We start from the raw sequence: 49,089 nt of genomic DNA on the forward strand, positions 1-49,089 counted from the left end.
TGATGGACGAGGGCATCCGCTACGGCCTCGGCGTCGCGCGGGGCTTCGGGCGCGCGCTCCCGGCGCCGCGGCCCGCCGCCGGCCCGGGGCACCGTACGGGCCCGGCCCCGCGCCGCCGCCGTCTCACGGATCAGCGTCAGCAGCCCCAGCACCGTCACCACGGCCGCCGCCAGCACCAGCAGCGCGCCGCCGAGGCCGTAGCGGATGCCCTCGTCCAGCAGCGCCAGGCCGATCAGGGAGGCGATCACGGGGTTGACGACGGTGAGCGTGGCCAGCGGCGCCGTCAGCCCCGCCCCCCGGTACGACGCCTGCGACGTGGCCAGCCCTGTCACCGCGAGCACCGCGACCGCGACCAGCAGCGGCAGCTCCGCCAGCAGCGCCGCGCCCCGCCAGGCCGCGGCCGAGGTGATCGTCCAGTCGTCCACCACCGCCTTGACGAAGACCGACGCCACACCGAACGACACCCCGGAGGCGCAGGCCAGCGCCACCGCCCGGGCCGTGGGCCGCCCCCATCGCGCCGTCACCCCGGCCCCGGTCAGCACCCCGAGCGTGCCCACCGCCACGGCCAGCTGCTCGGCGCCGGTCAGGGGGCGGGACTCGCCGGAGCCCGTCAGCAGCAGCATCCCGGCCAGGCCCGCGGTGACCAGCACGGCGCCCCACCGTCCCGCCCGGCTCACCGGCCGCTTCACCCACACGGCCGCCATGGGCAGGGCGAACACCACGGTCAGCACCCCCAGCGGCTGAACGACGCTCAGCGGCCCCCAGCCCAGCGCCATCACATGCAGCAGGGCGCCCGCGCCGTTCAGGGCCACCGACGCCCACCAGCGCCCCTGGCGCAGCAGCGGCGCCCACCCCGGGGCGGAGCCGGCGGCGAGCCGCTCCTGCACGACGGCCGCGGCGGCGTAGGCGACGGCGGAGAGCAGGGCCAGTGCCACCGAGAGGGCGAGGGGGCTCATGTCCGGCCCCGGCGAGGGCGTCCGTTGCCGTTCATGCCACAACCTTCCTCCCGTACGGCCGCGTTGTCGTCGTCCGCCGGTCGGCTCCGGGTGTACTGCCGGTGGAGTACGGGGGCGGGCGCGGGCCGTCGTACGACGTGGCGGGGGCGGCCGGTGACCCGGGGTCAGGAGTGGTGCACAGCCGCCCTCATGGGGAGAAATCCGGCGGGACACGCCCGACCGAATGAGTAGTGAACATGTTCACAGAAGGCCGTTTCGGCTCTGAATTCGATCGGTTGATGGCGCAGTATCCATGACTGACGTTCAAGCCCCCGTCGTCGGGACGGGGCCGTCCGGGCGGACGCCGAGTCCTGCCACCACCCGGACGTGACCGACGCAGACGAGTTGGCAGGAGCGGGAGACCCGAGCACGACGGGCCACGACAGCGGTGGCCCTTGGGGTGAAGCCACGCATTGGCCGGGCACCTTCGCAGCCCGAACCCGACAGGTCATCTTTCGCAGGCGGATGACGAAGGGTTCACCCATGTCCGCGCGGACGCACATACCCACGCTCATGTCCCGGGCCGGCGCCACGGCCGCCCTCACCACCGCGGCCGTCGCCGCGACGGTCCTCGTCCCGGCGATGTCCGGCGGCGCCGAGGCCGCGAGCCCGGCCGGCACGGCGCTCAAGGCCGCCGCGGCCAAGCGGGGCGCCCCGTACCAGTACGGGGCGGCGGGCCCCAACCGGTTCGACTGCTCGGGGCTCACGCAGTACGCCTACAAGCGGGCCGGCAAGAACCTCCCGCGCACGGCGGCCGCCCAGTACAACCGGACCCGCCACATTCCCGCCTCCGGCCGACAGGCGGGCGACCTGGTGTTCTTCCACTCCGGACGGAACGTCTACCACGTCGGCATCTACGCGGGTAACAACACGATCTGGCACTCGCCGAAGCCGGGCAAGACCGTGCGCCAGGAGAAGATCTGGACCAACAGCGTCTGGTACGGCCGCGTGAGCTGATTCGGGCGAACCGGCCCCGGCGAACCGGCCCTGCGAACCAGCCCCGGTGCACCGGCCCCGGTGCACCGCCCGCGGCCGAAACGCAGCCGCCCCCGGCCCATGACGGGCGGGGGGCGGAAGCCGCTTCTCGACGGGTCAGCCCACGGACTGGCCCGCGTCCGGTTCCAGGACGCCCATCGCCACCAGGATGATCAGGGCGATGCCGAGCAGGATGCGGTAGACCACGAAGGGCATGAAGCTCTTGGTCGAGATGAACCGCATGAACCACGCGATCACCGCGTATCCCACCACGAAGGCGATGACCGTGGCGAAGGCCGTGGGGCCCCAGGCGACATGGCCCTCGCTCATGGCGTCCTTGAGCTCGTAGCCGCCCGAGGCCAGCACGGCGGGGATGGCGAGCAGGAAGGAGTACCGGGCCGCCGCCTCCCGGGTGTAGCCCATCAGCAGGCCGCCGCTGATCGTCGCCCCGGAGCGGGAGACGCCGGGGATGAGGGCCATCGCCTGGCAGACGCCGTAGACGAGGCCGTCGCGCACGGTGAGCTCGGAGAGCGTCTTGCGCTCGCGGACCGCGCGGTGTCGGCCGCCGTTCTCGTCACGTGCCGCCAGCCGGTCGGCGACTCCGAGGACGATGCCCATGACGATGAGCGTGGTGGCGGTCACCCGCAGATCGCGGAACGGGCCCTCGATCTGGTCCTTGAGCGTGACCCCCAGCACACCGATGGGGATCGAGCCGACGATCACCAGCCAGCCCATCTTCGCGTCGTGATCGGAGCGCAGCGACTTGTCGAACAGCGAGCGGCACCACGCCGAGATGATCCGCGCGATGTCCTTGCGGAAGTAGATGAGGACGGCGGCCTCGGTCCCGATCTGGGTGATGGCGGTGAACGCCGCCCCCGGGTCCTCCCACTGCGCGAATGCCGCGGTCAGCCGCAGATGGGCGCTGGAGGAGATCGGCAGGAACTCGGTCAACCCCTGGACGAGCCCCAGGATGAATGATTCGAACCACGACATGAGACGTAACGCATCCAAGCAATGATCATGGCCTGACCTGCTGGACCACAGGTCACGCGGGGTTTTCCGGGCATCCGGCCGACGGGCGTGTCCCCTTCTGCGGGAGGTGGCCCGCTGCTGCGGGAGGCGGCCCGCGGCGAGCCGCCGCCGCCCCCTCGCCGACTCCTTCGACGCGGAGCCGGTCGACCGCCCTCCGCCTGACGTGCCCCCGATGAGGATCACCGGCCTCGGCGGAGGGAAGCCTAGCGCCCTTGTGTAACGGCTTTCTGAAGACCCCGGCCCTCCGCCTTCCGAGGACCCCGGCCCTCCGCCGTCGCCGGCGCGCGGAGGGCGAGCACCGCCATGTCGTCGTGGCCGTCGCTGGGCCGGGCGGCCACCACCGCCCGGCCCAGCTCCTCCACCGGCCGGTCCGCGTGCGCCGCGGCCACCTCGGCCACCGTCCGCAGGCCGTCCCCGAGGTCCCGGCGCGGGTGCTCGACCAGGCCGTCGGTGAACATCACCACGGTGGCGCCCGGGGGCAGCGGGCACCGGTGGTCGAGCCGCCGGTGGCCGGCGTCGACCCCGAGCGGCGGATCGGGCTCGCCCTCGGGGTAGCCGGCCTCGCCCGGCGCGGTGACCACCAGCGGCGGCGGGTGGCCCGCGCTGCTCCAGACCAGCCGCCACCCGCCCTCGTGGGGCTCGATGCGGGCCAGGCACACGGTCGCCATCACGGGCTCGCCCAGCGCCTCCAGGGTCCGGTCGAGCCGGGCCAGTACGGCGCTGGGCGCGGCGCCGGTGTCGAAGGCGAGGGCCCGCAGCATGTTGCGGAGCCGCGCCATGGCCGCCGCCGCCCGCACGTCGTGGCCGACCACGTCGCCGACGATGGTCGCCAGGGCGCCGTCCGGCAGCACGAGCGCGTCGTACCAGTCGCCGCCCAGCAGGGCCGGGTCCGTCGCCGGCTGGTACAGCGCCCAGGAGGTGAACGGCGCCAGCTCGGGCAGCCGGGGCAGCAGCAGCCGCTGGAACTGCTCGGCGCCGGAGCGGACCTGGCCGTAGAGCCGGGCGTTCTCGATGGCGACGCCGGCCGCGCCGGCCAGGGCCACCACCAGCGCCTCGTCGTCGGCGTCGAAGGGCCGGCCGTCGATGCGGTCCGACAGGTACAGATTCCCGTACACCCGGCCGCGCACCCCGATCGCGACGCCCAGCAGCGTCCGCATCGGCGGGTGGCCGGGCGGGAAGCCGGCGGACGCGGGGTGGGCGGCGATGGCCTCGACGCGCAGCGGCCGCGGATCGCTGATGAGCAGGCCGAGCAGCCCCCTGCCGTGCGGCAGCTCCACGCCGGCCAGGCGCGCGGTCTCCTCCTCGGTGAGGCCGACGGGGATGAACTCGGCGAGCCGCACCCCGTCCTCGTCCAGGACGCCCAGGGCGCCGTAGCGGGCCCCGATGAGCTCCATCGCGGTGCTCACGATGCGGCGCAGCACCACGGGCAGTTCGAGCTCCCCGCTGATCGCCAGCATGGCCGCCATCAGCCCTCGGGTGCGGTCGGCCGTCCGGACGCGGTCGACGGCCCGGGCGCGGTCCGGGCCGGCCGGCGCGCCCGGCCCGCCGCACCGGCCCGAGCGGTCCCGGGGCCGCAGGCCCACGGTGGGGGAGCCCGCCGCGAGGCCCAGGGGCGGATGCCCGGCGTCGTCCGCTGCGTGATCACTGGTCGCCACGGAGCCGAGAGTAACGGTTGGGCGACCGTGAGCGGCGGAGAATCGTCGCACGTCACAGCCGGGCTCCGGGGTGAGAGGCGGCCGGGGCCGGCGCGCCGCACGGCGAGCGGCGGCGGTCGGCCCGCCGTGCGGCGGGTACTTTGCGCCACCCGGGGCGACGGCCGCGTCGGCCGAACGCGCGGCCGGCCGGCTGCTGTCCGCCGCGCACGTCCCTCAGGTGTCGTCGTTCCCCTCATCATCACCAGGCCCCCCGCGCCGCACATCGTGGCCGGTGATGAGGCGGCGGTACACCCTTCGATGTAGTCGCCGGCCGGGGAACGCCGTCGGCCCGGACCGGTGGAAATCCCAAATTCCGTTTGCCCTTGCGGCATTTCGGGAAATGGCCGATTCTGAAGCAACCCCTTCGGCGGTGGTTTCCTCTTCACCCGATATCCACTACCGTCGGAGACCGGCAGATGGTGGTGCGTCACCGCTGGGCACTCCCACCGGAAAACGGTCGTACCGTCCGGGCAGGGGCAAGGTCCCCTTTCAAGGAGAGCGGTGGCATCGGCCGAGCGACCACATCGTGGACTCGGCCGGACCGTACGGCGCGCGGGAGCACCATTCCCGGACCGGCCCAAGGTGGCCGTCGATTCGGCGCCGGACATGCCCTTCGGACTCATTCCTCATCCAACGTCTCACCCACTCGGTCAAGAACAAGGATCTGAGGCTCTTTCATGAACAATCTGCTGCTTGATTCCCGTGCCTGCTCAAGCAGTGCCGAGGTGGCCGTGACCGGCGGAGCCGGCTTCATCGGGCGACACCTCGCCGCCGCCCTCGTCGCCCTGGGAAAGCGGGTCGTGATCGTCGACCTGGCCGATCCGGGCCCGGAGGTCGCGGCCCTTCCCGGGGTCCGTCACGCACGAGCGGACCTGCGCGACTACGGCGATGTGCTCATCGCACTCAAAGGTATTCATACAGTCTTTCATTTGGCCGGTAATGCCAGCGGGACGCTGTCCGTGGAGAACCCGAGGTTCGACTTCGAGGTCAACGGGATGGGCACCTGCAATGTCGGCAACGCCTGTGCCGAACTCGGGGTGAGCCGGCTCGTCTATCTCTCCTCCGCCATCGTCTACGGCACGCCGCAGACCACCCCCATCACCGAGGAACACCCCACGCGCCCGTTTCTGCCCTACGGGGCGTCGAAGCTGTCCGGGGAACTGGTGCTGCGCAGCCTCCACGAGGCGATCGGACTGCCCGTGGTGATCGGCCGATCCTTCGTCGTCTACGGCCCCGGCGAGGACCCGCGGCGGGCCGGTGGGGAGGTGTCCCAGTTCCTGCGCTGGCAGCTCAACGAACGGCCGATCCCGGTGGTGGGGGACATCGACCGCAAGACCCGCGACTTCATCCACGTCACGGATCTGTGCGCCGCGCTGATCACCCTGGCCGAGTCCGGGGCCGAGGGCGAGATCTACAACCTGGGCAGTGGCCAGGAGGTGTCCCTGCGCGCCCTCGCCGAGGCCGTGGGCAGGGCCACCGGCGCGCCGGCCTTGCTGGAGGCCGACGCCGGCCGGCTGGACGACAGCTTCCGGCTGGTCGCGGACGTGTCGAAACTCCGCGGCCTGGGGTTCGAACCGCGCGTCCCGCTCGACGCCGGGCTCAAGGCGCTCGCCGGCGAACTGGGGCCGTACCCCGAACTGCCCTCGGCCAAGGCCGTCTTCCGGCGCGAGCCGAGCGAGCCCGCCGCTCCCGGCACCCTCGCCGGCCCGGCCGCCCCGGGCGGGGCCCTCGACACCCGTGAGGAGGCCGCGGCGTGCTAGCACTCGACGGGGGCAGCCCCGTCATCGGCAAGGGCCAGGTCGCCCCGTGGCCCCACATTGTCGACGACGACCGCGCGGCCGTGCTGCGCGCCATGGACGACGCCACGCCCTGGCACTGGCCGATGCGGACCGTGCAGGAACTGGAGGACGCCTGGGCGGAGTTCACCGGCATGCCGTACGTGCTGGCGGCCAACTCCGGTACCGCCGCCCTGCACATGGCCATCGCCGCGGCCGGGGTGGAGCCCGGCGACGAGGTGCTGGTGCCGGCCGATACGTTTCTCGCCTCGGCCTCCTGCGTGCTCCAGGCCAACGCCGTGCCGGTCTTCGTGGACTCCGACCCCGAGACGTTCACCGTCGACCCCGCGCTGGTGGCCGAGCGGATCACACCGCGCACCCGGGCCGTCGTCGCGGTGGACCTCAACGGGCTGCCGGCCGACTACGACGCGCTCGCCGGCATCACCCGGCGGCACGGCCTGACCCTGATCGAGGACGCGGCCCAGGCGCACGGCGCCACCTACCACGGACGGCCGGTGGGCTCGCTCGGGGACATGAGCGGCGCCAGCCTCAACGGCTCCAAGACGCTGTCGGCGCTCGGCGAGGGCGGGCTGTTCGCCACCCGCGACGCGGAGCAGTTCAAGCTGGCCCGCCGGGTGCTGATGTTCGGCGAGGAACTGCCCGGGCAGGGCCGCGACTACAACGCGCGCATCATGGGCTGGAACTACCGCATCGACGTCCTCGCCGCGGCCTTCGCCCGCTCGCAGCTCGGCCGGCTGGAGGAGATGAGCCGGGTGCGGCGGGAGAACGGCGCGGCCCTCACCGAGGCCCTGGCCGGCATCCCCGGCATTCGGCCCCCGGCGGTGCCCGAGGGCATGACCCACGTCTACTTCTTCTACCCCCTGCTGGTGCGGCCGGAGGACCTGGGCCTCGACGACCTGCCGGTGGCGGCGTTCAGGGACGCGGTGGAGAAGGCCGTGAACGCTGAGGGCCTGGGGATCATGCGCTGGCAGCACCAGCCGGTGCCGGCGCAGACGCTGTTCCAGGAGCGGCGCGGCTACGGGCGCGGCTGCCCGTGGACCTGCGGCCACGCCGAGCCCGGCCGGGTCTACCGCCCGGAGGAGTACCCGGTCGCCGAGGACATCTGCCGGCGCCGCCTGGTGCTGGGGCAGAGCTTCAGCTCACTGGGCCCGCCGAACGACCTCGCCACCATGCGGGCGTTCGCCGACGTGTTCCACAAGGTCCTGGTGGAGGAGCGGGACGCGGTGGTCTCCCTGGCCCGCCGGATCGCGGCGGAGTCGGCGGAGCCGGCGCACACCCCGTAAGGCGGGTGGCCGCACGGGAGCGACCCCCGTGCGCCCACCCCGTACGGCGGACAGGGGTGCCACCCCGTACGACGGGCGGTGCGCGCCACTCCGTACGACGGGCCGGACGTGTCACCGCGCACGGCGGACAGGGCGTGCCGCCCCGTACGACAGGCGGGGCGAGCCGTCCGATACGACGATCAGGACGAGCTGTCCGATGCGACGATCAGGACGAGAGGAAGACGACGTGTCCCCGAGCGGCTCGGAAGACCCGGCCTTCGCCGCGGGCCCCCACGGCCCCGCCGGAGCGGGCGGCGACCGGACGACGCGCCTGGCCGACGCCGGCCGGGCGGCCGAGGAGCGCCCCGCGCCGCCCACGAAGCGGCTGCGGGCCGCCCGCGTGGCGGTCTGCGGCGTCTTCTTCGTGACCGGTGCCGCGTTCGCCACCTGGGCCGCGCGGGTGCCGGCCGTGCAGGACCGACTGGACCTCTCCGCGGGGGAGCTGGCCATCGCCCTGGTCGGCCTGAGCACCGGGGCGTTCGCCGGGCTCCCCCTGGTGGGCGGCCTGGTCGCCCGCTGGGGCAGCCGGCGGGTGCTCATCGGCGGCGCGGCCGTCTACCTGGGCGCCCTGCCGCTGATCGCGGTGGCGCCGGGCGTCCCCCTCCTCACGGTGGTCCTCGCCGCCTTCGCCTGCGGCAACACCGCCGTCGACGTCGCCATGAACACCCAGGCCGTCCTCGTCGAACGGGAGTACGGGCGGCCCATCCTCGGCGGCTTCCACGCCATGTTCAGCCTCGGCGGCATCGCGGGGGCGCTGGTGGGCAGCGCGGCGGCCGCCGCGGGCATCGGGGTGGGCGGCCACTTCCTGGTGACCGCCGTGGTGCTGGCGCTCGCCGGCGCCGTGGCCATGGCGGCGCTGCTGCCCGACCCGCCCGACGCGTCCGCCTCCGGCCCGCTGCTCGCCCTGCCCACCCGCGGGCTGTGGGTCCCCGGCCTGATCGCCTTCTGCGCCCTGATGGGCGAGGGCGTGATGAACGACTGGGGCGCGGTCTATCTGCACGATGTCACCGGCTCGTCGGCCGGCACCGCGGCGGCCGGCTTCGCGGTCTTCTCCGCCGGCATGGTGCTCGGCCGGCTCGCCGCCGACCGGGTGCGGGCCCGCACCGGCGACACCCGGTTCGTCCTGGGGTGCGCGGTGCTGTCGGCGGTCGGCGCGGCCGTCTCCATCGCGCTGCCCACGCCCGAGGCGGGCCTCGCCGGGTACGCGCTGCTCGGCCTGGGGCTCGCCGCCGTCATCCCCGTGATCTTCAGCTACGCGGCGCGCCACGACCCGCTGCGGCCCGGCCCCTCGATCGCGGCCGTCTCCGCGGTGGGCTACGTGGGCTTCCTGGCCGGGCCGCCGATCATGGGCGGCATCGCGGAGGCCACGAGCCTGCGCGTGGCCATGCTGGTGCTGGTCGCCCTGATGGCGGCGATGACCGTGCTGGCCCCCCGGCTGCGCCGCGGCTGAGCGCCGCGGCCGAGAGACGCGGCTGAACACGAGGGCTCACCACGCGGGCACGCCGCCTCTCGCCAGCGTCAGGGCGACACGCGCGGCCGAGGTGCCCAGCCCCGACGGGCCGGCCAGGGCGCTCTCGGGTGTGGGGTCGTGGCGCAGACAGGACTCCTCGTAGCGGTGACAGTCCTGGTGCCACGTCAGAATGCCGGCGAGCCAGTTGCGCAGGTCCTCCACATAGCCGTCCAGCGCGGCGCGGGCCTCCGCGTCGAGGTCGAAATCGTCGTAGAGGACGGGCAGCTCGTGCTCCACCACGTGCTGGAACTGGCGCATGCGCGAGTTCATGAGGTCATGGACGATTTCCACCGCCGTCGGGTAGTCGCAGTCGAAGAACTGCTGGACGACCAGGACGCCGTTGTGGACCTCCCCCTCGAACTCGATCTCCTTCTGGTAGGAGAAGAGGTCGTTCATCAGCGCGGCGTAGTCGGCCGCGGAGTTCTCCAGGGAGCGCATCGGCCCGCTGCGGTAGATCTCGGGCGGGACGCGCCGGCCGTGGGAGAGCCGGGCCAGGCTCATGGTGAGGTCCGAGCCGAAGGTCTTCCGGCGCATCTCGATGTAGTCGACCGGGTCGGGAACGCGGTTCTGGGCCTGGTTGGCCAGCTCCCACAGCCAGCTGTCGGTCATGGACCCGACCGCGGCCCGGAAGGTGCGGCGGGCGTCGAGGTCCATCGGCCCGGCCGTGCGCGCCCACAGATCGGCGAGCCCGCGCTCCAGCGCGTTGGTGGGCTCGGGCGCGGGCTGGGCGACGGGGTCGATCGGCATGAACGCCGCCAGGCGGTCGGTGCACGCCTTCGCGCCGGCCAGGTCCCGGGAGCGGCCGAACACCACGGGGTAGTAGTCGTCCCCGTAGGTGCCCCAGGTCAGCCACTGCGATCCGAGGTCCAGCGCCTCCGGGGTGGCGTCCGGGGCGAGGCCGGCCGCGCACAGCGGGAAGTCGAACCCGGCGAGCTTGCGCGCGTCCCAGATGTGGGAGCCGGGAACCCCGGGCTGCGGCTCGAGCATCCCCATCCGGCGCGCCCACTCCACTGCCTGCGGCCGGGCCCGCTCCAGGTGCGGGTTGAGCCGGGTGGGGAACGGCATCTCGAACTCGGGCAGCAGCGACGGCCCGACCCGCTGGTACGGGACGTGGGTGTAGCGCCGCACCCGGCCCGGCCCGGCCTGCCGGGAGAGGGACAGCAGGCTCACCGCCGAGGTGCCGAGGCCACTGGGGAGGAAGGGCAGCGCACGGGCGGCGCCCGCGGAGTCGAGGGCGCCCTCGTTCATGTAGCGGCTGGAGCGCAGATGCCACTCGTGCCCGCCGGACTGCCAGTCCTGGAGGCCCTTCACATAGGCCAGCACGGCCGCCCGGGAGCGCGGGTCCAGGCCGCGTTCGACGAAGAGCGGCTCCAGCTCGGTGAGCACGGTGTCCTCGAACTGCTGGAGGCGCGAGGTGAGCAGGTCGTTGACGGCGTCCGCCGCCTCCTGGGTGGAGCACCCCAGGAACGTCTCCAGCACCAGGACGCCATTGGCGAGCTCGCCCTCGTCCTGGGTCTCCCGCTCGTAGGAGAACAGGTCGTTGCGCAGATGGACGCCGTCGGCGAAGGCGTCCCGCAGCACCCGCAGCGGCCGGGAGTCGGCGACGGCCGCCGGGACCTCGGCGCCCGCCGCGTACTCGACCAGCCCCGCCGACCAGGGCGCGCCGCCGACCTTGCGGCGCATCTCGATGTACTCGACCGGGTTGGGGACGCGCCCGGCGTTGATGTTGGAGAGCTCCCAGAGGGACTCGTTGAGCAGGTGCTCGGTGCTCTCGGCGAACCGGGCGCGCCAGTCCAGCGACATCTCGGGCACGGTGCGGGCCCACAGATCGGCGAGGCCCGCCTCGACCGGGTTTCGCGGCTCCGGAAAGCCCTCGGAGAGGTCCATCGGCATGAACGCCGCCAGCCGGTCCAGATACGCCTTTCCGCCGGCCCGGTCCTGGGTGCGCTTGAACGTCTCCAGGAAGTGGTCGTCGAAGAAGAAGACCCACACGTACCAGTCGGTGACCAGCGAGAGCTGCGCGGCCGTGGCGTCCGGGTGGGTGTACGAGCACAGCAGCGCGTAGTCGTGGGAGTCGAGGTCGTGCTCCTCCCAGATCCCGGACCCCTCCAGCATCCCCATCGCGCGGGCCCACTCCTTGCTGTGCCGCCGCGCCTCCTCCAGGTGCGGGTTCAGCCGCGCCGGGTGGGGCACATAGAAGGTCGGCAGTTCAAAGGGGTGTGCCACGGGATGTCGGCCTTTCGTCGCGGCGTCTCGGTCCGCTGCCGCACTACCCCTGTGCGCGGGTGGTTACCCGAGCGCGCCAATAGTCGTACCACCCGATGAATCGGGGTACGCTGGGTCAGCGGGGTGGCCGGGACCGCAGCCCCGCCCGCTTGCGCCAGGCGACGATCAGCGCGGCGAGCCCGGTCAGGGCGATGAAGGCCATCGAGATCAGGAACGCCGGCGAGGTCGGTGCCGACGCGCGGCTGCCCGCCACCACGTACGCCGCCGTATTGGGCACGCTGCCGATCGCCGTGGCCAGCAGGAAGGGCAGCCAGCCCATCCGGGAGACGGCCGCGCCGTAGTTCGCCGCGGCGAACGGCACCCCGGGCACCAGCCGCACCAGCAGCATCGAGCGGAAGCCGTGCCGGCTGAGCTGCCGGTCCGCCGCCGCCAGCCAGCGGGCCCGCAGCAGCGGCCGCAGCGCCTCCTGCCCGAGCAGCCGCCCGAGCCCGAAGGCGAGGCCCGCGCCGAGCACCGTGCCCACGAGCGCCGAGGCCAGCCCGAAGCCGGACCCGAACAGCGCCCCCGCCGCCAGATTGAGAATCGGCCGCGGCACCAGGGCCGCCGTACAGATGCCATACGCGATCGCGAACAGCACCACGGCCGAGCCGCCCGAGACCTGGGGTGGCCAGCCGCCGGCCAGCAGCCGCTGCGGCTCGTACAGGACGACGGTCGTCGCCGCCGCCGAGAGCAGGGCCGCGAGGAGCGCCAGACGGGAGCACGGTGACAGCAGCGCCTTGGCGCACCGGGCGGGAAGTCCGGCGGACGGCGGGGTGGCGTCGAGCATCCGGGGAGACTAACCGACAAAGGTGTCGGATCGTTGTCAGCCCGGCCGCGGGGACACGGTCGGCGCAGCCCCGGCGGCGCACCGGAGTGAGCGCGCCCCGCGCCGCCGGCGCCGCTAATTGGTTGGACGGCCCAGCGGCCGGCCACGATCATCGAGGCATGTTCCGAACGGCCTGCGCACCGGCGCCGCCCGCCGTCGCCCGGGGAGTCCCGGGGAGTCCGGGGGAGTCCGGGGAAGGGGACCATGGCGAAGCAGCCGTACGCGCGCACCAGGCCACATCTCACCATCGGGGCCCTGGGCCAGGCCGGCCACGGCAAGACCACGCTCACGGCCGCCATCGTCGCGGTGCTCGCCGCGCGCGGCGGCGCCGGTACGGGGCCGACGGAGGTGACCCGTGGCATCACCATCGACAGGGGCCATGTCGAGTACAGAACCGACACCCGGCATTACGCCCATGTCGACATGCCCGATCACACCGACTACGTCAGGAACATGGTGACGGGGTCGGTCCGGCTCGACGGGGCGATCCTCGTCGTCTCGGCGCCCGACGGCGTCATGTCGCAGACCGTGGCGCAGGTGCTCCTCGCCCGTCAGGTCGGGGTCGAGCACGTCGTCGTCGCGCTCACCAAGGCGGACGCCGGCGATCCGGACCTGGCCGACCTCGTCGAACTGGAGGCGCGGGAGCTGCTCTCCGCCCACGGCTACGCGGGGGACACCCTGCCCGTCGTACGAGTGTCGGGGCTGCGGGCGCTGGAGGGCGACCCGCGCTGGACGGGCACGATCGAGGCCCTGCTGGACGCGGTCGACATCTACGTACCGACGCCGCGCCCACGCGTCGACGCGCCGTTCCTGCTGCCGGTCGACAACGTCCCGGCCCTCGGCGAGAGCGACACCGGCTCCCTGGGCACCGGCTTCCTGGCCACCGGCTCCCTGGTCACCGGCACGGTGGAGCGGGGGACGGTGCGGGTGGGGGACCGGGTCCACCTCACCGGCAGCGACGCCACGGCGGTCGTCACCGGGCTGACAATCGCCGGCACGGACCTGGCCGCGCCTGCGATCACGGCCACGGTCGCGGGTGGGGAGCGGGAGGAGCCGGCCGCCGGCGGGCCCGCGCCCGGAGCGCACGCCGGGCCGGGCGACACCGTCACGCTGCGGCTGCGCGGGGTCCGGCCGGAGGAGGTGCGGCGCGGTGACGCGGTGGTGGCGCCCGCCTCGGTGACCGTCGAACGGCGCTTCACCGCACGCGTCCATCTGTTCTCCACGGCGGAGGGCGGATGGGGCACGGCGCTGAGGAGCGGTCGCCGCCCGCGGTTCCGCCTCCGTACGGCCGAGGTGGCCGGCGCCGTCGACCTCGGCGGACCGGCGGCGGTGGCGCACCCCGGCGAGACCGTGCCGATGACGGTCGAGCTCGACCGCGCGCTGGCGCTGGAACCGGGGCTGCGCCTCACCGTCCACGACGGCGGGCGAACGGTGGGGGCCGGCACGGTGATCGCCGTCGCGGGCGGGCCGGGGCGTTCTCCCGCCGGTACGGGGGGTGGCGCGGGTGGCCCGGGACCCGCCGGGGCAGGGCCCACAATGGGTCCGTGAACACCGACGAGCCGACCCCCGTGGGCGACGGGCCGATACCCGTGATCCGGGACGTGGACGGCGGCACCGCGAAGCTCATGCCGGACGTCGACCGGCGGCGCGCCTGGCTGCTCACCGTGGACGGCGCGCCCCAGTCGTACGTGGACCTGGACGACCCCGTCCACCTGGAGTTCGAGTACACCCAGCGGCTCGCCCATCTCCTCGACGCGGCCTTCGCCCCGGGCCGCCCCCTGGACGCCCTGCACCTCGGCGGCGGCGCCCTCACCCTGCCGCGCCGGGTCGCGGCCACCCGGCCGGGCTCCCGGCAGACGGTGGTCGAGTCGGACCGCGGTCTGATCGCGCTGGTCGCCGAGCACCTTCCGGTGCCGGAGGGCAGTGGGATCACCGTCCACGGCACCGACGCCCGGGCGTGGCTCGAACAGGCGCCGCCCGCCTCGGCGGATGTCGTCGTCGCGGACGTGTTCGGCGGCTCCCGGGTGCCCGCGCATCTCACGTCCGTGGACTACGCGCGGGCGGCGGCCCGCGCCCTGCGGCCGGCCGGTGTCTACGCCGCCAACCTCGCCGACGGCGCCCCGTTCGCCTTCCTCCGCTCCCAGCTGGCCACCTTCGGCACGGCCTTCCCCGAGCTCTGCCTGATCGCCGAGCCCTCGGTGCTGCGCGGTCGGCGCTTCGGCAACGCGCTGCTCGTCGCCTCGCACGCGCCGCTGCCCGTGGAGCGGCTGGCCCGCCTGGTGGCGGCCGACGCCTTCCCGGCGCGGGTCGAGCACGGCGCCGCGCTGGACCGCTTCGTGCGCGGGGCGCGGCCCGTACGGGAGGAGGACGCGGTGCCTTCGCCGGAGCCGCCGGAGGGCGCGTTCAGCATCGGCTGACGTCGTCGTCGTGCGGAAGCCCGCCGGCCCAAGGGGGCCGGCGCGTGAGGCGGCGCACGTCCGGGACGGTCAGCACCGCGGCCGTCAACAGTACGATCAGCAGCGCACAGCCCCACAGCGCCGTACTCCGGCCGAGCGCGTGCTCCGCCGGCCCCGCGAGCCCCGCCGCGATCGGCATGCCGGCGACCGACCCCAGCCAGTCGTACGCCGAGACCCGGGAGAGCTTCTCCTCGGGGATCTCCTGGTGGAGCGCGAGCATCCAGGCCACGCCGAACACCTCCAGCGCCAGGCCGCTGACGAACATCGCCGCCACCAGCGGGCCGATCGGCAGGGGCACGGCGAGCGCGGCGGAGGGCAGGGCGAGCGGGAAGACGCACAGGGTGCCGGCGAGCAGGATGCGGCGCGGCCGCCAGCGGGTCATCAGCAGTCCGCCGCAGAGCGTGCCCACCCCGAACGCGGCGAGCGCCAGCCCCCACGGGCGGGCGCCGCCCAGGTGCTCCTCGGCCACCAGCGGCCCGTACACCGCGTCGGCCGCGCCGGACACGGCGTTCACCACGGCGAACTGCACAACGATCGACCACAGCCAGGGCCGGGAGGCGAACTCGCGCCAGCCCTCGCGCAGATCGAGCAGTAGCCCCCCGCCCGGGGCCCGCTCCCGTGCCGGGCCGACGTCGAGGAACGCCCGGAGCGCCCCCGCGCACGCGAAGGCCGCGGCGTCGATGGCGAGCACCCAACCGGGGCCGAGCAGGGCGATCAGCGCGCCGCCGAGGGCCGCGCCGCCGATCGTGGCGCCGCTCATGCCCATCCGGAAGACGGCGAAGGCGCGCCCGGACTGCTCGCCGCTGACGGTGGAGAGGAGCATGCCCTCGGCGGCGGGGGAGAAGAAGGCGTGCCCCGCGCCGCCCACCGCGGAGAAGAGCGCCATCTGCCAGATCCGCGCGTCACCGGAGAGCACGAGGGCGGCGAACCCGGCCTGGGAGAGGCAGTTGACGGTGTTCGCGGCGACCATCACCCGATGGCGCGGCAGCCGGTCCGCGATGGCGCCGCCGATCAGCAGGAAGCCGACGAGCGCGACCGTACGGGCCGCGGCGACCAGCCCGACGTCCGTACTGCTGCCGCCCGCCTGGAGAACGGCGAACGCCGCCGCGATCAGAGCCCCGGAGTTCCCGAGGTTCGTGATCACGGCGGCGGCGGTCAGCAGGCTGTAGTTGCGGCCCGCCCATAAGGGGCGGCGCGGCAGTCGGCGCGCCGCGCCGGTCCGGTTCGTCACCCGCGGACTATGGCGGCATCGGGCCGCCGCTGCCAAGCGATTTCGAGGAATCAGGAGGCCAGCGGTCGCAGGGTGGACATGATCTTCTGAATGGTCTCGTCGGGGACCTCCTCCGGGGTCCCCTTGACCGAGGTGAGAATCCAGGTGGCGAGGTCCCCGCTGGGCGCCTTGTACGAGACGGCGTACGCCTTGCCGTCGGTCTCGCACTTGTTGCGCTTCTTGACGCCGGTGACCGTGGTCATGGAGACATGGCCGGAGATGCCGTGGGTGGTGGTGAACGGCTTGGACTCGCCGACGTCGAACTTGCCCGACTTCTGCTGATCGAAGGCGCCGAACGCCCAGTTGCCGGACTCGATCTTGGCCGCCTCCGCGGTGCCCTTGGCGCCCTGCGCGCCCTTGGCGCCGACCGTGGCCACCGAGTACGAGCCCTTGCTCTCGGGCACGGAGCAGTACTTCTCCTTGTACACCGCCGGGCCGGACATCGTGAGCAGCGGTGTGGGGAAGAGCGCCTTGTCGTCCTTCTTGTTCTCGTCCGCGATGGACCAGGAGTAGCCGGAGCCGAGGACCTTCCACTCCGGGGGCACGTCGAAGGCGACCCCGCGCTTCTGGTTGGTGACCGCCTGCCAGCCCTGGACGACCGGCTTGACCTCGGCCGCGGGCGCGCCGCGCGGGTTGTCCTGGGCGGCGCCGCTCGGCGCGGGCGGGGCCGGGGCGGAGGGCGCCGCCGAGCCCTTGTCGTCGGTGGCCACGGCCTTCTTGTCGTCGTTCTTCTCGTCGCCCCCGAGGAGGATGACGCCGGTCACCGTCGCGGCGATCACGACGGCGACGGCCGCCACCACGGCGATGACCGTGACCTTCTTCCGGTTGTCGCGGGGCGGCTGGGGCGCCCCCGGGGCACCGGGGACGTTCCACTGCGGCGCGTGGCCCTGCGGCTGCTGGGGCGGGAACCCGGGCTGCTGCTGGTACGGGTTGGGCTGTTGGTACCCCTGCTGCTGGTATCCCTGCTGTTGGTACGGATTGGGCTGCTGAGGGCCCTGTTGCTGATGACCCGCCTGCTGATACGGATTCGGGTTGTGCGGGTTCTGCTCGCCCCCGGGCGGCTGCTGTCCTGGCCACATGGCCGATAACCATAGAGGGGGCATGGCCGAACTGCTACGGCAGCCCCTGCGGGGTGCGGGCCGGGGGCGCCCCGCCCGGTCCCCGGGTGTCTCCGTGGCGCCCCTCCCGCCACAAGCTACTCGCTGGTAACGTGCGGCTCATGACCGAGACCTCGCCGTCGATCGGCGACATGATGACGGCCACCGTGCCGATGGCCCGCACCCTGAACCTCGACTTCGTCGAGACCACCCCGGAGCGCGCCGTGGTGCGGTTGCCCGACCAGCCCGACTACCACAACCACGTCGGCGGTCCGCACGCCGGTGCGATGTTCACCCTGGCGGAGTCGGCCAGTGGCGCGATCGTGATGGCCGCCTTCGGCGACCAGCTCTCGCGCGCCGTGCCGCTCGCCGTCCGCGCCGAGATCGGCTACAAGAAGCTCGCCATGGGCCCGGTCACGGCCACCGCCACGCTCGGCCGCCCGATCGCCGACGTGGTGGCGGAGCTGGACGCCGGCCGGCGACCCGAGTTCCCGGTCGCGATCGCCATCACCCGGGAGGACGGCGCGGTCACCGGGGAGATGTCCATCGTCTGGACCCTGCGGCCGAACAACTGATCGTCGGGTCCCGGCGTCTGTCTCCGTGATTCCAGTAGGCTGCCCGGCGTACGCACGACGGCGCGCGCCGGGCATCGGCCAGGGCCGACGGCACCGCGGCCATCAGACGGAGGGAACCGGCGTTGCACGTCCAGGAGTGGCTCGAGACCGTCCCGGCGGTCAGCATCTACATCCTGGTAGGGGTGGTCATCGGGCTGGAGAGCCTCGGCATCCCCCTGCCCGGTGAGATCGTCCTCGTCAGCTCGGCGCTGCTGGCCTCGCAGCACCATGAGATCGACCCGCTGATCCTGGGCACGTGCGCCACCGCCGGCGCCATCATCGGCGACTCCATCGGGTACGCGATCGGTCGCAAGGGCGGCAAACCGCTGCTGACCTGGATGGGCGGCAAGTTCCCCAAGCACTTCGGGCCGCACCACATCGCCAGCGCCGAGCGGTCCTTCGAGAAGTGGGGCATGTGGGCCGTCTTCTTCGGCCGCTTCGTCGCCCTGCTGCGGATCTTCGCCGGCCCGCTGGCGGGCGTGCTGCGCATGCCGTACTGGAAGTTCCTCACCGCCAACGTCCTCGGCGGCATCCTCTGGGCGGGCGGCACCACCGCGGTCATCTACTACGTCGGCATCGCGGCCGAGGCCTGGCTCAAGCGCTTCTCCTGGCTGGGGCTGGTGCTCGCGGTGCTGATCGGCGCCGGCTCGATGCTCATCCTCAAGAACCGCGCGAAGAAGGCCGCGGCGGAGGCGGAGCGCGCGGAAGCGGCGGAGACGGAGGCGGAGGCCGCGGAGGCGGCGAAGCCGGAGGTGGGCGCGACCGCGCCCTGAGCGGTCACACTCTGAGGGGCCAGTCCCGGGCGGTCGCGCTCCGAGGGGCCCAGCCCTGGGCCGTCCCGCCCTGGGCGGTCGCGCTCCGCGTGCGGCCCCGCTCCACCGGCGGCCGGGCGGTCAGTCCGCCGCCCCCGCGCCGGTCAGGGCCGCGCGATGGGCCCCGGCCAGATCCACGTACACCGCCGCGTTGAGCGCGATGTGCTCCCGCTCCTCGGCGGTCAGTTCCCGCTTGACCTTGGCCGGCACCCCGGCGACCAGCGACCCCGGGGGCACCCGCAGGCCCTGCGGGACCAGCGCCTGGGCCGCGATCAGCGAACCCGCGCCGATCACGGCGCCGTTGAGCACCGTCGCCCCCATCCCGACCAGCACGTCGTCCTCCACGGTGCAGCCGTGCAGCACGGCGTTGTGCCCGACGGTCACGCGCTCGCCGACGGCGACCGGGAAGCCGGGGTCCACATGGACGGTGCAGTTGTCCTGGATGTTGCTGCCGGCGCCGACGGTGATGGAGTCGCAGTCGGCCCGCAGAACGGCGTGGTACCAGACGCTGGAGCCCGCCGCCAGGCTGACGTCCCCGATCACCACGGAGGTCGGCGCGGTGAACGCCGACGCGTCGACCCGCGGCTCCTTGCCCCCGATGCCCATCCGCAACGCCCGCTCGGCCATCGTGATCCCTCCGTCGCCCACTGCTCCGTCATCGGCACGGTAGGCGACGCGCCGCCGCGCCGCGCCCGGGTGGGGTGAAGATCACAGCGGGCCGCGAGGACCGCCGTCGGCACCGCTGAGTACCGTGTGCGGGTGCCGAACGACCGGAAGCCCCGACCCTCGCCGGCGGCCTGGCGCCGCCGCCTCCTCTCCGGTGCCGTGCACCGGGGCTGGCGCTGGCTCCAGCGCCACGGCGGGGTGACGGCCGAGAGCCCGGGCCCGTACCGCTTCCGCCGGATCGGCACCGGCACCCGGCTCGCCTTCCCGCAGGGCACCGTCTTCGGCGAGCCCTGGATCGAGCTGGGCGACCACTGCGTCATAGGCGAGCAGGTCACGCTGACCGCGGGCATGATGCCCGACCTGGACCTCGGCCCGGACCCGGTGGTGTGCATCGGCAACGGACTCGTCCTCGGCCGCGGCAGCCATGTGGTGGCCTCCCTGCCGGTGGTCATAGGCGACGACGTCTACTGCGGCCCGTATGTGTACATCACCTCCGACAACCACTCCTACGACGACCCGCACCAGCCCATCGGCAAGCAGTGGCCGCGCTCGCAGCCCGTGGAGATCGGCTCGGGCAGCTGGCTCGGCGCCGGCGCGGTGATCCTGCCCGGCGCGCGGCTCGGCCGGAACGTCGTGGTCGCGGCGGGGGCGGTCGTGCGCGGCGAGGTGCCGGACCACAGCGTGGTGGCCGGCGCGCCCGCCCGCGTCGTACGGCGCTGGGACCCGGAGACCGGCTGGCAGCCGCCGCTGCGCACCCCGCCGCCCGTACCGGTCCCGGACGGCATCACCCCGGAGCAGCTCAGCGGGCTCGCGGAGCTCGACGACGCGGCGGGCAGGGACCGGCTCACCGGTTCCTGAGCTCAGAGCCTTCCGAGCTCGATCGCCGGGCAGCGGTCCATCACCATGTCGAGCCCGGCCGCGCGCGTGCGCTCGTACGCCGCCTCGTCGACCACGCCCAACTGGAACCAGACCGCCCGCGCGCCGATGGCCACCGCCTCGTCGGCCACCCGCCCGGCCAGCTCGCTGTTGACGAAGACGTCCACCACGTCGACCGGGAAGGGGATCTCGGCCAGCGAGGCGTACCCGGGCTCCCCGTGCACCGTCTCCGCCTTGGGGTGCACCGGCACCACCCGCTTGCCGGCGGCGCGCAGCACCTCCGCCACGCCGTACGCCGCCCGGGAGCGGTTCGTCGACAGGCCCACCACCGCCCAGGTGTCGCCCGTGTCCGTCAGAATCCTGCGCACCGTCTCGGCGTCCGTGTCCCTGTTCATGGCGGGAGAACGACGCGGCCCGGCCGGATCATTCCGTGTGCGGCGGCATAGGCTGGCCCGATGTAGGAGCAGTACCGGACCGTGGCGCGCGCGGGCACGCACGAGATCGAGATCAAGAAGTCCCGCTTCCTCACCACGCTCGCCCCGGCCGCCACCGAGGAGGAGGCCCTGGAGGCCATCGGGCGGGTCCGCAAGGAGCACCCCACCGCCACGCACAACTGCTTCGCCTACGTCCTCGGCGCCACCGGTGACGTGCAGAAGTCCAGCGACGACGGGGAGCCCGGGGGCACGGCGGGGGTGCCGATGCTCCAGATGCTGCTGCGCCGGAACATGCGGGACGTCGTCGCCGTCGTCACCCGCTACTACGGCGGGGTGCAGCTCGGCGCGGGCGGACTGATCAGGGCGTACGGCGGGGCGGTCGGGCAGGCGCTCGACGCGCTCGGCACCGTGGCCCGGCGCAGGCTCCGGCTGGCCACGGTCACCGTCGACCACCAGCGGGCCGGCCGGCTGGAGAACGACCTGAGGGCCACCGGGCACGCGGTCCGCGAGGTGCGCTACGCGGAGCGGGTGGCCATCGAGGTGGGGGTGGCGGAGGAGGAGGTCGGGCCCTTCCGCGCCTGGCTGGCCGACACCACGGCGGGGGCGGCGACCCTCGAACTCGGCGGCGTCACCTACGTCGAGGGCTGAGCCGGCGCGCCGTCGCGTCGAGGGCCGGCCCGGCGCCCCGCGACGTCGAGGGCTGGGCCGATGCGCCGTTGTCGCAGGTGAGGCGGTTGCCGGAGCGGTTGCCGGGGCGATTGTCAGTGGCGGGTGGGACGCTGATGTCGTAACGGGATCTGCGAAGGGACATCGCCATGATCACGACCGACTTCGTGCCCGGCTCTCCGTGCTGGCTCGACCTGGGGGCGCCCGACGTCCCCGCCGCGGCGGCCTTCTACGGCGCGGTCTTCGGCTGGGAGCTCGACTCCTTCGGCCCGGACGCGGGCGGGTACGGCGCGTTCCGGCTCAACGGCAGGATCGTGTCCGCGGTGGGTCCGCTCACCGAGGAGGGGGCCCGCTCCGCCTGGATGATCTACTTCAACACCCCCGACGCCCAGGGCACGGCCGAGGCCGTGGAGCGGTTGGGCGGCACGGTCCGGACGGCCCCGGTCGACGCCGGCGGGGCCGGTTGGATGGCCCAGCTCACCGATCCGCAGGGCGGCCAGTTCGCCGTCTGGCAGCCCGGCACCAGCAAGGGCCTGGAGGCGGTGGACCAGCCGGGCACCCTCACCTGGACCGAGCTCTACACCACGGACGGCGCCGCCGCGAAGGAGTTCTACGGCAGTCTCTTCGGCTGGCGGACCCAGGGCGTTCCCCTGCCGGGCGACGGCGGCACCTATGAAATCCTGACCCCCGCCGGCCAGGACGAGGAGCGCATGCACGGCGGTCTGATGGAGCTCTCGGCCGACGACCTCGCCCTGACCGGCGGGCGCCCGTACTGGCACCCCGTGTTCGGCTCGGAGGACTGCGACGCCACCGTCGCCAAGGTCGTGGAGAACGGCGGCAGCGTGCAGATGGGACCGGAGGACGCGGCGGGCGTCGGGCGGCTGGCCGTCTGTGTCGACCCCGCGGGAGCCGACTTCGTGGTCCTGACGCCGGAGCCCGGTCAGGGCTGAGCCCCGCCCGGCGGACGAGAGGCCCGTGAGGGAGCAGGGGCGAAACGGCGTTAGCGTTAGGGGGCGCCCGACGCCGGCCCAGGTGCCGGACCGGGCGCCGGGCCGAGGGGCGGAGAAAGGGAGAACATGCGGGTCGGAGTCGTCGCGTGAGACTTCTGCACACCTCCGACTGGCATCTGGGGCGGTCGTTCCACCGAGTGAACCTGCTGTCCGCCCAGGCCGCCTTCCTCGATCACCTCGTCGACGTCGTGCGCGACCAGCGGATCGACGCGGTGCTCGTCGCCGGGGACGTGTACGACCGCGCCGTGCCGTCGCTCGCCGCCGTCGAGCTCTACGACAGCGCGCTGCACCGGCTCGCCGACCTCGGCGTGCCCACCGTCATGATTTCCGGGAACCACGACTCGGCCCGTCGGCTGGGCGTCGGCGCCGGCCTCATGGAGCGGGCCGGCATCCATCTGCGCACCGACCCGGCCCGCTGCGCCATTCCGGTCGTCCTCACCGACGAGCACGGCGAGGTCGCCCTCTACGGGCTGCCGTATCTGGAGCCCGCCCTGGTCGGCGAGGCCCTGGGCGCACGCCGCGCCGACCACGCGGCGGTGCTCTCCGCCGCCATGGACCGGGTGCGGGCCGACCTCGCGACCCGCCCCGCCGGCACCCGCTCCGTCGTCCTCGCCCACGCCTTCGTCACCGGCGGCACGGCCAGCGACAGCGAGCGCGACATCACCGTCGGAGGCGTCGCCGCCGTGCCCGCCGGCATCTTCGACGGCGTCGACTACGCCGCGCTCGGCCATCTCCACGGCTGCCAGACGATCACCGAGCGGATTCGCTACGCCGGCTCGCCCCTCGCGTACTCCTTCTCCGAGGTCCACCACCGCAAGAGCATGTGGGTCGTCGACCTCGGCGCCGGCGGGGCGCTGACCGCCGAGCGGATCGACTGCCCCGTGCCCCGGCCGCTCGCCCGGCTGCGCGGGCGCCTCGACGACCTCCTGGCGGACCCCGCGCTCACCGCGCACGAGGAGTCCTGGCTGGAGGTCACCCTCACCGACCCCGCGCGCCCCCACGAGCCGATGGCCCGGCTCTCCCGGCGCTTCCCCCATGTGCTCAGCCTGCTCTTCGAGCCGGACCGGGTCCCCGAGGACCCCCTCGCCTCCTACGCCCAGCGGCTGAAGGGCCGCACCGACCAGCAGATCGCCGAGGACTTCGTGCGCCATGTGCGCGGCGGCAGCGGCCCCGACGAGCGCGAGCGGACCGTCCTGCGCGAGGCCCTGGAGAACGTACGCACCGAGGACGCCCTGCGCGAGGTCGACCGATGAGGCTGCACCGGCTGGAGATCGCCGCCTTCGGGCCGTTCGCCGCACGCGTCACCGTCGACTTCGACGAGCTCTCGGCCGCCGGGCTCTTCCTGCTCCACGGGCCCACCGGCGCCGGCAAGACCTCCGTGCTCGACGCCGTCTGCTACGCCCTGTACGGCAGCGTCCCCGGGGCCCGCCAGGGCGGCCAGTCGCTGCGCAGCGACCACGCCGATCCGAGCACCCCCACCGAGGTCGTGCTCGACTTCACGGTCGGCGGCCGCAGGCTGCGGATCACCCGCCGCCCGGAACAGCCGCGCCCCAAGAAGAAGGGCAGCGGATACACCCGCGACAAGGCGCAGACCTGGCTGAGCGAGTACGTGTGCGGGCCCGCCGCCGCGGCCGGCACGGGCGGCTCGGTGTCCGCGAGCGGTGGGGCGGGCCCGGGGAGCGGTGGGGCGGCGGTGTCCGCGAGCGGCTCCGGTGGCTCGGCCGTTGCGGGCGGCTCCGGCGGGTCGGGCGGCGAAGCCTCCGCCGGGACCGGCACCGGCACCGGCGCCTGGAAGTCGCTCAGCCGCTCCCACAAGGAGACGGCTGACGAGATCGACCGGCTCCTGGGCATGAGCAAGGAGCAGTTCTGCCAGGTCGTGCTCCTGCCGCAGGGCGACTTCGCGCGCTTTCTGCGGGCCGACGCCGAGGCCCGCGGCAAGCTTTTGGGCCGGCTCTTCGACACCCGGCGGTTCGCCGCCGTCGAGGACCGCCTCAACGACCTGCGGCGCACCGCCGAGAAGCGGGTGGCCGCCGGCGACGACCGGCTGCTGGCCCTGGCCCACCGGATGGCCCAGGCCGCCGGCGACAGCGCGGATCTGCGCCACCGCCCCCTGCCCGAGCACACCCCCGGCGAACCGGGCCTGGCCGCCGCCGTGCTGGAGTGGGCGGCCGTCGCCCGCGCCGGCGCCCGGGAGCGCCTGGACATCGCCGCCGTGGCCGTCCGCGCCGCCGAGGAGGCCCACCGCGCCGCCCAGCGGCACGCCGACGCCGTACGCGAACGGGCCCGCCTCCAGCAGCGGCACGCCGAGGCGCGCCGCCGGGCCGCCGTACTGGAGGAGCGGCGCCCCGCGCTGGACGAGCTGCGCGCCCGCCTGGACCGGGGCCGGGCCGCCGACGCCGTGGCCCCCGCGCTCGACCTGCGGGACGCCGCCGAGCGGGAGCACCACGCCGCCGTCGCCGCCCGGCGGCGCGCCGCCGAACGGCTCCCGGCCGACCTCGCCGACGCCGGCGCCGAGGCGCTGGCCGCCCTGGAGCGTGCCGCCCGCCAGGAGCTCGGCGGGCTGGCCGCCGCCGAGCGGGCCGAACGGCGGGCCGCCGCCATCGCCGCGGAGTGCGACCGCCTCGACCGCGAGGCCGTCGCCGACGACGACGTCCTCGCCGAGACCGGCCGCTGGCTGGCCGAGTGGGAGGACGCCCGCGCCGACCACCAGCGGCGCGTCGAAGCGGCGCAGGAGGCCGCCGCCCGCGCCGAGCACCTCGCGGGCCGCGTGGAACCCGCCGAGCGCCGGCTGGCGGCGGCCCGCCGCCGCGACCGGCTCGGCGCCGAGGCCGAGGCGGCCCAGGAGCGGCTGCTGCGGGCGCGGGAGGACGCCGCGGCCGCGCACGAGCTGTGGCTCGACCTCAAGGAGCGCCGGCTGCGCGGGATCGCGGCGGAGCTGGCGGCCCGGCTGACCGCCGGCGAGCCCTGTGCGGTGTGCGGCGCCACCGAGCACCCGGCGCCCGCGCACCCCGGCGCCGGCCACGTCGACCGGGCCGCCGAGGAGGGCGCGCTCGCCGATCACCAGGACGCCGAGCGCGCCCGGCAGGAGGCCGAGCGGCGGCTGGGCGCGGTACGGGAGGCCCTGGCCGCCGCCGCGGCCGAAGCGGGGGAGGCCACCACCGCCGAACTGGCGCTGATCACCGAGGCCCTGAGGCGGGAGCACGCCGAGGCGCGCGCCGCCGCCGGTGACCTGCACGCCGCCCGCGAGGCCCTGGCCCACGCCGAGCGCGAGCACGAGCGCCGCCGGGCCGGGCAACTCGCCGCCGAGCGGCGCGCCGCCGCCCGCGCCTCCCACCGCGAGGCGCTGCTGCGGGAACGGTCCGCGCTGGAGAAGGACGTGGCGGCGGCCCGGGGCGACGCCGCCACCGTCGCCGAGCGCGCGGCCCGGCTGGAGCACCGGGTGGCCGTGCTGGCCGAGGCGGCCGAGGCGTCCCGGACCGCCGAAGAGAGCGCCCAGCGGCTCAAGGAGGCCGACGCCCGCCTGGCCGACGCGGCCTACCGCGCCGGGTTCACCACCCCGCGGGAGGCGGCGGACGCGGTCCTCCCCGAGACCGAGCGCAGAGCGGCGCAGCGCGAGATCGACGCCTGGCAGGCGGAGAGCGCGGCGGTGGCGGCCGTGCTGGCGGACGAGCGCGCGCTCGCCGCGGCGGCGCTGGAGCCCGCCGACCCGGTACGGGCCCAGGAGCGGGTGGAGGCCGCCACCCGCGGGCTGCGCGAGGCGTCCGCCGCCGAAGCCGCCGCCCGCACCCGCTGCGCGGACCTCGCCCGGCTCTCCGCGCAGGCCACGGCCGACGCGGTGGGCCTGGCGCCGCTGCGGCGGGAGTACGAGCGCGTGGCACGGCTGGCCGCCCTCGCGGCCGGCACCTCGGCGGAGAACGAGCACCGGATGCGGCTGGAGTCGTATGTGCTGGCGGCCCGGCTGGAGCAGGTGGCGGCGGCGGCCAGCGCCCGGCTGCACCGGATGTCCTCCGGCCGCTACACCCTGGTGCACTCCGACGCCCGGGGCGGCGGCCGGGGCCGCTTCGGCCTCGGGCTGCATGTCGTCGACGCCTGGACGGGCGCGGAGCGGGACACGGCAAGCCTCTCCGGCGGCGAGACGTTCTTCGCCTCGCTCGCGCTGGCGCTCGGGCTCGCCGATGTCGTCACGGACGAGGCCGGCGGGGTGCGGCTGGACACGCTCTTCATCGACGAGGGCTTCGGCAGCCTGGACGAGCAGGCCCTCGACGAGGTGCTGGACGTGCTCGACTCGCTGCGCGAGCGGGACCGCACGGTCGGCATCGTCAGCCATGTCGCCGATCTGCGCCAGCGGGTGCCGGTGCGGCTGGAGATCGTCAAGGACCGTGCGGGCTCGACGGTCCGCCACCACCGGCACGGAGGGCTGCTCTAGCCGACGGAGTCCGGCGTCGGCGGCGCTTCCGGCGGGGCCGCTCCGGAAGCGGTGACGTACTGCGCCACTCCATGGCCGAACGACCAGTCGGCCGACGCGTTCTCGATCAGCGATACGAGGACGTTGCGGGGCTCGGTGTCCGCGTACTCCTCGGCGAGTTCGGCGATGCGCCGGTACAGCGCCTGCTTCTGCGCGGGGGTGCGCCCGGCACGCATGGTGATCGTCACGAACACGACGCCGTCGTCGCGCCGCACGTTCGGGTAATCGCCGTAGCGGAGCGTGCTGTTGACGCCGTCGTGGCTGGTCAGCACCTGGAACAGATCGTTCGGGGGAAAGCCGATCGTCTCGCCCAGAGCGTCGTGGACGGCGCGGCCGAGCGCGTCGAGCCGCTCGCTGTCGGCCCTCAGCGCGTCAATGCGGACAAGTGGCATATCGGTGGGCGCCTCGACTCGAGTGAAGGGAGGGGAACGTCCATCGACTATACATACTAGTAGGTACAGAGATGGCGGCGGTCCGCCCCGAGCGACGCAAGACGGACCGGCGCTCGGCGGCAGGCTTTGCCAAACGGTCGATCACTCGTTTCCCCTGGTCAGGTAGGTTCCGGGGCATCCATTGAGCTTTGTGTGCGGCCCGTTCGGCACGACCGACCGGGTCGGGGAAGGGGTGTGCCATGAGTGCGGTCGACCTCGCGGCGACGGCGGCCGGCCTGCCGGAGGCGTGGAGTTCTCGCAGGCTGGGCATGGTGGGGCCGGCCTGCGTGAAGGTCCTGCGCATGGACGGCCTGCCGGTCGAGGAGGAGCGCCATGAGGCCGCCGAGGCTCTGCTGGTCCTCGACGGCCGGCTGGAGCTGGAGGTGGACGGCCTGCCGGTGACGGTGCGGGCAGGCGAGTTGTTCATGGTGGCGGCGGGAGCCGCACACGCGGTCCGCCCCGGAAGCCGGGGCACGTTGGTGATCGTGGAACTGCCGGGGGAGTGACGGCCCTCCCGGCCGCGGAGGAGCGGCTGCCCGGCCGGCGAGCCGGGACGAGCTACTAGCGGCTGACGGGGCGGTGGGAGAGGGGTGAGGAGTAGACCACGCTGGTGGTCACCGCGCCCAGGCCCGCTATCCGGCCCGACACCTGCTCCAGATGGCTCATGGACCGGGCGGCAACCTTCAGGACGAAGCAGTCGTCGCCCGTGACATGGTGTGCCTCCAGGATCTCGGGCGTGGTGCCGAGCAGGTCGTGGAACGGCTTGTCGTTGCCGTGCGGATACCGCAGCCGAACAAAGGCGAGGATGGGGCGGCCCAGCCGCTCGTGGGAGACCACGGCCGCGTAACCGGAGATCACCCCTGCCTCCTCCAGCCGCCGCACCCGCTCGGTGACGGCGCTGGCCGACATGCTCACGGCGCGGGCCAGCTCGGCGAAGCTCACGCGGCCGTCCCGCTGGAGGACATCGAGGATGCGCCAGTCGGTGGCGTCGGGGGAATAGCCGGTCATGGGGGATGAATAGCAGGGGATTCCACGGCACATCAAGAGTGCGGCCGGGAATTGTCCATTCCGAGCGCGGCGGGCGGCCCCGGCCACGCGCCAGGGCCGCTTACGGGCCGGGGCTGCCCGCGGGCCAGGGCCACCCGCGGGCCGGGGCGGCGTACGGGCCAGGGCCGCCCGCATGCCGCGGACGGCCCGTGTGCCGCGCCGGCGCTCAGAGCCGGGACAGCTCGTCCACCAGGTCGTCCAGGCCCAGCGACCCCTGGGACAGCGCCGCCATGTGCCATGCCTTGGCGTCGAACGCGTCACCGCGCGCCGCGCGAGCCGCCTCCCGGCCCTGGAGCCAGGCGCGTTCGCCGAGCTTGTAACCGATGGCCTGCCCCGGCATGCCGAGGTAGCGCGTCATCTCGCTCTCGATGTGGTGCTCCGGGCGGCCGCTGTGCAGGCCGAAGAACTCCTGACCCAGCGCGGGCGTCCAGCGCTCGCCGGGGTGGAAGGGCGAATCGGCGGGGATCTCCAGCCCCAGGTGGACGCCGATGTCGACGATGACCCGGTTGGCGCGCATCATCTGGGCGTCCAGATAGCCGATCCTGCGCTCGGGGTCGGTGAGGAAGCCCAACTCGTCCATCAGGCGCTCGGCGTAGAGCGCCCAGCCCTCGCAGTTGGCGCTGACCTGCCCGAGGGTCACCTGGTACCGGGAGAGCCGGTCGGCCACGTGCGTCCACTGCGCGATCTGGAGGTGGTGGCCCGGCACGCCCTCGTGGTACCAGGTGGAGACCAGGTCGTGCACGGGGAAGCGGGTCATGCCCATGGTGGGCAGCCAGGTCTGGCCCGGGCGGCTGAAGTCGAGCGAGGGCCCGGTGTAGTACGGCGCCGCGGCGCCCCCGGGCGGGGCGATCCTCGACTCCACGCGCTTGACGCGCTCGGCGAGGTCGAAGTGGGTGCCGTCCAGCGCCTCGATGGCCTCGTCCATCAGCTCCTGGAGCCAGACCCGGGTCTCCTCGACGCCCTCGACATGGGTGCCGTGCTCGGCGAGGTGGGCCATCGCCTCCCAGGGGGAGGTCGCGCCGGGCAGCAGCTTCTCCGCCTCGGTCCGCATCTCCCCGAGCAGCCGGTGGAACTCCGACCACCCGTAGGCGTACGCCTCGTCGAGATCCAACTCGGTGCCGTTCCAGTACCGGGACCAGCGGGCGTAGCGCTCCCTGCCCACGGTGTCGGGCGCACCCTCCACCGCCGGGCCGTAGCTGTCGCGCAGCCAGTCCCGCAGCTCGGCGAGCGCCCCGGTGGCCACGGCCGAGGCCTTGTCGAGGTCGGCGCGCAGCGGCTCCGGGCCGTCGGCCGTGAGCTGGCCCGACCAGCTCTCGCCCGCGCCGCCCAGCATGGTGTCCAACTGGTCGACCACCGTGGTGACCTGCCGCGGACCGGCGGGCAGGCCGCGGGCGAGGCCCTCGGCGAGCGAGGCCCGATAGCCCGCGAGGGCGGCCGGCAGGGCGCGCAGCCGGGTGGCGATGGTGGCCCAGTCCTCCTCGGTGTCCGTCGGCATCAGGCTGAACGCCTCGCGCGACAGATGCAGCGGCGAGTGGATGTTGCTGACCGCCCGCAGTCCCTCGTCCGCGTCATGGACGGCGAGCTCGGCCGTCAGCCGCTCGCGCAGCAGGCGGGCGCAGCGGCGCTCGGCGTCGCTGTCCGCCCCCGGGCGGGACTCGGCCTCGGTCAGCCGGGCCAGGGTGGTGCGGAGGAGCGCGGCCCTCTCCTCCGCGCCGGCGGGGGAGAAGTCGGGAAGCCGGGGCGCGCTCTCCGGCACTCCGAAATAGGTGCCGGTGACGGGGTCGAGCTCGATGTACGCGTCGACGAACTCATCGGCGACGCGGCGGGGCAGCGGACTGTTCGTGGTTTCGGGCATGTTCATCATCCTGGGGCCTGCCCGGGTGCCGCGTCATCCGTATAACGCCCGGACGCGCCTGACATCGCGGGCAGCTTAAACGGAGCTCAACCCTCCGAGCACGGGGGCCGCTTGGCGGAAACGAGGGACGGGCGCGCGGCGCCGGCGGGATCGGCGGTGCGGGCCGGCTCGGCGGCCAAGCGGGCGGTGATGACCAGGGTGCCCTCCTCGATCTGATAGTCCAGCGGGAGTCCGAGGCCGCGCATGGCGGCCACCATCCCGGTGTTGGCGGCCCGGGTGACGGCGTAGACGCTGTCGCACCCGGTCTCGACGGCGAGCGCGATCAACCGGCGCAGCAGCTCCGAGCCCACACCCCGCCGCTGCCACTCGTCCTCGACGAGCAGCGCGATCTCGGTCTCGTCGCCGTCCCACAGCAGATGGCCCAGGGCCACCAGGCGGCCGGACGCGGTCTGCACGGTCAGCGTCCGCCCGAAGCGCGGGCTGAGCAGATGGCGGAGATAGCGGTCGGCGTCCCCGACCGGCCCGTGGTACCGCAGCCCCAGCGTCGCGGCGGAGCAGCGCTCGTGCATGGCGCGCGCGGCCGCCAGATCCCTGATGTCCGCCCGCCGGACGGTGATCTCGTTGCCTTCGGGGAGTGTGGTCACCTCCCGGCCGCGCGGCACCCGCGGACCGAGCCGGGCGTCCAGCGCGACCAGGGCGTGGGCGCGAGCGAACTCGGCCGGGGTGAACGGGAGATAGGGCCGTTCGATGGTGATGGTGCCGCCCGACGGGTCGCGCAGCCGCATGGTCGTCTCTGCCAGCTCACCCTCCTCGGGAACGGGGTCGGCCAACGGTTTGCCGGTCACGGAGACGGCGGGGCGGGACCGGATGGTGCAGCGGCCCAGCAACTGGCGCAGGGCCAGCGGGAGCTCGGCCGCGTCGAGCGCGGTGCGGGTGGCCAGGCTCAGCACCCGGGTGGGGGCGTCCACGAGGTCATGGGCGTCCGCCCGCTCGATCCAGGTGTCGGTGCCGCCGGCGGCCGCGATCTCGCGGGTGAGCTCCGCGGCTGGCAGCGTGGCGGGGGCGCGCACCAGGAACTCGTCCACGGTGCCATCGGAGAGGGGGTGCGTCTGGAGGGTGAGGATGTCCACGCGATGGCGGGCGAGCGCGGTGCACAGCAGGGCCAGGCTGCCGGGTTCGTCCCGGACGGTCGTGCGCAGCCGCCACAGCGCGGTGTCCTCGGCGCGTTCCGTCGCGGTGGTGTCCATGGCGCGTCCCGGGTCGGCGACCTCCCCGGCGCCGCCCGGCTCGGCGGCGGTGGCGCGTACCCCCGGGGGGCGCGCCCCGCCGGTGGCCGCTGCCACGGTGCCCCGGGCGGAGGCAGCGGAGGCACCCGGCTCTCCCGCCGTCCCCGCCGCCCCCGGCGGCCCATGGCCCCGGCGGTGCGACCACCAGAGGTGGAAGGCGGCCGTGCCGGTCAGCGCGATGGCCGAGGCCACCAGCAGCGCGGGTCCGTCCGGGCCGTGGGCGACTGTCTTGGCGATCGCGTCCGCGACCGCCACGGCCGTGAACATCGCGGCGAGTTCGACGAGGTCGCGCCGCCAGTGGTGGGGGCGGCGTCGCGTACTGCGGGCGGTCTTCACGTCGGTCATGGCTCCACCGTGGCGGAACGGTGTTGCGTGATCACGAACGGTGTGTGACCGATGGGTTAAGGGCGCCTCCGGTCATGTAAGGACCGATTTTGGTTGAATCAGGTAGGTGTCTGGTCGAGGGTGTCGCCCTCGGCGATCGCCCGGAGTGCGCTGAGGTGCCGGCGGTATGTCCGGGTGCCCTCGTCGGTGAGGGACAGCCAGGTGCGGGGCCGGCGGCCGACCGCTCCCTTGGTGACCGACACCAGCCCGGCCTCCTCCAGGGTGGTCACCTGTTTCGACAGGGCGGAGTCGGTGATCTCCACGAGGTCGCGGACGAAGCCGAACTCGGCCTTTCCCGAGGCCGCGAGCGCCGCGACGATCGACAGCCGCACGGGGGAGGAGAGCAGGGGGGCCAGGGCGTGCCGAGGGTGGGCCCCGGGCGTGTTCTTCGGCACCGTCGTTACGCCGTCCGCCGCGCTTCCCGCCAGGCCGCCGCGCCCGGGGGCAGCGCGCAGGCCAGCGTCGCCACCGCCGCGAACCGTGGGTCATCGGCGAAGACGGAGACGCCCAGGCCTATGGACAGGACGTACGCCGCCGTCCAGGCGCCGATCACCTTCAGGTGGAGGGCCGCGAACCCGGCCTGCTGCACCCGCTGTCGAGAGGCGTAGGCCCCGGTCCCGCCGGCGAGCACCGCCGCACCCGCGCTGAACAGGGCGCCGCTCAACGGTGAATGCCACATCAGGGCCAGCGGCACGAGAAGGAGCTGGCCGACGGCGAAGGCGGCGAAATAGCGGGCCTGCCAGCGGCTGCCGTGCCGCGCCGCCGCCTCCATGTGGGCGGCCCGCTCCAAGGCCGCCACGGCACGTGCTTGTTCCTGCATGGTTCCCCCGATCGTCGTGGTGTGCGATTCAAGATTCGCAATTACTTTCCAAGTTGGCAAGTGGTTGCGAGAGCGTGAAGCGGCGCGCAGTCTTCACCCCGCGCCCCCCGGCGCCTTGAGATCCCTCAAGAGGCTCACCGGGCAAGGTTTCAGTGGCGCACCAGACAGAAGAAGTGGCCGGCCGGATCGGCGTAGACGCGCCAGGCGCTCGGCCGCGGGCCGCGGTCGATCAACGTGGCTCCCAGCTCGAGGACGCGCTCGTGGGCCCGTTCGAGATCGTCCACCTGGACGTCCAGGTGGAACTGCTGCGGGCGGTCGACGTCGCCCCACCGGGGCGGGCGGTGGCCGGCCGCCCGCTGAAAGGCCAGCACCTGGCCGGAGTCGGTGTGCAGGGTCGCCCAGTCGTCGTCGAGCGACCACCGGGGGTCCGGTCGGTTGACCTCACCGCCGAGGAGCGCGCCATAGAACCGGGCGAGCGCCAGGGCGTCGGGGCAGTCCAGCACCACACACTGCAGATGACCGATCATCGTGTTCCTCGCCGTCGGGACGCGCGGGGGGCGCGTGAAGCCATCCGGAGCGTACGGCGCCGCCACCGCCCCACGGCGCCCCGCGCCCCCGCCTCCCCACACGCCGCCTTCGGCGGCCTATCGCCGCGCTCCCTCGCCGAATGTGGCGCGTGCCGCATCGAACGCGCATGGACACGGGCCCGTGCGTCGGGTGGGATGAGAGCGTGGCCGTACGTGAAACCGCTGAGACCGCCGATGCCGCGGTCGGGGACTTCGAGGCGCACCGCCCTCTGCTGATCGGCGTCGCCTACCGCATGCTCGGCCGGGTGGCCGATGCGGAGGACGTCGTCCAGGAGGCGTGGCTGCGCTGGTCGGGCACCGACCGCGGGGCCGTTCGCGAGCCCCGCGCCTATCTCGTACGGGTCACCACCCGGCTCGCCATCGACCGTCTCCGCCAGCTGAGTTCGCGCAAGGAGGCCTACGTCGGTCCCTGGCTGCCGGAGCCGATCGTCACCGAGTACGCCGACACCGTGCCCGACGCCGCCGACCGTGCCGTACTGGCCGACTCGGTGTCGCTCGCCGTCCTGGTCGTCCTCGAATCCCTGTCCCCCCTGGAGCGCGCCGTCTTCGTCCTGCGCGAGGCGTTCGGCTTTCCGTACGGTGAGATCGCGACCGTACTGGACCGCAGCGAGGCCGCCGTGCGGCAGCTCGGCGGGCGGGCCAGGCGCCATGTGGCCGAGCGCAAGCCGCGCTTCACCGTCGACCCCGACCAGCAGCGGAACCTGACGGAGCGGTTCCTCGCCGCGGCCACCGGTGGCGACCTCGGCGCGCTGCTCGACCTGCTGGCCCCCGATGTCCGCCTGGTCGCCGACAGCGGCGGCAAGGCCAAGGCGCCGCTGCGCGTGCTGGTGAGCGCCGACCACGTGGGCCGGTTCCTCTGCGGAGCCGCCCGCAAGTCGCCGCCGGGCATGGAGGTCGCCTTCCGGGAGATCAACGGGGCGCCCGCGGCGCTGCTGCTCACCGACGGCACGCCGGACGCGGTGGTCTCCCTGACCGTGGTCGACGGGCTGATCACCTGCGTCCACCTCCTGGTCAACCCGGACAAACTCGCGACCCTGACCGCGTAACCGCCCCCCGCCCCGCGCGCCAACGGCCGCCCCGTTCCGGCCGGCGGTGCCGCCGGCCCCGTAACCGCTTACAGCCCGCCCGCCACGCGGAGGATCGCTCCTGTCGTGTAGGACGCCTCCGGTGAGAGCAGCCAGGCCACCGCGCCCGCGATCTCCTCGGCCTCGCCGGGGCGTTCCATCGGGACCCGGCCGCGGACCCGCCACGGCCGCTCCGGGTCGCCCATCGCGGCGTGGATCTCGGTGAGCACCATGCCCGGCTGCACGGAGTTCACCCGGATGCCCTCCGCCGCCAGCTCCTTCGACAGTCCGACGGTCAGCGCGTCCACCGCCGCCTTGCCCGCGGCGTAGTGGACGTACTCGCCCGGGCTGCCCGTCGTGGCCGCCGCCGACGAGATGTTGACGATGGCCCCGCCCCCGCCGCCGTACCGGGTGGACATCTCCCGCACCGCGCGCCGCGCGCACAGCATCGCGCCCATCACATTGACGTCCAGCACCCGTCGTATCGTCTCCGGCGACGTCTCGGCGAACCGGCCGAGCGGGCCGGTGATCCCCGCGTTGTTCACCAGGCCGGTGACCCGGCCCAGCTTCTCCGTCGCGGTGTCGAACAGGGCGTCGACCTCCGCCTCCACCGAGGTGTCCAGGCGCACGACGACGCACTCGGAACCGGCCGCGCGGACCTCCTCGGCGGTCCGCTCCGCCGCGTCCCGCGCCCGCTCGTAGCCGATGGCGATCCGGTGGCCGGCCCGGGCCAGCCGTACGGCCACGGCGGCCCCGATGCCCCGGCCGCCGCCCGTGACCACGGTGACCCGCGCCCCGTCCGCGGCGGCCCCGGCCCCCGCGGCTCCGTCCACGGCCCGTACGTCACCCACGGCCCCGCCCAGAGCCCGTACGCCATCCCCTGCCCGTACGCCATCCTCCGCTCGCCCGTCGTCCCCCGCCCGCACGCCGTCCGCCCCGCTCGTGCCGCTCATGCCGCCGCTCCTCCGGTCGTTCGATGATCAGCGACGGTACTCGACCCCCGGGGCCTGGCGTACGCGCGTGCCAACGTCGTGTGAACGCTGTGCCGTGCCGCCCCCGCGGGCCCGCCCCCGGCGGGAGGATTGGTCTTGACCAAGGGTGGGCGCGGCCATATGGTCGCAGGGATAGTGCAGGAACCTTTAATAAACAAGGGCGCAATAAAACCCCCTGGGGAAGTCCCGTCGGGGACATGGTGATTGCGGAGGACAGGGTGGGGACCACGCAGCTCGAAACGGTGCCGGAGCCCAAGTACTGGCACCTCAAGACCGTGCTCAGCGACGCGCTCGACTCGGAGTTCTCCGTGGGCGAGGTGCTGCCCAACGAGCGTGAGCTCGCGGCCCGCTTCGGGGTGGCCAGGGCCACGCTCCGGCAGGCCCTGGAGCAGCTGGAGCTGGAGGGCAGGCTCCAGCGGCGCCGTGGGGTGGGCACCACCGTCGCGCCGCCGCGGATGGGTGTCGCCGTCGGCCCCGAGCGGCACAGCTGGCCCGGCTCGGGGGGCGACGCCTGGCAGCCCGTGGACTGCGAGGCGGGCACCGCCCCGGCCGCGATCGCGCGCGTTCTGGGCGTGAGCCCGGACGAAACCGTTCATATCGTTCGCCGCAACCGGATGACGCGCGGCCAGCCGGTGGCGGCCGAGCTCCTCTACGTGCCCACCTCCGCGGTGCCGGGCGGCGTCACCGCCGATGTGCAGGGCGGCACCGCCCGGGTCCGCGCCGTACTGCGCGAGCTCCAGCGGCTGGACCTGGAGGGCCAGGACCGCGCCGTCGAGCTGGGGTCCGCGCGCGCCGAGGACGCCAAGCAGCTCGACCGCCTGCCGGGCGCGCCCGTGCTCGTGGTGACGACCCGTTACTTCGCGCTCGGCCGTACGGTCGCGGTGGCCGTCGCCACCTACCGTGCCGACACCTGCCGCCTCACCTTCGACGAGGGCGAGAGCCCCCGGCTCGCCGCCACGGGAGACGGCGCGTACGCGCGCTGACCCGCCCGCCGGACGTGAGGGCCGCCCCGACCCCCGGGGCGGCCCTCACGTGTGCGCGATCGACAGACCTCCGTACGCCGGAGCCCCCCGCCTCCGGGCCGCGAGACCTCACCGCCGCGCCGTGACCCCCTCCACCGCGAACAACTGCTCCTCCACATGGTCCATGGCCAGCCGCAGCGCCCCCGTGGCCACCACCGCCTCGCCCAGCAGGGAGAGCGCGACCCGCGGCGGGCGCAGGCAGTAGCGGGCCAGCTCGGCGCGGAGCGGGTCCAGCAGCCCGTCGAGCCCGGCGGCCCAGCCGCCCACCACCACCAGCTCCGGGTCCAGGGCGAGCACCAGCGCGGCCACATCGTGCACCAGCCGCTTGATGAAACGATTCACCGCCTCACCGGCGCGCTGATCGCCCTCGCGGGCCAGCGCGAAGACCCGCGCCACCGCCGTCTCGTCCAGGGGGTGCAGCGGCTCGCCGGTCGTGGACAGCACTTCCTCGGGCGTCGCCTCGCGCCCCAGCAGGTGCAGCGCCCCAATCTCGCCGGCCGCGCCCCCGTAGCCCCGGTGCAGCCGGCCGCTGATCAGCGAGCCGGCCCCGGGGCTGAGCCCGGCGAGCACGAAGACGAGGTCGTCGGAGTCGATGCCCGCGCCCTTCCAGTGCTCCGCCACGACCGCCGCGTTGGCGTCGTTCTCCACCAGTACGGGGCAGCGGAACGAGCGCCGCAGCCGGTCGCCCAGCGGCAGTCCTGTCCACCCCGGCAGCGCGGTGCCCAGCCGTACGGTGCCGTCCGCCTCCACGATGCCGGGCGTGCCGACCCCGACCGCCCGCAGCGAGCTGCGCGGCACCCCGGCGCGGCGCAGCAGATCCGCTACGGCGGCCCGGACCCGCTCCAGGCGCTCCTCGGCCGAGGCGGTCTCGGACACTTCCCGGACGGCCGAGCCGGTCACCCGCCCACTGAGGTCGGACAGCAGTACGGCGACCCGGTGCGGCCCGATCTCGATGCCGAGCAGGTGCCCGGCCTCCGTACGGAACCGGAAGCGCCGGGCCGGCCGGCCCTGGCGGCGCGCCTCGCCCTCCTCGGCGGGCGCCTCCACGACCAGGCCGCTCTCGATCAGCCCTTCGACCACACCCTCGACGGTGGGCCGGGACAGGCCGGTCACCTGCACCAGATCGGTCAGGGTGGGGGAGTCGCCGTCGCGGAGGGCGTACAGCACCACCGCGGAGTTGATCCGTCGGAGCAGGGATGGGTCCCCACCGGTGAGCCGCCCCAACGTCGGCCTCCCTACTAGCTGTGCGTGTGTGGCGGATCGTATCTGTTTGAACGACCCGCGGCGAGCGCCGGGAGCAGGGGGAACGCCGGTCACGAAGAGCAGGGGGAACACCGGTCACCAACAGTGGAGGGACGCCGGTCACCAAGAGCGGGGCGAACGCCGGTCGCGACGCGCGGGGGAGAGCGAACGGGCGGCGGGCGCCCGGTTCAGGCGTCGCGCGCCCGGCTCAGGCGTCGCGCGCGTCGGGTATCCCCGCGGCCTCGCGCAGCCGGGCGAACTCCTCCGCGAGTGCCGTCGGCGACCAGTGCGCGTTGAGGCCGCTCGGGTTGGGCAGCACCCAGATCCGGGTGTCGCCGACCGTCCCCTCCTGGGGGCCGACCCGCGCCGCGCGCTCGGCGAAGGCGACCCGGTACGCGGTGATGCCGACCACCGCGAGCCAGCGCGGCCGGTACAGCAGCACCTTCTCCCGCAGTATCCGGCCGCCCTCGCGCAGTTCCTCGTCGCTGAGCTCGTCCGCGCGGGCCGTGGTCCTGGCCGCCACATTGGTGATGCCCAGGCCGTGGCGCAGCAGTTCGTGCTGTTCGGCCGGCTTCAGCCGCCTCGGGGTGAACCCCGAGGCGTGCAGGGCGGGCCAGAAGCGGTTGCCGGGCCGGGCGAAGTGGTGCCCGGTGGCCCCGGACATCAGTCCGGGGTTGATGCCGCAGAACAGCACGCGCAGATCGTCCGCGATCACATCCTCGATGGTGCGGTCGCGCGCGGCCGCCAGCTCCTCCGGTGTCATCCGGGCGCCCCCCTCCCCGGCGTCAGAGAATCGCGCCGGGCTTGTACGCCGCGGCCTCCGGGTAGCGCTCCGCGACCTCCTCGATCCGGCGGACCACGGCGGCCACCTGGTCGGCGGCGGCCCCCGTGAAGGACAGCCGGTCGGCCATCAGCGCGTCGAGCGCGGCCCGGTCCAGCGGAATGCGCTCGTCCCGCGCCAGCCGGTCCAGCAGCTCGTTGCGCTCGGCGCCCTGCTCGCGCATGGCCAGCGCGGAGGCGACCGCGTGCTCCTTGATGACCTCGTGCGCGACCTCGCGGCCCACGCCCGCCCGCACCGCGCCCATCAGCACCTTGGTGGTGGCCAGGAACGGCAGATAGCGGTCGAGCTCGCGGGCGACCACGGCGGGGAAGGCGCCGAACTCGTCGAGCACCGTCAGGAAGGTCTCCAGCAGCCCGTCGAAGGCGAAGAACGCGTCCGGCAGCGCGACCCGGCGGACCACGGAGCAGGAGACGTCGCCCTCGTTCCACTGGTCGCCGGCCAGCTCGCCGGCCATCGAGGCATAGCCCCGCAGGATCACGGCCAGGCCGTTGACGCGCTCGCAGGAGCGGGTGTTCATCTTGTGCGGCATCGCCGAGGAGCCGACCTGGCCCGGCTTGAAGCCCTCGGTCACCAGCTCGTGCCCGGCCATCAGCCGGATGGTCTTGGCCAGCGACGACGGCGCGGCGGCGAGCTGCACCAGGGCGCTGACGACGTCGTAGTCCAGGGAGCGCGGGTAGACCTGGCCGACGGAGGTGAAGGCGTGCCCGAAGCCGAGGTGCCCGGCGACGCGCTGCTCCAGCTCGGCGAGGCGGGCCGCGCCCTCGGCGCCGCCGCCCAGCAGGTCCAGCATGTCCTGGGCGGTGCCGACCGGGCCCCTGATGCCGCGCAGCGGGTAGCGGGCCAGCAGGTCCTCCAGCCGGCCGAACGCCACCAGCAGCTCGTCGGCGGCGGTCGCGAACCGCTTGCCGAGGGTGGTGGCCTGCGCCGCCACATTGTGCGAGCGGCCCGCCATCACCAGCTCGGCGTGGTCGGCCGCGAGCGCGCCCAGCCGGGTCAGCACGGCGACCGTACGGTCGCGCGCCAGCTCCAGCGACAGGCGGATCTGGAGCTGCTCGACGTTCTCGGTGAGGTCCCGGGAGGTCATGCCCTTGTGGATCTGCTCGTGCCCGGCCAGGGCGTTGAACTCCTCGATCCGGGCCTTCACATCGTGCCGGGTGACCTTCTCGCGCTCGGCGATCGAGGCGAGGTCCACCTGGTCGAGAACGCGCTCGTAGTCGGCCAGCGCCTGCTCGGGCACCTCGATGCCGAGGTCCTTCTGGGCGCGCAGTACGGCGAGCCACAGTCGCCGCTCCAGCGTCACCTTGTACTCGGGGGACCACAGGACGGCGAGCTCCGCGGAGGCATAGCGGCCGGCCAGGACGTTCGGGATGCGAGGCTTCGCAGACACAGCAGTCACACGACCAGAGTCTACTGGGCGTCCTCCCAGGCCAGCCCCCCGCCCTGGCACAGCGCACGACAGCGGGCCGCGCCGGGCCTTGTGCGTAACTCCAAAGACGGGGACTGCACGGGGGCCGCTACGGGGAGCTCTCCACCGGCATGTCCCGCGCGGCCGGCCTCGTCACGCCCGGCCTCGTCACGCCAGGCCCCGCAACACTCGGTCCCGCAACACCCGGCTCCGTCGGCCCGGTGGCCCCGTCCAGGCGCCGCCACCGGGTGACACAGCCGATCGCCTCGCCCTCCCCGGGCGTCACCCAGAACGCCTCGCCCAGCTCGGCGCAGACGTGGGCGCCCGTCCGGCCGTCGCCGGAGGAGCGGCCGGTCAGCCGGCGGCCGATCCACGGCAGCAGATGGCGGCGGGCGAAGCGCAGATCCGCGGCCCGCCGGGCGTACCAGACCGGGGGCACCGCGTCCGGCAGCGGGGCCGGCCAGTCCTCCTCCGGGGCCAGACCGAGCGCCTGCCACACGGCCTCGGCCACCCGCCGGTGCCCCTCGGCGTTCAGATGCAGCCGGTCGTCCGCCCACAGCCGGGGGTCGCCCAGCACCGGTGCCCCGAAGAGGTCGACGACCACCGCGCCGTGCCGGGCCGCCAGGTCGTCGACGTGCCCGAAGAGCCGCTCCATGCGGGGCAGGAAGCGGGTCGCCACCGGGCCGCGCCGGGCCGGGCTGCGCATCAGGACGAGCTGTCGGCAGCTCGGCGCCAGCCGTTCCACGGCCTCTTCGAGCCGGTCGCAGACCCGCGCCACGTCGCACTTCGGCCGCAGCACGTCATTGAGCCCGCCCACCAGCGTCACCACATCGGCGCCCAGCGCCGCCGCCGGGCCCACCTGCTCGTCGACGATCTGGCCGATGAGCTTGCCGCGCACCGCGAGGTTGGCGTACCGGAAGCCGGGCGTACGGGCCGCCAGCCGCGCCGCGAGCAGATCCGCCCAGCCCCGGTAGGTGCCGTCGGGCCGGAGGTCGGACATGCCCTCGGTGAAGGAGTCGCCGACCGCGACCAGACTGGCGTAGTCGTGCGCGACGGGACCGGTGTATGGGGCATTTATCGTCATGGCGCCCGCGATCCTACCGCCGCCGCCCGTCGGGCCGCTCATCCGTCCGGCCACGGCGGGAGGGAGACGAGCCGGGCCCATTCGCGGTCGTGCACGCCCGGGACCGAGCGGCCCGCGGCGGCCCAGCACTCGGCGAGCGCGGTGTAGATCGGGGCCTCCGGGGACCGGGGAAGCGTTCCTGCGCGGAGGGGGGAGCCGGTCGCGTGGGCGGGGGAGCCGAGCGGGCGGCGGCGTCTGCCGGCGCCCCGGGATGTCGTCTTCACAGTCGGCCAACGCGCCGGCCTCCGCACACGTCACCCCGGAGGGCCGGCAGGTCGCCCGCTCCGGGGTCACGCCGAAAGGCTGTTCGCTCGGTACGAAGGGCTGTTCGCGCGGTGCTCCGACGCGATATCCGTATCCCGGGGCCGGGACCGGCCCCGGCGGTCAGCGGAACTCGGGGGCCGCCTGACCGTCGATCGAGAGTGAGCCGGACCATGTTCACCGCAGCCTTCTGGAAGGCCACCGCCGAGCGGGCCATCCGCACCTTCGCCCAGGCCCTCGCCGCCGTACTCACCGCCGGCGCCACGGATCTGATCTCCGTCGACTGGAAGGCGGCCCTCTCCACCGCGGGCATGGCCGCGCTGCTCGCCGTCCTCACCGCCCTCGCCACCTCGGGCATCGGGGCCAAGGGCGGGCCCGGGGTGATGGAGTCGCCGGCGCGCCGCGCTTCGGCGAAGGGGAAGGCCGGCGCCGCGCGGAGCTGAGCCCTGCCGGGCCGGCCCACCAACTGCCGCAGCACGTCCTCCAGCGTGACCAGGCCCGCCAGCCGGCCGTCCTCGCCCAGCACCGCGGCGATGTGCGTCCCCGTGGCCCGCATGGCGGCCAGTACGTCGTCGAGCGGGGTCGCCGAGCGCACCCGCGCGATCGGCCGCAGCGCCGAGGGCGGGAACGGCAGGTCCCGGGGCCGCGCGTCCAGCGCGTCCTTGACGTGCAGATACCCCAGGATGCGCCGCCCGTCGTCGACGACCGGGAAGCGCGAGAAGCCCGACCGGGCGGAGAGCCGCTCCAGGTGCTCGGGGCTCACCCCCAGCCGCGCGTACACCACCCGCTCCAGCGGCAGCACCACGTCCCGCACCGGGCGGCGCCCCAGCTCCAGGGCGTCGTGCAGCCGTTCGGTGGCCCGCTCGTCGAGCAGACCCGCCTCGCTGGAGTCGGACACCATCCGGGCCAGCTCGTCGTCCGAGAAGGTCGCCGACACCTCGTCCCGCGGCTCCACCCGCAACAGCTTGAGCAGGGCGTTGGCGAACGCGTTCACCGCGAACACGACCGGCCGCAGCGCCCGGGTGAGCGCCACCATCGGCGGCCCCAGCGCCAGGGCCGAGCGGACCGGCTCGGCCAGCGCGATGTTCTTCGGCACCATCTCGCCGAAGAGCATGTGCGCGTAGGTGGCGAACGTCAGGGCGATCACGAAGGAGATCGGGTGGATCAGCCCCTGCGGCACGCCCACCGCGTGGAACACCGGCTCCAGCAGGTGGGCGATGGCCGGCTCGGCGACCACACCGAGCACCAGCGTGCACAGCGTGATGCCGAGCTGCGCCGTGGCCATCATGGGGGAGAGGTGCTCCAGGGCCCACAGCACCCGGCGGGCCCGCCGGTCGCCCTGGTCCGCGCGCGGCTCGATCTGGCTGCGGCGCACGGAGATCAGCGCGAACTCCGCGGCCACGAAGAAGGCGTTGACCACCAGCGTCAGGACGCCGATGAAGAGCTGGAGGACGATCATCGCACGCCCTCCGCGCTCTGCTCGGCGCCGGCCACCGGAGGCGTGTACAGCCGTACGCGCGCCGCCCGGTGCCCACTGGCGTCCGTGACCTCGATGCGCCAGCCCGTCACCTCGACGGTGTCGCCCTCGCCCGGAATCCGGCCCAGCGCCGTGGCGACCAGGCCGGCCACGGTCTCGTACGGGCCCTCCGGCGCGCGCAGTCCGATCTCCTCCAGCCGGTCGGTGCGGACCGCGCCCTCCGCGTCGTACATCCGCCGGCCCTCGGCGTCCTCGCCCGCCGGCGCCAGGTCCGGCGCCTCGTGCGGATCGTGCTCGTCGCGCACCTCGCCGACGACCTCCTCGACGATGTCCTCCAGGGTGACCACGCCGGCCGTGCCGCCGTACTCGTCGATCACCACGGCCATGCTGCGCTTGGCCGAGAGCCGGTCGAGCAGCCGGTCCACGGTCAGCGACTCGGGCACGAACAGGGGCTCGCGCATGAACTCGGTGACCGGGCGGCGCGGCCGCAGCTCGGCGGGTATGGCCAGCACGTCCTTGATGTGCGCCGTGCCGACGACGGTGTCGAGGCCACCGCGGTGGACGGGGAAGCGCGACAGGCCCGTGGCGCGGGTGAGGGTGGCGACGTCCTCGGCGGTGGCCTGCGCGTCGAGCGCCATGACCTGCACGCGGGGCGTCATCACGTTCTCCGCGGTGAGCTCGGCGAGGTTGAGCGTGCGGACGAAGAGCTCCGCGGTGTCCGCCTCCAGCGCCCCCTCCTTCGCCGAGTGGCGGGCGAGGGCCACCAGCTCCTGCGGGCCGCGGGCCGAGGCCAGCTCCTCCGCCGGCTCCAGCCCGAGCCGGCGGACGGTCCGGTTCGCGGTGCTGTTGAGATGGCCGATCATCGGGCGGAACGCCGCGCTGAAGCCGCGCTGCACGGTGGCCACCCGCCGGGCGACCGGCAGCGGCCGCGAGATCGCCCAGTTCTTCGGCACCAGCTCGCCGACCACCATCAGAACGACGGTGGAGATGGCGGTGCCCAGGACCAGCGCCAGCGACTCGACCGCCGAGCGGGGCACCCCGACGGCGCCCAGCGGCCCGCTCAGCAGCTTGGTGATCGACGGCTTGGACAGCATGCCGATGACCAGGTTGGTCACGGTGATGCCGAGCTGGGCGCCGGAGAGCTGGAAGGTGAGGGTCCGCACGGCCTTGAGGGCGCTGTCCGCCCCCCGCTCGCCGTCCGCCACCGCGCGCTCCAGCTGGCCGCGCTCGACGGTGGTCAGGGAGAACTCGGCGGCGACGAAGACCCCGCACACCAGCGTGAGCAGCAGGGAGAGCGCCAGGAGCAGCACTTCCGTCATCGGTTCACCCCCTCCCCATGGTCGGACAGGGCGGGGGGACACGCACGACAACGGCTATTGGGAGGCTCGCCCATGGGCGGACGCTCACACCTTTCACTGGGGCACTCGGACGGCGGGGAGTGCGGAGACTCCCCATGGTAAAGGACCGGCAAAAACGGCGGGGTGGGCCGCGGGCGGACCGCGGGTGGCGCGCGGCTTCCACGGCCCCTTTCGACGGGTGCCCAGGGGGCCGGGAATTTAGACAGCGCCTTGTGGATCATCCCGATCACCCCGGTCACCGGGCCCGGGGCCTCAGGCCCCGGGCCACGACGCCCGGCGCGGCCCTGCGCGTATGCGGCCTACGCGGCGCGGTCCACCGGGACCGTCGGCTCGCTCGGCTCCACGGGGCGCCGCGCCACCCCCAGCACCAGCGGAAGCCGGGACGGCACCCGCAGCCGGCACCGCGCCTCCACCTCGAAGCCGGCCGCCGTCAGCGCCGCGACCGGATCGCGGCCGGCGCGCAGGCCGCACAGCAGCCACGGCAGCACCGTACGGTCCAGGGCCCACTGCGCCGTGGCCAGCAGCCGGCCCTCGGAGCGCACCGGCTCCAGGAAGCGCAGCTCGCCGCCCGGGCGCAGCACCCGGCGCAGCTCGCCCAGGGCCCGCGGCAGGTCCCGTACCCCGCACAGCGCCATCGAGGTCACCGCCGCGTCGAACGCCTCGCTCTTGACCGGCAGGGCCTCCGCCGAGCCCGGCACCACGTCCACCGGCACCTCGGCCCGCAGCGCCGCCTCGACGGCGAACCTCCGCAGCACGCGCTCCGGTTCGATGGCCACGACCTCGGAGACCGCGGTGGGGTAGTGCGCGAAGCCCAGGCCGCTGCCCGCGCCGATCTCGATCACCCGGCCGGACAGACCGGCCAGCAGCTCCCGGCGGTGCGCCGCGATCCCGGCCGGCCCGTCGACCCGCGCGCTCAGCCACGCGTACCAGCGGGCGAGAAGCGTACGGTGCACGGCGTCCCGCGGAATGCCGAGTCTCCTGCGTGACTCGCCCATCGCACTGCCTCCTTCCGGCAGCGGTGGCGGTCGTCGAGCCCCGGCCACGGGAGTACGGCCCCGGCTGCTACCGCGAGTGTGCCCGCGCGGACGCGGTTTCTCACCGGTTGACCCGGGCGGCCGGGCGCACTCGTCCCGGAGCGAGGACCTACCCGAGGAGGCAGAACTCGTTGCCCTCCGGGTCGAGCAGCACCTGGAACGTGCCCTGCTCATCGGTCACCCGGGCGCCGACGCGGATCGCCCCCAGCTCCTCCGCCCGCTCCGTCGCGGCCGTCAGATCCTCGACGTCCAGGTCCAGATGGAGCCGGTTCTTCACCGTCTTCGCCTCCGGCACCCGCTGGAACGCCAGCCGGCGGAAGCCCGGCGGATCGACGTACGACCAGTCGGCCTCGCGGTCCACCGGTGTGCCGCCGAGCAGGGCGGCCCAGAAGCGGACCAACGACGCGGGTTCCCGGCAGTCGACGACGAGTTCGGACACGGAGAAGCGCATGCGATCAGCGTACGGGCCCTGCCGGGGTACTGCCCGGGCCGCGCCCCGGCGGGCCGCACACCGCCGTTCAGCTCCCCGCGCCGTCCGGGTCGTAGCCCCGGCTGAACGCCTCCGCGTCCCACGTCCCGTACAGCCGTGGCGCCAGCCAACTCGCCGCGCGCCCCCGGAACTCCGCCGGGGGCAACTGGCCGGCGCCCTGCGGCAGCGCGCCCAGCAGGGGCGCCCCGGCCGCGCCCGGCAGATCGGTGAGGTTGCAGCGCGCCGCCAGGTCGGGGACCGAGGGCCAGCTGCCGATCACCACGCCCGCGCACTCCAGCCCGCGGGCGCCCAGCGCCTCCGCCGTGAGCGCCGTGGAGTTGAGCGTGCCCAGCCCCGCCGGCGCCACGAGCAGCACCGGTGCGGACAGCAGCCGCGCCGCGTCCGCGATGGTCGTGCCCAGCTCGTCGAAGCGCACCAGCAGCCCGCCGGCGCCCTCGACCAGGACGAGATCGTGGTCCGCGGCCAGCTTCTCGGCCGCCTCCGCCACCTCGCGCGGGCGCAGCACCGCCATTCCGGCCCGGCGGGCGGCCGTCGCCGGAGCCAGCGGGTCCGGATAGCGGGCGAGCTCGACCGTGGTCACGGCGCCCGCGAGCCGCGCCACCTCCGTGGCATCACCCCGCTCGTCCTCACCGACGCCGGTCTGCGCGGGTTTGAGCACGGCCACCGACATGCCGCGGGCCAGTGCGCCGGCCGCGACGGCGGCCGTGGTCACGGTCTTGCCGACTTCCGTGCCCGTCCCCGTGATCACCAGCATCGGCATCGACGACTCCTCTCACTCCGGCTGCTCGGCGAGCCATTCTGACAACAGGCGCCACCCCTGGGGGCGCGATCTCCGTCCGTCCCCCTCCCGGGGCACGTCACCCGGGGCACGTCACCCGGCGCGCGCGGCGGCGCGCACCGCGGCGCAGATGAGGGCCACGTCCTCGTCACCGGTGACGTACGGGGGCATGGTGTAGACGAGATCGCGGAACGGGCGGAGCCAGACGCCCTCGCCCACCGCCGCCCGGGTGGCCGCGGCCATGTCGACCTCGTGGTCGAGCTGGACGACCCCGATCGCGCCCAGGACCCGCACATCGCGCACCCCCGGCAGCTCCGCCGCGGCCGCGAGCCCCTCCCTGAGCCCCGCCTCGACGCGCTTGACCTCGGCCTGCCAGTCCTGGGACAGCAGCAGATCGATGGACGCGCCCGCGACCGCCGCGGCCAGCGGGTTGCCCATGAACGTCGGGCCGTGCGCGAGCACCGGCACCTCGCCGGAGCTGATGCCCTCGGCCACCCGGGAGGTGCACAGCGTCGCCGCCATCGTGAGGTACCCGCCGGTCAACGCCTTGCCCAAACACATCACATCGGGGGAAATCCCGGCGTGGTCCGCCGCGAACAGCGCCCCGGTGCGGCCGAAGCCGGTGGCGATCTCGTCGAGGATCAGCAGCACCTCGTGCTCGTCGCACGCCTCGCGCAGCACCCGGAGCAGGCCGGGGTGGTGGAACCGCATGCCGCCCGCGCCCTGCACGACCGGCTCGACGATCACCGCGGCCAGATCATGGGCGTGACGGGCGATCAGCTCGCGCAGACGCGCGGTGTAGGCCGGGTCCGGCTCGGTGTCGAAGCCGGCCGGCGGCGCGTCCGCGAAGACGTGCCGGGGCAGCGCGCCCGACCACAGGTGGTGCATCCCGCCGTCCGGGTCGCACACGGCCATGGGTTGCCAGGTGTCGCCGTGGTAGCCGCCGCGCCAGGTCAGCAGCCGCCGCTTGGCGGGCCGGCCGAGGGAGCGCCAGTACTGCAGGCTCATCTTCACCGCGACCTCGACCGAGACCGATCCGGAGTCGGCGAGGAAGACATGCCGCAGCGGTTCCGGGGTGATCTCCACCAGCCGGGCGGCGAGCCGCACGGCGGGCTCGTGGGTGAGCCCGCCGAACATCACATGGCTCATGCGCTCCAGCTGCCCGCGGACGGCGTCGTTGAGCACCGGGTGGTTGTAGCCGTGGATGGCCGCCCACCAGGACGACATGCCGTCCACCAGTTCGGTGCGGCCCGCCACGGGTTCGGCCGGCCGCAGCCGTACGCCGCTCGCCGACGCCACGACCAGCGGTTCCTGCCGTCCCGGCATGGGGCCGTACGGGTGCCAGACGTGCTCCCGGTCCAGCGCGAGCAGCTCGGTGGTGGACAGTGGTTCAGGCATTGGGGGCGAGCTCCGTGCCGGCGCCTCTGCGGCGCACGGTGACGAGGTCCGTACGGGCCTGGCCGGGCGCGGCCTGTGGGCCGCAGCCCCCGGCCGCGTCACCCGCGTGCGCCCCGCATCCGCTCTCCGCGCCGGAGGAGCCACAACCGCCGGACGTCTCCTGCGCACCACCGCAGCCCCCGGCCGCCGGCGCGTCCGCGCGGTGCTGCGGCAGGGTGGTCGTGCCCGCGCCCTCCACCTCGAACCCGGCGTCGGCGATCATCTCCAGATCCGCCTTGCCCGCCTGGCCCTCGCTGGTCAGATAGTCGCCGAGGAAGATGGAGTTGGCCAGGTGCAGGGCCAGCGGCTGCATCGAGCGCAGATGCACCTCCCGGCCACCGGCGAGCCGCACCTCCACATCCGGGCAGACGAAGCGCACCATCGCGAGGATGCGCAGGCAGCGCTGCGGAGTGAGGTTCCACTCCTTGGCCAGCGGGGTGCCCTCGAACGGGATGAGGAAGTTGACCGGGACGGAGTCGGGGTCGAGCTCGCGCAGTGCGAAGACCACGTCGACCAGGTCCTCGTCGCGCTCGCCCATGCCGGCGATCAGCCCGGAGCACGGGGACAGCCCGGCCGTCCGGGCCTGGCGCACGGTCGACACCCGGTCCGAGAAGTCGTGAGTGGTGCAGATGTCGCCGTACGTGGCTTCCGAGGTGTTCAGGTTGTGGTTGTACGCGTCGGCGCCGGCCGCCCGCAGCCGCTCGGCCTGGCCCTCCGAGAGCAGCCCGAGGCAGGCGCAGATCTCGACGTCCTCGTGGCGCGACTTGATCGCCTCGATGGTCTTCCCGACCCGGTCCACATCGCGGTCCGTCGGCCCGCGCCCGCTGGCCACCAGGCAGACGCGCTTGGCGCCGCCGGCCACACCGGCGTGCGCGGCCTCGGCGGCCTCGTCCGGCTTCAGCCAGGTGTACTTGAGGATCTCGGCCCGGGAACCCAGGCGCTGGGAACAGTACGAGCAGTCCTCGGGGCACAGCCCCGACTTCAGGTTGACCAGGTAGTTCAGCTTCACCCGCCGGCCGAACCACTGGCGGCGGACCCGGCCCGCCGCCGCCACCACATCCAGCAGGTCGTCGTCCGACGTGGCCAGTACGGCGAGTGCCTCGTCCCGGGTGGGCAACTCGCGCCGCAGCCCCTTCTCCACCAGCGTGCTCAGCAGGTCCATGGGGTCAGATCCTCGCCTACCGCACCAGCCGTGGCCAAGGAGGGAATGGACAACAGACGCCGTTCGAGGTGTGTGGATCGCCACACCGTGACCGGCGCCCTCGCCCACTACGGTGACTGCGGGACCTGCCCGTCCGCGGCGCCCGTAAGCCCCCGGATCACGCTGCGAGGACCGGCCGATGCCGCACCACCCGCCCCACCCGCTCCACGCCC

Annotated in this window: 44 protein-coding genes, 1 pseudogene and 1 riboswitch; of the genes and pseudogenes, 17 read left to right on the forward strand and 28 right to left on the reverse strand. The window is 74.3% G+C overall.

The window, feature by feature from the left end:
* Positions 1–956 (reverse strand): DMT family transporter (locus ACSNOD_RS03330; protein ID WP_436765188.1); only part of this gene is annotated, 956 nt, incomplete at its 3' end.
* Positions 957–1,320: 364 nt separating this feature from the next.
* A riboswitch (cyclic di-AMP (ydaO/yuaA leader) is annotated at positions 1,321–1,475 on the forward strand.
* 3 nt (positions 1,476–1,478) lie between these two features.
* Here ACSNOD_RS03330 and ACSNOD_RS03335 point away from each other — a divergent pair.
* Positions 1,479–1,952 (forward strand): C40 family peptidase, encoded by a 474-nt coding sequence (locus ACSNOD_RS03335; protein ID WP_436765189.1) that lies wholly within the window; start codon positions 1,479–1,481, stop codon positions 1,950–1,952.
* 135 nt (positions 1,953–2,087) lie between these two features.
* Here the strand turns inward: ACSNOD_RS03335 and ACSNOD_RS03340 are convergent, their stop codons facing one another.
* Together ACSNOD_RS03340 and ACSNOD_RS03345 are read right to left on the reverse strand one after the other, a co-directional pair.
* On the reverse strand, positions 2,088–2,963 hold the full coding sequence (locus ACSNOD_RS03340; RefSeq protein WP_436765190.1) for an undecaprenyl-diphosphate phosphatase: 876 nt from the start codon (positions 2,961–2,963) through the stop codon (positions 2,088–2,090).
* Between the two features lie 242 nt (positions 2,964–3,205).
* Positions 3,206–4,468 (reverse strand): PP2C family protein-serine/threonine phosphatase, encoded by a 1,263-nt coding sequence (locus ACSNOD_RS03345; RefSeq protein ID WP_436765227.1) that lies wholly within the window; start codon positions 4,466–4,468, stop codon positions 3,206–3,208.
* Between the two features lie 905 nt (positions 4,469–5,373).
* On the opposite strand from ACSNOD_RS03345, the gene ACSNOD_RS03350 reads away from it, so the two are divergent.
* The 3 genes from ACSNOD_RS03350 (at position 5,374) to ACSNOD_RS03360 (ending at position 9,264) form a co-directional block, all read left to right on the forward strand.
* Positions 5,374–6,456, forward strand: coding sequence for an NAD-dependent epimerase/dehydratase family protein (locus ACSNOD_RS03350; RefSeq protein ID WP_436765191.1), 1,083 nt, complete (start codon positions 5,374–5,376; stop codon positions 6,454–6,456).
* On the forward strand, positions 6,450–7,775 hold the full coding sequence (locus tag ACSNOD_RS03355) for a DegT/DnrJ/EryC1/StrS family aminotransferase (RefSeq protein ID WP_436765192.1): 1,326 nt from the start codon (positions 6,450–6,452) through the stop codon (positions 7,773–7,775). Before ACSNOD_RS03350 ends, ACSNOD_RS03355 begins: the two co-directional genes overlap by 7 nt.
* A gap of 226 nt (positions 7,776–8,001) precedes the next feature.
* The gene (locus tag ACSNOD_RS03360) at positions 8,002–9,264 is read left to right on the forward strand and encodes an MFS transporter (protein ID WP_436765193.1); all 1,263 of its coding nucleotides are present in this window, start codon (positions 8,002–8,004) and stop codon (positions 9,262–9,264) included.
* A 36-nt stretch (positions 9,265–9,300) separates the two neighbouring features.
* Here ACSNOD_RS03360 and ACSNOD_RS03365 read toward each other — a convergent pair whose 3' ends face one another.
* Together ACSNOD_RS03365 and ACSNOD_RS03370 are read right to left on the reverse strand one after the other, a co-directional pair.
* Positions 9,301–11,550 (reverse strand): family 2 encapsulin nanocompartment cargo protein terpene cyclase, encoded by a 2,250-nt coding sequence (locus ACSNOD_RS03365; protein WP_436765194.1) that lies wholly within the window; start codon positions 11,548–11,550, stop codon positions 9,301–9,303.
* 115 nt (positions 11,551–11,665) lie between these two features.
* On the reverse strand, positions 11,666–12,376 hold the full coding sequence (locus ACSNOD_RS03370) for a TVP38/TMEM64 family protein (RefSeq protein ID WP_436765195.1): 711 nt from the start codon (positions 12,374–12,376) through the stop codon (positions 11,666–11,668).
* Positions 12,377–12,619: 243 nt separating this feature from the next.
* Between ACSNOD_RS03370 and ACSNOD_RS03375 the strand changes: the two genes are divergently transcribed.
* Both ACSNOD_RS03375 and ACSNOD_RS03380 read left to right on the forward strand, forming a co-directional pair.
* Positions 12,620–13,963, forward strand: coding sequence for a GTP-binding protein (locus ACSNOD_RS03375; RefSeq protein WP_436765196.1), 1,344 nt, complete (start codon positions 12,620–12,622; stop codon positions 13,961–13,963).
* A gap of 77 nt (positions 13,964–14,040) precedes the next feature.
* The gene (locus tag ACSNOD_RS03380; protein WP_436765228.1) at positions 14,041–14,832 is read left to right on the forward strand and encodes a spermidine synthase; all 792 of its coding nucleotides are present in this window, start codon (positions 14,041–14,043) and stop codon (positions 14,830–14,832) included.
* On the opposite strand, the gene ACSNOD_RS03385 is transcribed toward ACSNOD_RS03380, so the two are convergent.
* Positions 14,819–16,102, reverse strand: coding sequence for an MFS transporter (locus ACSNOD_RS03385; protein ID WP_436765197.1), 1,284 nt, complete (start codon positions 16,100–16,102; stop codon positions 14,819–14,821). The two genes, ACSNOD_RS03380 and ACSNOD_RS03385, sit on opposite strands and share 14 nt — an antisense overlap.
* Before the next feature lie 50 nt (positions 16,103–16,152).
* Positions 16,153–17,220, reverse strand: a complete 1,068-nt coding sequence (locus tag ACSNOD_RS03390) for a hypothetical protein (protein WP_436765198.1) — start codon at positions 17,218–17,220, stop codon at positions 16,153–16,155.
* Positions 17,221–17,360: 140 nt separating this feature from the next.
* Here ACSNOD_RS03390 and ACSNOD_RS03395 point away from each other — a divergent pair, with 140 nt between their 5' ends.
* On the forward strand, positions 17,361–17,813 hold the full coding sequence (locus tag ACSNOD_RS03395) for a DUF4442 domain-containing protein (RefSeq protein WP_436765199.1): 453 nt from the start codon (positions 17,361–17,363) through the stop codon (positions 17,811–17,813).
* A 122-nt stretch (positions 17,814–17,935) separates the two neighbouring features.
* Positions 17,936–18,625 carry a DedA family protein gene (locus ACSNOD_RS03400; protein ID WP_436765200.1) on the forward strand — a complete coding sequence of 230 codons (690 nt, stop codon included), beginning with the start codon at positions 17,936–17,938 and terminating at the stop codon, positions 18,623–18,625.
* 120 nt (positions 18,626–18,745) lie between these two features.
* Here the strand turns inward: ACSNOD_RS03400 and ACSNOD_RS03405 are convergent, their stop codons facing one another.
* A complete protein-coding gene (locus ACSNOD_RS03405) occupies positions 18,746–19,291 on the reverse strand; it encodes a gamma carbonic anhydrase family protein (protein WP_436765201.1) in 546 nt (181 codons plus the stop codon).
* Positions 19,292–19,423: 132 nt separating this feature from the next.
* Between ACSNOD_RS03405 and ACSNOD_RS03410 the strand changes: the two genes are divergently transcribed.
* Positions 19,424–20,188, forward strand: a complete 765-nt coding sequence (locus tag ACSNOD_RS03410; protein WP_436765202.1) for an acyltransferase — start codon at positions 19,424–19,426, stop codon at positions 20,186–20,188.
* 2 nt (positions 20,189–20,190) lie between these two features.
* Here ACSNOD_RS03410 and ACSNOD_RS03415 read toward each other — a convergent pair whose 3' ends face one another.
* On the reverse strand, positions 20,191–20,601 hold the full coding sequence (locus ACSNOD_RS03415; protein WP_436765203.1) for a CoA-binding protein: 411 nt from the start codon (positions 20,599–20,601) through the stop codon (positions 20,191–20,193).
* Between the two features lie 81 nt (positions 20,602–20,682).
* On the opposite strand from ACSNOD_RS03415, the gene ACSNOD_RS03420 reads away from it, so the two are divergent.
* The 4 genes from ACSNOD_RS03420 (at position 20,683) to ACSNOD_RS03435 (ending at position 26,742) form a co-directional block, all read left to right on the forward strand.
* The gene (locus tag ACSNOD_RS03420) at positions 20,683–21,288 is read left to right on the forward strand and encodes a YigZ family protein (protein ID WP_436765204.1); all 606 of its coding nucleotides are present in this window, start codon (positions 20,683–20,685) and stop codon (positions 21,286–21,288) included.
* Between the two features lie 167 nt (positions 21,289–21,455).
* Complete coding sequence (locus ACSNOD_RS03425; RefSeq protein WP_436765205.1) at positions 21,456–22,256, forward strand: VOC family protein; 801 nt, start codon at positions 21,456–21,458, stop codon at positions 22,254–22,256.
* Positions 22,257–22,402: 146 nt separating this feature from the next.
* Positions 22,403–23,569, forward strand: a complete 1,167-nt coding sequence (locus ACSNOD_RS03430) for an exonuclease SbcCD subunit D (RefSeq protein ID WP_436765206.1) — start codon at positions 22,403–22,405, stop codon at positions 23,567–23,569.
* Complete coding sequence (locus ACSNOD_RS03435) at positions 23,566–26,742, forward strand: AAA family ATPase (protein ID WP_436765207.1); 3,177 nt, start codon at positions 23,566–23,568, stop codon at positions 26,740–26,742. Before ACSNOD_RS03430 ends, ACSNOD_RS03435 begins: the two co-directional genes overlap by 4 nt.
* On the opposite strand, the gene ACSNOD_RS03440 is transcribed toward ACSNOD_RS03435, so the two are convergent.
* Entirely contained in the window at positions 26,739–27,173 is a 435-nt protein-coding gene (locus tag ACSNOD_RS03440; RefSeq protein ID WP_436765208.1) for a tautomerase family protein, read from the reverse strand. The genes ACSNOD_RS03435 and ACSNOD_RS03440 overlap by 4 nt on opposite strands.
* 239 nt (positions 27,174–27,412) lie before the next feature.
* On the opposite strand from ACSNOD_RS03440, the gene ACSNOD_RS03445 reads away from it, so the two are divergent.
* Positions 27,413–27,718 (forward strand): cupin domain-containing protein, encoded by a 306-nt coding sequence (locus tag ACSNOD_RS03445; RefSeq protein ID WP_436765209.1) that lies wholly within the window; start codon positions 27,413–27,415, stop codon positions 27,716–27,718.
* A 55-nt stretch (positions 27,719–27,773) separates the two neighbouring features.
* Here ACSNOD_RS03445 and ACSNOD_RS03450 read toward each other — a convergent pair whose 3' ends face one another.
* The 6 genes from ACSNOD_RS03450 to ACSNOD_RS03475 form a co-directional block, all read right to left on the reverse strand.
* A complete protein-coding gene (locus tag ACSNOD_RS03450) occupies positions 27,774–28,220 on the reverse strand; it encodes an Lrp/AsnC family transcriptional regulator (RefSeq protein ID WP_436765210.1) in 447 nt (148 codons plus the stop codon).
* 205 nt (positions 28,221–28,425) lie between these two features.
* Positions 28,426–30,114: a DUF885 domain-containing protein gene (locus ACSNOD_RS03455; RefSeq protein ID WP_436765211.1), complete on the reverse strand. Its 1,689-nt coding sequence runs from the start codon at positions 30,112–30,114 to the stop codon at positions 28,426–28,428.
* Between the two features lie 86 nt (positions 30,115–30,200).
* Positions 30,201–31,745, reverse strand: coding sequence for a GNAT family N-acetyltransferase (locus ACSNOD_RS03460; protein WP_436765212.1), 1,545 nt, complete (start codon positions 31,743–31,745; stop codon positions 30,201–30,203).
* Between the two features lie 98 nt (positions 31,746–31,843).
* Entirely contained in the window at positions 31,844–32,179 is a 336-nt protein-coding gene (locus ACSNOD_RS03465) for a winged helix-turn-helix domain-containing protein (RefSeq protein WP_436765213.1), read from the reverse strand.
* Positions 32,180–32,184: 5 nt separating this feature from the next.
* Complete coding sequence (locus tag ACSNOD_RS03470) at positions 32,185–32,604, reverse strand: hypothetical protein (protein ID WP_436765214.1); 420 nt, start codon at positions 32,602–32,604, stop codon at positions 32,185–32,187.
* Between the two features lie 149 nt (positions 32,605–32,753).
* On the reverse strand, positions 32,754–33,131 hold the full coding sequence (locus tag ACSNOD_RS03475; RefSeq protein ID WP_436765215.1) for a VOC family protein: 378 nt from the start codon (positions 33,129–33,131) through the stop codon (positions 32,754–32,756).
* A 167-nt stretch (positions 33,132–33,298) separates the two neighbouring features.
* On the opposite strand from ACSNOD_RS03475, the gene ACSNOD_RS03480 reads away from it, so the two are divergent.
* Positions 33,299–34,237, forward strand: coding sequence for an RNA polymerase sigma-70 factor (locus tag ACSNOD_RS03480; RefSeq protein WP_436765216.1), 939 nt, complete (start codon positions 33,299–33,301; stop codon positions 34,235–34,237).
* Between the two features lie 68 nt (positions 34,238–34,305).
* Here ACSNOD_RS03480 and ACSNOD_RS03485 read toward each other — a convergent pair whose 3' ends face one another.
* Positions 34,306–35,208 (reverse strand): SDR family oxidoreductase, encoded by a 903-nt coding sequence (locus ACSNOD_RS03485; RefSeq protein WP_436765217.1) that lies wholly within the window; start codon positions 35,206–35,208, stop codon positions 34,306–34,308.
* Positions 35,209–35,465: 257 nt separating this feature from the next.
* Between ACSNOD_RS03485 and ACSNOD_RS03490 the strand changes: the two genes are divergently transcribed.
* Positions 35,466–36,230 (forward strand): GntR family transcriptional regulator, encoded by a 765-nt coding sequence (locus ACSNOD_RS03490; RefSeq protein ID WP_436765229.1) that lies wholly within the window; start codon positions 35,466–35,468, stop codon positions 36,228–36,230.
* A gap of 108 nt (positions 36,231–36,338) precedes the next feature.
* On the opposite strand, the gene ACSNOD_RS03495 is transcribed toward ACSNOD_RS03490, so the two are convergent.
* The 4 genes from ACSNOD_RS03495 to ACSNOD_RS03510 all read right to left on the reverse strand — a co-directional run bounded on the left by ACSNOD_RS03495 (position 36,339) and on the right by ACSNOD_RS03510 (position 40,841).
* Positions 36,339–37,493: an ROK family transcriptional regulator gene (locus ACSNOD_RS03495; protein ID WP_436765218.1), complete on the reverse strand. Its 1,155-nt coding sequence runs from the start codon at positions 37,491–37,493 to the stop codon at positions 36,339–36,341.
* Between the two features lie 226 nt (positions 37,494–37,719).
* Entirely contained in the window at positions 37,720–38,274 is a 555-nt protein-coding gene (gene mug / locus ACSNOD_RS03500) for a G/U mismatch-specific DNA glycosylase (protein ID WP_436765219.1), read from the reverse strand.
* Positions 38,275–38,296: 22 nt separating this feature from the next.
* A complete protein-coding gene (gene purB / locus ACSNOD_RS03505) occupies positions 38,297–39,739 on the reverse strand; it encodes an adenylosuccinate lyase (RefSeq protein ID WP_436765230.1) in 1,443 nt (480 codons plus the stop codon).
* 127 nt (positions 39,740–39,866) lie between these two features.
* The gene (locus ACSNOD_RS03510; protein WP_436765220.1) at positions 39,867–40,841 is read right to left on the reverse strand and encodes an SGNH/GDSL hydrolase family protein; all 975 of its coding nucleotides are present in this window, start codon (positions 40,839–40,841) and stop codon (positions 39,867–39,869) included.
* Positions 40,842–41,314: 473 nt separating this feature from the next.
* On the opposite strand from ACSNOD_RS03510, the gene ACSNOD_RS03515 reads away from it, so the two are divergent.
* Positions 41,315–41,584 carry a holin gene (locus tag ACSNOD_RS03515; RefSeq protein WP_436765231.1) on the forward strand — a complete coding sequence of 90 codons (270 nt, stop codon included), beginning with the start codon at positions 41,315–41,317 and terminating at the stop codon, positions 41,582–41,584.
* A gap of 8 nt (positions 41,585–41,592) precedes the next feature.
* Here the strand turns inward: ACSNOD_RS03515 and ACSNOD_RS03520 are convergent.
* The 7 genes and pseudogenes from ACSNOD_RS03520 to bioB form a co-directional block, all read right to left on the reverse strand.
* Positions 41,593–42,600 (reverse strand): annotated as a pseudogene (locus ACSNOD_RS03520) (hemolysin family protein); the annotation flags it as partial.
* The gene (locus ACSNOD_RS03525) at positions 42,597–43,937 is read right to left on the reverse strand and encodes a hemolysin family protein (RefSeq protein WP_436765221.1); all 1,341 of its coding nucleotides are present in this window, start codon (positions 43,935–43,937) and stop codon (positions 42,597–42,599) included. The gene ACSNOD_RS03525 and the pseudogene ACSNOD_RS03520, both read right to left, overlap by 4 nt.
* A gap of 338 nt (positions 43,938–44,275) precedes the next feature.
* On the reverse strand, positions 44,276–44,971 hold the full coding sequence (locus tag ACSNOD_RS03530) for a class I SAM-dependent methyltransferase (protein WP_436765222.1): 696 nt from the start codon (positions 44,969–44,971) through the stop codon (positions 44,276–44,278).
* 148 nt (positions 44,972–45,119) lie between these two features.
* A complete protein-coding gene (locus ACSNOD_RS03535; protein ID WP_436765223.1) occupies positions 45,120–45,461 on the reverse strand; it encodes a VOC family protein in 342 nt (113 codons plus the stop codon).
* 67 nt (positions 45,462–45,528) lie between these two features.
* Positions 45,529–46,260 carry a dethiobiotin synthase gene (bioD, locus tag ACSNOD_RS03540; RefSeq protein WP_436765224.1) on the reverse strand — a complete coding sequence of 244 codons (732 nt, stop codon included), beginning with the start codon at positions 46,258–46,260 and terminating at the stop codon, positions 45,529–45,531.
* Positions 46,261–46,371: 111 nt separating this feature from the next.
* On the reverse strand, positions 46,372–47,676 hold the full coding sequence (locus ACSNOD_RS03545) for an adenosylmethionine--8-amino-7-oxononanoate transaminase (protein WP_436765225.1): 1,305 nt from the start codon (positions 47,674–47,676) through the stop codon (positions 46,372–46,374).
* Positions 47,669–48,877: a biotin synthase BioB gene (gene bioB / locus ACSNOD_RS03550; RefSeq protein ID WP_436765226.1), complete on the reverse strand. Its 1,209-nt coding sequence runs from the start codon at positions 48,875–48,877 to the stop codon at positions 47,669–47,671. The genes ACSNOD_RS03545 and bioB overlap by 8 nt, the downstream gene beginning before the upstream one ends.
* Positions 48,878–49,089: the final 212 nt, after the last annotated feature.

Source organism: Streptomyces sp. URMC 123, assembly GCF_051386515.1.
Lineage (GTDB): Bacteria > Actinomycetota > Actinomycetes > Streptomycetales > Streptomycetaceae > Streptomyces.

What these genes read in the sequence shown, in the direction of transcription:
- ACSNOD_RS03440 (WP_436765208.1), bottom strand. Translation starts at nt 27,173, where the DNA reads ATGCCACTTGTCCGCATTGACGCGCTGAGGGCCGACAGCGAGCGGCTC.
- ACSNOD_RS03350 (WP_436765191.1), top strand. Translation starts at nt 5,374, where the DNA reads ATGAACAATCTGCTGCTTGATTCCCGTGCCTGCTCAAGCAGTGCCGAG.
- ACSNOD_RS03380 (WP_436765228.1), top strand. Translation starts at nt 14,041, where the DNA reads ATGCCGGACGTCGACCGGCGGCGCGCCTGGCTGCTCACCGTGGACGGC.
- ACSNOD_RS03530 (WP_436765222.1), bottom strand. Translation starts at nt 44,971, where the DNA reads ATGGGCGAGTCACGCAGGAGACTCGGCATTCCGCGGGACGCCGTGCAC.
- ACSNOD_RS03345 (WP_436765227.1), bottom strand. Translation starts at nt 4,468, where the DNA reads ATGGCGGCCATGCTGGCGATCAGCGGGGAGCTCGAACTGCCCGTGGTG.
- ACSNOD_RS03415 (WP_436765203.1), bottom strand. Translation starts at nt 20,601, where the DNA reads ATGAACAGGGACACGGACGCCGAGACGGTGCGCAGGATTCTGACGGAC.
- ACSNOD_RS03535 (WP_436765223.1), bottom strand. Translation starts at nt 45,461, where the DNA reads ATGCGCTTCTCCGTGTCCGAACTCGTCGTCGACTGCCGGGAACCCGCG.
- ACSNOD_RS03435 (WP_436765207.1), top strand. Translation starts at nt 23,566, where the DNA reads ATGAGGCTGCACCGGCTGGAGATCGCCGCCTTCGGGCCGTTCGCCGCA.
- ACSNOD_RS03515 (WP_436765231.1), top strand. Translation starts at nt 41,315, where the DNA reads ATGTTCACCGCAGCCTTCTGGAAGGCCACCGCCGAGCGGGCCATCCGC.
- ACSNOD_RS03480 (WP_436765216.1), top strand. Translation starts at nt 33,299, where the DNA reads ATGGACACGGGCCCGTGCGTCGGGTGGGATGAGAGCGTGGCCGTACGT.
- ACSNOD_RS03450 (WP_436765210.1), bottom strand. Translation starts at nt 28,220, where the DNA reads ATGACCGGCTATTCCCCCGACGCCACCGACTGGCGCATCCTCGATGTC.
- ACSNOD_RS03390 (WP_436765198.1), bottom strand. Translation starts at nt 17,220, where the DNA reads ATGTGGCCAGGACAGCAGCCGCCCGGGGGCGAGCAGAACCCGCACAAC.
- ACSNOD_RS03455 (WP_436765211.1), bottom strand. Translation starts at nt 30,114, where the DNA reads ATGCCCGAAACCACGAACAGTCCGCTGCCCCGCCGCGTCGCCGATGAG.
- mug (WP_436765219.1), bottom strand. Translation starts at nt 38,274, where the DNA reads ATGACACCGGAGGAGCTGGCGGCCGCGCGCGACCGCACCATCGAGGAT.
- ACSNOD_RS03460 (WP_436765212.1), bottom strand. Translation starts at nt 31,745, where the DNA reads ATGACCGACGTGAAGACCGCCCGCAGTACGCGACGCCGCCCCCACCAC.
- bioD (WP_436765224.1), bottom strand. Translation starts at nt 46,260, where the DNA reads ATGCCGATGCTGGTGATCACGGGGACGGGCACGGAAGTCGGCAAGACC.
- ACSNOD_RS03485 (WP_436765217.1), bottom strand. Translation starts at nt 35,208, where the DNA reads ATGAGCGGCACGAGCGGGGCGGACGGCGTGCGGGCGGGGGACGACGGG.
- ACSNOD_RS03525 (WP_436765221.1), bottom strand. Translation starts at nt 43,937, where the DNA reads ATGACGGAAGTGCTGCTCCTGGCGCTCTCCCTGCTGCTCACGCTGGTG.
- ACSNOD_RS03395 (WP_436765199.1), top strand. Translation starts at nt 17,361, where the DNA reads ATGACCGAGACCTCGCCGTCGATCGGCGACATGATGACGGCCACCGTG.
- ACSNOD_RS03405 (WP_436765201.1), bottom strand. Translation starts at nt 19,291, where the DNA reads ATGGCCGAGCGGGCGTTGCGGATGGGCATCGGGGGCAAGGAGCCGCGG.
- ACSNOD_RS03445 (WP_436765209.1), top strand. Translation starts at nt 27,413, where the DNA reads ATGAGTGCGGTCGACCTCGCGGCGACGGCGGCCGGCCTGCCGGAGGCG.
- ACSNOD_RS03475 (WP_436765215.1), bottom strand. Translation starts at nt 33,131, where the DNA reads ATGATCGGTCATCTGCAGTGTGTGGTGCTGGACTGCCCCGACGCCCTG.
- ACSNOD_RS03510 (WP_436765220.1), bottom strand. Translation starts at nt 40,841, where the DNA reads ATGACGATAAATGCCCCATACACCGGTCCCGTCGCGCACGACTACGCC.
- ACSNOD_RS03370 (WP_436765195.1), bottom strand. Translation starts at nt 12,376, where the DNA reads ATGCTCGACGCCACCCCGCCGTCCGCCGGACTTCCCGCCCGGTGCGCC.
- ACSNOD_RS03335 (WP_436765189.1), top strand. Translation starts at nt 1,479, where the DNA reads ATGTCCGCGCGGACGCACATACCCACGCTCATGTCCCGGGCCGGCGCC.
- bioB (WP_436765226.1), bottom strand. Translation starts at nt 48,877, where the DNA reads ATGGACCTGCTGAGCACGCTGGTGGAGAAGGGGCTGCGGCGCGAGTTG.
- ACSNOD_RS03470 (WP_436765214.1), bottom strand. Translation starts at nt 32,604, where the DNA reads ATGCAGGAACAAGCACGTGCCGTGGCGGCCTTGGAGCGGGCCGCCCAC.
- ACSNOD_RS03425 (WP_436765205.1), top strand. Translation starts at nt 21,456, where the DNA reads ATGATCACGACCGACTTCGTGCCCGGCTCTCCGTGCTGGCTCGACCTG.
- ACSNOD_RS03375 (WP_436765196.1), top strand. Translation starts at nt 12,620, where the DNA reads ATGGCGAAGCAGCCGTACGCGCGCACCAGGCCACATCTCACCATCGGG.
- ACSNOD_RS03340 (WP_436765190.1), bottom strand. Translation starts at nt 2,963, where the DNA reads ATGTCGTGGTTCGAATCATTCATCCTGGGGCTCGTCCAGGGGTTGACC.
- ACSNOD_RS03545 (WP_436765225.1), bottom strand. Translation starts at nt 47,676, where the DNA reads ATGCCTGAACCACTGTCCACCACCGAGCTGCTCGCGCTGGACCGGGAG.